A 54,829-nucleotide genomic window follows, 5' to 3' on the forward strand; every position below is an offset into this window, starting at 1 on the left:
CACAGCCGGCCTGCGTGAGGCCTGCCGTTCTGCCCGGCCGTTGGCCGACCACGCGCCGGCATGACGGCGCACATCGAGCGTGCCCCGGCTCGCGCAGCATCGCCGGATGGATGTCGCACTCTGGTCGGTCCTGATCGGCCTGTTGCTGATCGTGATGGCGCTGGGCGGCACGGTGCTCGCGCGCCTGCCGCTGTCCACCGCCATGCTGTACCTCGCGGTCGGCATCGCGGTCAGTCCCGTCCTGCTTGGGTGGACCGGCTTCGGTCCGCTCACGCACACGGTCCTGATGGAGCGGCTCACCGAAATCGTGGTGCTGGTCTCGCTGTTCACCGCGGGGCTGAAGCTCAGTCATGGACTGGGCGATCGCCGCTGGCTGCTTCCCCTGCGCCTCGCGACCACCTCGATGGTGGTCACGGTCGGCTGCATCACGCTGGCCGCCTGGACCTTGCTCGGCCTGCCGATCGGCGCCGCGGTGCTGCTGGGCGGACTGCTCGCGCCGACCGATCCGGTGCTGGCGTCCGACGTGCAGGTGCAGGAGCCGGGCGACCGCGACCAGCTGCGCTTCGCGCTGACGGGCGAGGGCGGCCTGAACGACGGCACCGCGTTCCCGTTCGTGATGCTCGGCCTCGGGCTGCTCGGGCTGCACGACCTGGGCACTTTGGGATGGCGCTGGATCGCAGTCGACCTCGTGTGGGCCGTCGCTGCGGGGCTGGCCGTCGGCGCGGGCCTGGGCATCGCCACCGGGCGCCTCGTGCTGTACCTGCGCCGCGAGCACAAGGAGGCCGTGGGGCTGGACGATTTCGTGGCCCTGGGTCTCATCGCCCTGGCCTACGGGATCGCGTTGCTGCTGCATGCGTACGGCTTCCTCGCGGTGTTCGCCGCCGGCGTCGCGCTGCGCAATCTCGTGCAGCGCGAGAGCGGCCCGGCGGACGAGAGCCGCGACGCGGTGGAGAAGGCCACCGCGCTGCCGGATCGCAGCATGGCCGAAACGCTCGCGGTCGATCGGCGGCACGCGCCGGCCTACATGGCGCATGCGGTGCTCGGCTTCAACGAGCAGCTCGAGCGCATCGGCGAGGTCGCGGTGGTGGTGACCATCGGCGCACTGCTGTGGGCGGTGCCCTGGCAGGCCGACGTCCTGTGGTTCGTGCCGCTGCTGCTGCTGGTGATCCGTCCGCTGTCGGTGGCCATCGGCCTGGCGGGATCGACCACCGCGCGGCCGCGACGCTGGCTGATCGGCTGGTTCGGCATCCGCGGCATCGGCTCGCTGTACTACCTCATGTACGCGGTCAACCATGGATTGCCGCCGGCGCTGGCGGACCGCCTGACCGGCCTCACGCTCGCCGCCGTCGTGGCGTCGATCGTGGTGCATGGCATCTCCGTCACGCCCCTGATGGCGGCGTACGAGCGGCGCGTGGCTGCCCGGCCGTGAGGGCGCTGCCCCCAACGTCCTACACGGCCGGCAGAGGCATGCTGACAGGGCGAGGGGTCCCGTCTTGCCTAGAGTGTGGCGATGCCCGACGCATCCCTTGCCGCCATGCCCAACGACAGACCCGACGCGCAGCCCGCCGCCAAGGACCAGGCGCAGCCCCGCCGCACACCGGGCACCGACATGCAGCCGGAAGACGCCGGCACCCCCGAGAGTGGACAGCCCGAGGGCCGCGGCACGCCCGTGGAGCCCGCGATGAAGGAGACCAGCAAGACCGACGACGAGTCCGGCAGCCGCGGCTGAACGGGCCACGCCAGCAGACGGAGGAAGAAGCATGACCGACACCCCGCAGGATGCGCTCGACCTGCTCGACGCCGACCACCAGGCCGTGCGCGAGATGTTCCGGGCCTATCGCGACCTGGCCGCCAACGATGCGCCCGAAGCGCGCCGCAAGGCGCTGGCCGAGCAGATCTGCATGGAGCTCACCATCCACGCCAAGCTGGAGGAAGAGCTGTTCTACCCACCGGTGCGCGAGGCCATCCGGGACGACGACCTGATGGACGAGGCCGAGGTGGAACACGCGTCCGCCCGCGACCTGATCGTGCAGATCCTGTCGATGGATCCGCACGAGGAGCTGTACGACGCCAAGGTCACCGTGCTGGGCGAGTACATCGACCACCACATGCGCGAGGAACGCGACGAGATGTTCCCCAAGGCGCGCCGCAGCGGCCTCGACCTGGTGCGGCTGGGCGAGCTGCTGCGCGAACGCAAGCGCGAGCTGCAGGCCGTCCCCGAGGCTCTGCGCGAAGACCTGCTCGTGTCGCTCGCCTGAGGCGGCGGCCCGCAAGCTCAGCGGCCGAAGCTCGGCCGCCACTCGGCCTGCCCTGCGGTTGTCCTACAGAGTTAGACAGTGGCAGACGACAGTCGACCCCCGGGCAATCCCTAGAGTCATTTCAGGCAGCAGGGCTGCCGTTTTCTCGTTTCCTCCATCACGCGTAAACCAAGGAGTCCCAGATGAACGCTTCCAAACTCACTCGCGGCGCCGCGCTGGCCTTTGTCGCGGCCGCCGCCCTGTCCCTGACCGCTTGCAACAAGGGTGCCGGCGAAGGTGGCACCGGCTCGGCCGCTTCCGGCAGCTCGGGCAGCAGCACCGGCTCGATGGGCGCCAGCGGCGGCAGCAGCGGCGGTTCCAGCAGCAGCTCGCCCAGCAGCTCGGGCAGCATGGGTTCGTCCACCGGCTCCACCGGCAGTTCCACGGGCAGCGGCTCGACCGGCAGCTCCAGCTCGTCGCCCAGCAGCTCGGGGACCGGCTCCAGCTCGGGTTCTTCGACCTCGAAGTAATGGCCAGCCGCACGCTCGTCCTCGCCTTGGTGGCTTCGGCCTGCCTGGCCGCGTGCCACCGGGACGCCGACAGCGGTGCCACGGCCAACGGCAATGCGCCGGGCAGCCCCGGCGCCAGCAACGCCGCGACGGTCCGCGTGCCGCAGCAGGGGGACACCTCCTCCGGCCGCGGCCCGTCGGGTGTCGCGGGGTCGTTGCCCCATCCGGGGTCCTCGGGCGGTGATGCCGTCGTCGGCACCACAGGCAAGGGCACCTCGGCCAACAACGCCGAAAGCCAGACGGCGCAGCCCGGCTCGGGCCTGCACGGCGGGCTTGGCGCAAGCGACCGCACCTCGAGCATGGGGGCTGCCGGTCCATCCGAAGCCGCCACGCCTTCGCAGGGCTCGGCCAACCGCACGACCGGAAGTTCGGTGGGCAACCGCTGAACCGCGTGCACCAATGCAAATGGCCGGCACTTGCCGGCCATTTGCATTTCAGGGGGCGCGATTCAGCCGCGCTCGACGGGCCGCGACGGATCGCTGCACCACTCGCTCCAGCTGCCTGCGTAGAGGCCGGCAGTTGGCAGCCCGGCGACTTCCATCGCGAGCAGGTTCGGGACCGCACTCACGCCGCTGCCGCACTGGTGCACGACGCTGGCCGGATCGCGGCCTTGCAGCAGCGCCTCGAATTCGGCCTTCAACTGCGCGGCAGGCTTGAAGCGGCCGTCGGCGCCCATGTTCTGCGAGAACGGCCTGTTCAGCGCACCGGGAATGTGCCCTGCGACAGGATCCAGCGGCTCGACCTCTCCGCGAAAGCGCGGGGCCGCACGTGCATCGACGATGGTCTGCGCACCGCTGCCCAGTGCGGCCTGCACCTGCCGCGTGTTCACCAGCCGCCGGAGCGGCGCGCCCAGCGTGAAGTTGGACTGGAAGTGCGCCGGCTCGTCGCCCGACGCGAGGTCGCCGCCCGCGGCCTGCCAGGCCTGCAGCCCGCCATCGAGCACCGCCACCGGTTCGTGGCCGGCCCACTTGAGCATCCACCACAGGCGGCCGCAGTAGTTGGCGTTCTGCCGGTCGTAGACGACAGCCTGCATGTCGTTGGCGAAGCCGACGTGGCACAGCCACATGGCGAACTTCTCGCGGCTGGGCAGTGGGTGGCGTCCGCCCGACGCGGCATCGGTGTGCGGGTGGTGCGTGCCGTCCGGCTCCACGACGCCCTGGTCCGAGAGCGCGGTGTCGAGATCCGCGTACACGGCGCCGGGGATGTGGGACTGGTGGTACTGCTCCTCGCCAGCGGCGGGGTTCATCAGGTCGAAGCTGCAGTCGAACACCATCAGGCGCGCGCCAGCGGCGCGCAGCGCGAGCAACTGCTCGGCGGAGATCAGGGTGGTGAAGTGCTGGGGCATGGGGGTCGTCATCAATGTTCCTCCGCGGGAGCGTCCGGCGCCGCGTGCGAGCGCAGGATGGTGGCCGCCACGCCGCTGCCGACGATCAGCGCCATGCCGAGCCAGCCCATGGGCGCGATCGTGTCGCCGAACAGCACCACGCTGTAGAAGGCGCCGAACACGATCCCCGAGTATTGCAAACTGGCCACGACCAGTGTGGCCCCATGGCTGTACGCACGCGTCATGCACCACTGGCCCAGCGAGGCCAGCACGCCCACGGGCAGCAGCCATGCGGCATGGGTCCAGGTCCACCCGGACACGCCCGTCAGCGCCATGCCGATGGCGCCCGCCACCGTGGAGCCGACGGCAAAATAGAACACCGTGCGCGACTCGGGTTCGCCGATGCGGCCGAGCGCCATCACCTGCATGTACGCGAATGCCGAGATGAGGCCCGAAAGCAGGCCCACCACGCCGGCGAAGACCTGGTTCTGGTCGATCGTGGGACGCAGCATCAGCACCACGCCTGCGAAGCCGGCCAGCACGGCAAGGACATGCGGCCCTTGCCGCAGGGGACCCGTGCGGGGATTCCATGCGAGCAGCGCCCCGCCCACGAGGAAGGCCGCGACCCACACGCTGCTCATGTAGTTGAGCGTCATCGCCGTCGCGAGCGGCAGGCCCGCGATGGCATAGAACCAGGCGCCCAGCGACAGCACGCCGACCAAGCTGCGCCAGGCATGCATGGACGGGTAGTTCGTGCGCAGCCCCACGCCCTGATGGCGGGCCAGCAGCCACATGAAGACCATGCCCAGCACGCCGCGCCAGAACACCAGCTCCGAGCTGTTGAACCACGCCGCGGCGATCTTCACGCAGACCGCCATGCTCGCGAACGAGAAGGCGGCCAGGATCATCCACAGCGCCTGCATCAGCCGGGCAGCGTCCGGTCCAGCCAGGGCTGGCGTGCGAGACGCTCCTGCTCGAAGGCGGCGATGCGGTCGCGGCGCGCGAGCGTGGCGCCGATCCAGTCGATGTCCTCCGACAGCAGCAGCGCCTCGCGCGGCGCCAGCGGGAACGTCCACGCGTCGCTGCCGCAGGCGAGCTGCCTCGCCTGCAGGTCGATCCTGACCTGCAGCACCGACAGTGCCGCGCGCGTGAAGAGGCGATCGACCGCGGCTTCGGGCAGCACGAGCGCCGCGATGCCGTTCAGTGCGCAGTTCTGCCGGAAGATGTCGCCGAAGCTGGGCGCGAGCACCGCGCGGATGCCGAAGTCACGCAGTGCCCACACGGCATGCTCGCGGCTGGAGCCGCAGCCGAAGTTCTGGCGCGCCAGCAGCACGGTCGCGCCCTGCAGCTCGGGACGGTTCAGGATGAAGTCGGGGTTCGGTCGCCGGCGCGAATGGTCCGAGTCGAGGTCGCCCGGATCGAGATAGCGCCAGTTGTCAAACAGCACCGGGCCATAGCCGCTCTTCGCGGTGGACCGTCCGTACTGCTTGGGGAAGATGGCGTCGGTGTCGACGTTCGGGCGGTCCAGCGGCACCACCGTGCCGCTGTGCTGGCCGCCCGGGAATGCCGGCATCAGGGGGCAGCGTGGCCCATCGCGCCGCGGTACCACTCGTGGAAGTGCTGCATGCCGTCTTCCATCGGGCTCTGGTACGGGCCGACCTCGTTGTGCCCGCGCTTCATCAGCGCGAGGCGGCCGGCATCCATGCGCAGCGCGATCTCGTCGTCCTCCACGCAGGTCTCCATGTAGGCGGCCTGCTGGGCCTCGACGAAGCCACGCTCGAACGCCGCGATCTCCTCGGGGTAGAAGAACTCGACCACGTTGAGCGTCTTCTGCGGCGAGATCGGATGCAGCGTGGACACCGTCAGCACGTGCGGGTACCACTCGACCATGATGTGCGGGTAGTAGGTGAGCCAGATGGCGCCGTACTTCGGCGGCTCGCCGCCACGGTACGCCAGCAGCTCCTTGTGCCAGCGCTCGTACACCGGGCTGCCGGCCTTGCCCAGGCGGTTGGCCACGCCGACCGTCTGCACCGAGTAGTTGTCCTTGAACTCCCAGCGCAGGTCGTCGCAGGCGACGAAGCTGCCGAGGCCGGGATGGAACGGGCCGACGTGGTAGTCCTCGAGGTAGACCTCGATGAAGGTCTTCCAGTTGTAGTTGCACTCGTGCAGCTCGACGCGGTCGAGCACCATGCCGCTGAAGTCGAGATCGGCGCGCGGGCCCATGCCGGCCAGCTCGGCCGCGATGTCACGGCCGTTGTCCTCGAACAGCAGGCCGTTCCACTCGCGCAACTTCCAGTTGTCGAGGTTCAGGCACGGGTCCTGCGCGAAGTGCGGCGCGCCGAGCAGCGTGCCGGCTTTCGCCGGACCCTGGCCCGCGCTGTAGGTCCAGCGGTGCAGCGGGCACACGATGTTGCCGCCGGTGCCGGCCTTCGAATCGACGTTGCCGCGGCCGCGCAGGATCACGGCCTGGCGATGGCGGCAGACATTGGAGATCAGCTCCACGCCCGTGGGCGTGCGCAGCAGCGCGCGGCCTTCGCCCTCCTGCGGCAGCGCGTGGTAGTCGCCGATGTCCGGCACCGCCAACTCGTGGCCCACGTAACGCGGGCCACGGTCGAACAGTGCCTTCATTTCGCGTCGGAAGAGCGCCTCGTCGAAGTAGCTGGAAACGGGAAGTTGGCTTGTGGCCTGCTGGAGCTGAAGACTTAAATCAGACATGAACCTGACCTAGAGACTCCCCCTATGAAGGGGCAGGTGAAGCGCTTGATCGAAGGGACGTGGGCGCTGGAGGGGACGCGGATTGTACCCCCCGCCTCTGCGGGCGCGGGGCCGCCTTAAAATCGCTGTTTTGCCCCTTCGCGCCCGATGTCCACAGATCCCCAGCCACCCACCAACTACGAGGCGGCGCTCGCAGAACTCGAACAGCTGGTGCAGGTGATCGAATCGGGCCAGCTGCCGCTCGAGCAGCTGCTGTCGGGCTACAAGCGCGGCGCCGAGCTGCTCGCGTTCTGCCGCGGCAAGCTCGATGCCGTCGAGCACCAGATCAAGCTGCTGGACGAGGGCACGCTCAAGCCGTGGACGCCGCAGTGACCGGTGGCTTCGACCTGCGCCGCTGGGGCGACGAGCGCCTGGCGCGCGTGGAGTCCGCGCTGTCGGACTGGGTGGTGGCCGAAGCGCCAGCGGGCCTGGGCGACGCGATGCGCTATGCCGTGCTCGATGGCGGCAAGCGGTTGCGGCCGCTGCTGGTGCTCGCTGCGAGCGAAGCGGTCGGGGGCAATGCACTCGCGGCGTTGCGCGCGGCCTGCGCCGTCGAGCTGATCCACGCCTACTCGCTGGTGCACGACGACATGCCCTGCATGGACAACGACGTGCTCCGGCGCGGCAAGCCCACCGTGCACGTGCAGTACGGCCAGGCGCGCGCGCTGCTGGCCGGCGATGCGCTGCAGGCCCTCGCGTTCGAATTGCTGGCGCCCGACGACGAGCGCATCCCGGCCGCGATCCAGGCGCGCCTGTGCCGCCTGCTCGCGCGCGCCGCGGGCCACGAAGGCATGGCGGGCGGCCAGGCGATCGACCTCGCCAGCGTGGGCCTCGCACTCACCGAGGACCAGCTGCGCCACATGCACCGCCTGAAGACCGGTGCGCTGCTCCAGGGCAGCGTGATGATGGGCGCGGCTTGCGGACAGCCGAACGCGACCGCGCTCGACGCGCTGTCGCACTACGGCGCGGCACTTGGCCTGGCCTTCCAGGTCGTCGACGACATCCTCGACGTGACAGCCGACTCGGCAACGCTCGGCAAGACCGCCGGCAAGGACGCCGACAACGACAAGCCGACCTACGTCTCGCTGATGGGTCTGGAGCGCTCGCGCGCCCATGCCCGCGACCTGCTCGCCGAGTCGCTCGCGGCGCTCGACGCCAGCGGGCTGCCCGACACCCGCGCACTGCGGGCCCTCGCGACCATGGTCGTCGAGCGCGACAATTGAGGCCGTCCACCATGGCATTGCTCGAAACCATCGAATCCCCCGCCGACCTGCGCCGCCTGCCGCGCGCGCAGCTGTCGCAGCTGGCCGAGGAACTGCGCGCCTACGTGCTCGACAGCGTGTCGCGCACCGGCGGCCACCTCAGCTCCAACCTGGGCACGGTGGAACTCACCATCGCGCTGCACTACGTCTACAACACGCCGCACGACCGGCTGGTGTGGGACGTGGGCCACCAGACCTATCCGCACAAGATCCTCACCGGCCGGCGCGACCGCATGGGCACGCTGCGCCAGCTGGGCGGCCTCTCCGGCTTCCCGCGCCGCGACGAAAGCGAGTTCGACACCTTCGGCACCGCACATTCGTCCACCAGCATCTCCGCCGCGCTGGGCATGGCGGTGGCTTCGCAGCGCAAGGGCGAGGACCGCAAGGCCGTGGCCATCATCGGCGACGGCGCGATGACGGCTGGCATGGCCTTCGAGGCCCTGAACAACGCCGGCGTCGCCGAGGCCGACCTGCTGGTGATCCTGAACGACAACGACATGTCGATCAGCCCGCCGGTGGGCGCGCTGAACCGCTACCTGGCGCAGCTGATGTCGGGCCAGTTCTATGCGGCGGCCAAGAACGTCGGCAAGAACGTGCTGAAGGTGGCGCCGCCGCTCTTCGAGCTGGCCAAGCGCTTCGAGGAACATGCCAAGGGCATGGTGGTGCCCGCCACGCTGTTCGAGAAGTTCGGCTTCAACTACATCGGGCCCATCGACGGCCACGACCTCGAATCGCTGGTGCCCACGCTGGAGAACATCCGGCACCTGAAGGGCCCCCAGTTCCTGCACGTGGTGACGAAGAAGGGGCAGGGCTACAAGCTCGCCGAGGCCGACCCGGTCGCGTACCACGGGCCCGGCAAGTTCGATCCCGCCGTGGGCCTTGTGAAGCCCGCCACGCCGCCGAAGACGACGTTCACGCAGGTGTTCGGCCACTGGCTGTGCGACATGGCTGCGCAGGACCAGCGGCTGGTGGGCATCACGCCCGCGATGCGCGAAGGGTCGGGCCTGGTGGAGTTCGAGCAGCGCTTCCCGGACCGCTACTTCGACGTCGGCATCGCCGAGCAGCACGCGGTGACCTTCGCGGCGGGCCTGGCCTGCGAGGGCATGAAGCCGGTCGTGGCGATCTACTCGACCTTCCTGCAGCGCGCCTACGACCAGTTGATCCACGACGTGGCGCTGCAGAACCTGCCTGTGGTGTTCGCGCTCGACCGCGCCGGCCTGGTGGGCGCCGACGGTGCCACGCATGCGGGCGCCTACGACATCGCGTACCTGCGCTGCATTCCCAACGTCAGCATCGCGTGCCCGGCCGACGAGAACGAGTGCCGCAAGCTGCTCACCACCGCCTTCGAGCAGGACCATCCGGTGGCGGTGCGCTATCCGCGCGGTGCAGGCGTGGGCGCGGTGGTCGAGCCCGGGCTCCAGGCGCTGCCCTTCGGCAAGGGCGAGGTGCGCCGCGAGCGCACCGGTGCCGAGGGCAGTGCGCCCAAGGGCATCGCCATCCTCGCCTTCGGCACGCTGCTGCACCCGGCGCTGCAGGCGGCCGAGCGGCTCGATGCCACGGTCGTCAACATGCGCTGGGCCAAGCCGCTGGATACCGCGCTGCTGCTGGAGGTCGCCCGCACGCACGAAGCGCTGGTGACGGTGGAAGAGGGCTGCGTGCCCGGTGGTGCCGGCAGCGCGGTCGGCGAGGCGCTCCAGGCGGCTGGCGTCCTGAAGCCCGTGCTGCACCTGGGCCTGCCCGACACCTTCATCGAGCATGGCGATCCGGCCAAGCTGCTCTCGCTGCAGGGGCTGGATGCCGCGGGCATCGAGCAGTCCGTGCGCGAGCGCTTCGGCGCGCTGGTGGCACGGGCGCCCAGCCTCAAGGTCGTGGGCTGACGTCCACCTGCAGGCGCGCGAGGCTTCGCGCCCCTGCTGGCACCGCGGGGTTGTTCGGAAGGGAAAACCCCAGCGGACCCCCACGGGCCAGTCCCGAGAATGCGGAGGCAAACTTTCTGCTGCCTTCGCGCGGCTTCACTCGTGACTGGAGATTCCATGGACCGTCGTTCCCTGATCAAGAAGGCCGGCATCGCGAGCGTGCTGGCCAGCGGCATCGCGCCGGCCGTGCATGCGCAGGCCGCCATCCGCTGGCGCCTGGCCTCGAGCTTCCCGAAGTCGCTCGACACCATCTACGGCGGCGCCGAGACCTTCGCCAACGCCGTCAAGGCGATGTCGGGCGGCAAGTTCGAGATCTCCACCCATGCCGCCGGCGAGCTGATGCCGGCCTTCGGCGTGGTCGACGGCGTGCAGCAGGGCACGATCGAGTGCGCGCACACGGCGCCCTATTACTTCTTCGGCAAGGACGAATGCTTCGCCCTCGGCTGCGCGATTCCCTTCGGCCTGAACAGCCGCCAGATGTCGGCGTGGATGTTCGAGGGCAACGGCCTGAAGCTGATGCGCGAGTTCTACGCCAAGTACAACATCATCAACTTCCCGGCCGGCAACACCGGCGCCCAGATGGGCGGCTGGTTCCGCAAGGAAGTGAAGTCGCTCGCCGACATGAAGGGCCTGAAGTTCCGCATCGGGGGCTTCGGGGGGCGGGTGATCGAGCGCATCGGCGGCGTGCCGCAGAACATCCCGGGCGGCGAGATCTACCAGGCGCTGGAGAAGGGCACCATCGATGCCGCCGAATGGGTGGGCCCGTACGACGACCTGAAGCTCGGGTTCTCCAAGATCGCGCCGAACTACTACTACCCCGGCTGGTGGGAGGGCGGTCCCGAGCTGGATGTGTTCATCAACCAGAAGGCCTACGACGGCCTGTCGGCGGAGAACAAGGCGATCGTGCAGGCGGCCGCGTCGCAGGCCCACGTCGTCATGCAGTCCCGCTACGACGCCGTGAACCCCGGGGCACTGAAGCAGCTGGTGGGCGCGGGCACCAAGCTGCGGCCCTTCCCGGCGGACATGATGAACGCGTCGTTCAAGGCGGCGATGGACCTCTACAGCGAGCTCAACGCGAAGAACCCGAGCTGGAAGAAGATCTACGCCGACTTCTCGAAATTCCGGGCCGAGCAGAACCTGTGGTTCCGCTTCACCGAGGCGACGTTCGACCGCTTCATGCAGGCCCAGAAGCTCTGACAGAGTTGCTCTCGCCAATGGAAAAGGGGCCGCGGATGCGGCCCCTTTTCGTCACGCGGTCACCGGGTCATTCCAGCGCCGACAGGTACTGCGCCAGCACGTCGATGTCCGGCTCGCCCAGCGGCTGCGCGGCAGCCGTCATGTTGCCGTCCATGTCGAAGCGCGTGCCCGCCTTGAATCCACGCAGCTGGGTGCGCAGGTAATCGGCCTGCTGGCCGGCGAGCCGCGGAATGTGCTGCTGGCCTTTCAGGGCCGCGCCGTGGCAGGCCACGCAGTTGAACTTCTCCGTCAGTGCCTTGCCGGACGCCATCACGTCGTCAGCCGGCTTCTTCGCCGGTGCCTCGCGCTGCTGCGTGGAGAAGAACTTGCCGAGCGCACTGATGTCGGCATTGGCCAACGTGGCCGCGATCGGCGACATCTGCTCGTTGACCCGGCGCTTCTCGCGGAACATCACCAGCTGCGTGCTGATGAACTGCGCCGGCTGCCCGGCGAGCGCGGGCACGGCTGGGTTCTGCGAGTTGCCGTTCGGTCCATGGCAGGCCACGCACAGTTGCGGGTCCGCGGCGGCATGGGCCGCGGCGGCGGTGAGGACGCCCACGGCCAGGCCGAGGGCGATGCGCAGCGCGGAGAACCGCGCCTTACTTCGCATAGCTGACGCGATAGACCACGCCGTTGTAGTCGTCCGAGACCAGCATCGAGCCGTCGCGCAGCACCAGCACGTCGACCGGGCGGCCCCACATCGGGGGATCGGCCTTCGGGTCCTCGAGGAAGCCTTCGAGGAACGGCACCATCTTCACGCCACCCTTGCCGTCCTGCACCACGCGCACGACGCTGTAGCCCTGCTTGTTCGAGCGGTTCCAGGACCCGTGCAGGGCGATGAACATGTTGTCGCGGTACTCGGCCGGGAACATGGTGCCCGTGTAGAACTTCATGCCGAGCGGTGCCACGTGCCCGCCCAGCTTCAGGGCCGGCTTGTCGAAGTCCGCGCACGAGCGCGACTTGCCGAATTCGGGGTCGGCCACGTCGCCCTGGTGGCAGTACGGATAGCCGAAGTTCATGCCCTTGCGGGTGAGATGGTGCAGCGTGTCGTTGGGCGTGTCGTCGTCCACCCAGTCGCGGCCATGGTTGGTGAACCACAGGTCCTTCGTCTTCGGATCGAACGCCATCCCCACCGAGTTGCGCACGCCGTGCGCCACGGTCTCGACCTTGCCGGTCGCCGGATCCACGCGGTTCACCGTGGCCTGGTAGTAGGCCGGCATCACGATGTTGCCGGGTGCGCCGACGTTGTAGTACAGCTTGCCGTCGGGACCGAGCGCGAGGTACTTCCAGAAGTGGCCGGCCTGCTTCTCGGGATCGAGGTTGTCGACCACCACCTTGGCGGCCGGCGGGTTGTCCAGATGGTCCTCGATGCCGTCGTAGCGCGTGATGCGGTTGCGCTCGCCCACGAACAGCGTCCCCTTGCTGAAGGCCACGCCGTTGGGCGAGTTCAGGCCGCTCAGCACCTTCTTCACCTCGCGCTTGCCGTTGCGGTCGACGACCGCGTAGACGTCCGAGAGATTGCGGTTGCTGACGAACACGGTGCCCTTGTCGCCAAGTGCCAGCGACCGAGCCTCCGGAATTCCGTCGGCCCAGACCTCCACCTTGAATCCGGCCGGCACCTTCAGCTTGTCGATCGGCAATTCGCTGGCAGGACGGCCCGTGAGGATGGGCGCGATCGGGTGCAGGGTGGACTTGTCCTGCGCGGCCGAGCGGCCCTGCTGCCACGAAGGCGCCGCGGCGGGCGGCGCCGCCTGCGCACCGGGCGGGGCGAGTGCCGGTTCGGACTTCTGCACCTGCGCCGCCGGCGGCTGCTGGGCATGGACGGTCGCTGCCATCAGCAGGCCGAGGATCAATGCAGTGGACCTGGCGCCGCAGGTCGGGCGCGTGCAGGCGGGAAGCACTCGGTGTGCCATTAGCTGGTCTCCCTCTCGCTCATGAAGTTGGTGTGCGCCGTTGCGAGCATCGGCGCTGCGCATCATGAGCCCCAGACCAGCCCGATCGTGTGGGGGAATGCCCTGTGTCCCGCGGGCGGGCGTGCTATGGATGGGTTTGCAGCACCGGCTCGCGCACGTCCTGCCGCACCGCCGCCGCACGGTTGCCCCGCAGGCGCGCGTCCACCGTGGCAACGATGCCCCGGCAGTCGTCGTGCACCACGTGCAGCTGGGTGGCGATCGCGTGCACCAGCTGGTCGACGCGCTCGATGTGCATCGCCCCCTCGGACAAGGCACGGGCGGCGGACGACGGCTTCTGCAGCGATGCGGCCGCTTGCGCGTACTTGTCGAACGGGACCAGGTCCTCGGGACTGGCACCCAGGCGGCAGCACAGGTCCATCGCCCACTCGTAGACGGCGCGGGAGCGGTCGAGGTCCCGGTGCACCGCCCGCCGGATCGACACCATGCCCTCCGGCTCGACGCAGCGGTAGTTGCCGGTGACCAGCATCGGCCACTTCGCGAGCGGCACGAACGGCGAGTCGTGGACCTTCAGCTTCACCGGCACATCCGGGTGCCGCTCGATGTCGGCTGCGAGGCGACGCAGCAGGGCCGTGGCTGCTGCGTCCTCGAATGTCGCCGCCTTGAAGTTGGTCGGCAGGCCGACCACCAGCACGTTCTTGCCCTCGCCGGCCGGCCGGAACGCCTGCGGGTCGGGGCTGGCCAGCGTCACGAGCGCCGGATCGAAATCGTCCCATGCGTCGGGCGCCGCGTAGCAGCCGGCGAGCAGGTCGAGGTCCAGGCCGGGGAGACGTCGCAGGAAGGGCGGCGGAGGCATGTTCATCAAGGCCAGGCACGGCACGCGCGCCGCCGCGATGCGCTGCATGAGGCCGCGCACCGCGGGGTCGGCGTACTGCGCCTCCTGCATCGCCAGCACGGCCATGTCATGGCCCCGCGGCTCGACGTCGTCGGGCACGGCGGCGTCGATGTAGCCGGGAAGCTCCCGCGAGTGCACCTGCAGCGTGCCGGGCGCTTCCTTCCGCGGGAACCGCACGATCGTGCCTTCGCGGTTGATCAGGTCGGCCGTGGCACTGCTGCAGACCAGGCGGACCCGGTGGCCCGCCATCGCCAGCTTGGTCGCGAGCAGCGACCCGTACGAGGCGCCGAGGATGAGGATGTTGGACATGCTGACTCCAGGAGTGAAGGAAACGGTGGGGCGCCGGAGGCTGGTCGCGGCTACGCCGTCGCCGTCGCGGTCGCGGGTGCCATCAAGGGCTCGAACTCGTTGATCGCGTCGATCTCGGCGCCCATCGAGATGTTGGTGACGCGCTCCAGGATCACCTCGATCACGACCGGCACCTGGTGCTCGGCCATCCACGAGCGGGCCTGCACGATCGCGGGCGCGAGGTCCTCGGGCCGTTGCACGCGCAGCGCCTTGCATCCCAGGCCCTCGACCACCTTCACGTGGTCCACGCCGTAGCCGCGCGCGGGCTCGTCCGCCGGCATGTTCACGTTGTCGAACGCGAGCTGCACGCAGTAGTCCATCGCGAAGCCGCGCTGCGACTGCCGGATCAGTCCCAGGTAGCTGTTGTTGACGACGATGTGCAGGTAGGGCAGCTGGAACTGCGCGCCCACCGCGAGTTCCTCGAGCAGGAACTGGAAGTCGTAGTCGCCGGAAATCGCGACGATGGTCCGCTGCGGATCGGCCGCGCGCACGCCCAGCGCGGCGGGCGCGGTCCAGCCGAGCGGGACCGCCTGGCCGCAGTTGATCCACTGCCGCGGCCCGTACACGTGCAGGAACTGCGCGGCGGCGATCTGCGACAGGCCGATGGAGGAGACGTAGGTCACGTCGCGGCCGAACGCCTCGTTCATCGCCTGGTACACGCGCTGCGGCTTGATCGGCACCTGGGCGAAGTCGCTGCGGCGCGCATGCGCAGGGTCGTGCTTGCGGGCGGCGCATTCGCCGGCCCAGCCCGACCAGTCGGGCAGGCGGCCCGCTGCCTTCCATTCGCGCGCAACGTCCACGAACAGCGACAGCGCGGCCTTCGCATCCGACACGATGCCCAGGTCGGGCGCGAACACGCGGCCGATCTGCGTGGGCTCGATGTCCACGTGCACGAAGCGGCGGCCGCGGCAATACACCTCCGGCGACCCGGTGTGGCGATTCGCCCAGCGGTTGCCGATGCCCAGCACGAGATCGGACGCGAGCAGCGTCGCGTTGCCATAGGGATGGCTGGTCTGCAGGCCGCACATGCCAGCCATCAGCGCGTGGTCGTCCGGGATGGCGCCCCAGCCCATGAGCGTCGGGATGACGGGGATGCCGGCCGCCTCGGCGAAGGCGACGAGCTCGTCGCAGCCGTCGGCGTTGATGATGCCGCCACCCGCCACGATCAGCGGCCGCTCGGCGGTGCACAGCATCTGCATGGCCTGCTCCACCTGCCGGCGCGTCGCGGCGGGCCTGTAGACCGGCAGCGGCTCGTAGGTGTCGATGTCGAACTCGATCTCGGCCTGCTGCACGTCGATCGGCAGGTCGATGAGGACGGGACCGGGACGGCCCGAGCGCATGAGGTGGAAGGCCTGCTGGAAGACGCGCGGCACCTGCGCCGGCTCCATCACGGTCACCGCCATCTTGGTCACCGGCTTGGCGATCGCCGCGATGTCGACGGCCTGGAAGTCCTCCTTGTGCAGCTTCGCGCGCGGCGCCTGGCCCGTGATGCAGAGGATCGGGATCGAGTCCGCGCTCGCGGCGTAGAGCCCCGTGATCATGTCGGTGCCCGCCGGCCCCGAGGTGCCGATGCACACGCCGATGTTGCCGGTGCGCGCCCGGGTGTAGCCCTCGGCCATGTGCGAGGCGCCCTCGACGTGCCTGGCCAGCACGTGCGCGATGGTGGCGCGTTCGCGCAGCTGCGCATACAGCGGGTTGATGGCCGCGCCCGGAACTCCGAACGCCTGCGTCACACCTTCACGTTCCATCACGAGGACCGCCGCCATCGCGGCTTTCATCTTGGGCATCGCATCACTCCTTGTCGATGCGGGCCATTGTTCTGGCGGGAGGTGCGGCAGCGGAAGCCGTGCGCGGACGATAAGAGCTATTCGCGCGTGGAATGGGGATGGCGGGGCCTCAGCGGCCTGGCAGTTGCTCCCACCATTGCGCCTCGAAGCGGCCGCACAGGAATCCGATGAAGGCCTGCACCTTGGCGGGCACCAGCTTGGGCGAGGGATACACCGCGTGGATCTCCTGCTCGGGCAGGCTGCAGCCCGGCAGCACGGGCGTGACGGCGCCCGAGGCGATGGAGTCGGCGGCCACGTACCAGGGCAGGGCCGCGATGCCCAGGTCCGCACGTGCAGCGGCCAGCACCGCGGACAGATTGTTCGAGCGCAACCTGCCGCTCACGCGCACGGTCGCGACGTCCCCGCCCGGTGAACGCACGCGCCACACGTCGTTGCCCTGCACGGTGCTGTAGATCAGGGCCGAGTGCGATGCCAGGTCCTCGGCACGGACTGGCGTGCCGTTGCTGCGCAGGTAGGCGTTCGATGCGACGAGCAGCCAGGGGTTGGCGCCGAGGAAGCGCGCCCCGAGGCTCGAGTCCGCCAGCTTGCCCAGCCGCACGGCGACGTCGATGCCCTGCGCGACGAGATCGGTGTAGCGGTCCTCGAACACGAGATCCACCTGCACGTTCGGATGTTCGCGGATGAACTCCAGGGCCAGCGGCACGAGCACGCGGCGCCCGAACGCCACCGAGCTGCCGATGCGCAGCAGGCCGTGCGCGCGATCCTGCTGCAGCCGCACGACGGCGTCGGCTTCCTCCGACTCGCGCAGGATCGTCTTGCACTTGTCGTAGAACAGCGCGCCCGCCTCGGTGAGGCTGGCGCCGCGCGTGTTGCGGTTGAGCAGCCGCCCGGCCAGGCGTGCCTCGAGCAGCGCGACAAGCTTGGTCGCCGTGGACTGGGTGATGGAGAAGTCGCGCGCGGCCGCAGAGAAGCTCCCTGTTTCCACCACGCGGACGAAGACTTCCATGGCATGCAGGCGATCCATCCGGGCGCTCCTCGAACTATTCGCGATCACAGTTTGACACGCGAAAGAGCATTGGCTTTCGCTTATGGCTTGGCCAGCAAGATTGAATGCTTCGCGCAGCGACGGCGGGCTACAGTCGCTGTCCGCCGCGGCTCGCGCGGTCCCTCAGCAACCACATCCATTCATGAAGATCCACGAGTACCAAGGCAAGGAGATCTTGCGCAGCTTCGGCGTGCCGGTGCCGCGCGGCATCCCGGCGTTCACCGTGCAGGAAGCGGTCGAGGCCGCGCAGAAGCTGGGCGGCCCTGTGTGGGTGGTCAAGGCGCAGATCCACGCCGGTGGCCGCGGCAAGGGCGGTGGCGTGAAGGTAGCCAAGTCCATCGATGACGTGAAGAAGCTCGCCGGCCAGATCCTGGGCATGCAGCTGAAGACCCACCAGACCGGCCCCGAAGGCCAGAAGGTGCGGCGCCTGTACATCGAGGACGGCGCGGACATCCAGAAGGAGTACTACCTGTCGGTGGTGACCGACCGCGCCACGCAGAAGGTGGCGTTCATTGCCTCCAGCGAGGGCGGCATGGACATCGAGGAAGTGGCGCACAGCCATCCGGACAAGATCGTCAAGGTGTTTGTCGACCCGCTCACCGGCCTGACCGATGCGCAGGGCCAGGAACTGGCCAAGGGCGTCGGGATGCCCGCGGACTCGCAGGCGCAGTTCGTGGACGTGTGCCGCAAGCTGTACAAGTGCTACATGGACACCGATGCGTCGCTGGTGGAGATCAATCCGCTCAATCGCGACAGCAAGGGCAACGTCATCGCGCTGGACGCCAAGTTCAACTTCGACTCCAACGCGCTGTTCCGCCATCCGGACATCGTGGCGCTGCGCGACCTCGATGAAGAGGACCCGGCCGAGATCGAGGCATCGAAGTTCGACCTGGCCTACATCTCGCTGGACGGCAACATCGGCTGCCTGGTGAACGGCGCGGGCCTGGCGATGGCCACCATGGACACCATCAAGCTGTTCGGCGCCGAGCCGGCCAACTTCCTGGACGTGGGTGGCGGCGCCACCCCGGAGAAGGTGACCGAGGCCTTCAAGATCATGCTGAAGAACCCCAAGGTCAAGGCGATCCTGGTGAACATCTTCGGCGGCATCATGCGCTGCGACACCATTGCCACGGGCGTGATCACGGCGTGCAAGGCGGTGAACCTGAAGGTGCCGCTGGTGGTGCGCATGAAGGGCACCAACGAGGAGTTGGGCAAGAAGATGCTGGCCGACTCGGGCCTGCCGATCATCAGCGCGGACACGATGGCCGAAGCGGCCCAGAAGGTCGTGGCCGCCGTCAAGAAGGCCTGAAGCCGGGGAATCACTGACATGTCGATCTACATCAACAAGGACACCCGGGTCATCACCCAGGGCATCACGGGCAAGACCGGCCAGTTCCACACCGAGAAGTGCCAGGAGTACGCCAACGGCAAGAACTGCTTCGTGGCCGGCGTGAACCCGAAGAAGGCGGGCGAGTCGATCTTCAACATCCCGATCTACGCTTCGGTGAAGGAAGCGGCCAAGCAGACCGGTGCGACTGTCTCCGTGATCTACGTGCCGCCAGCCGGTGCCGCGGCCGCGATCTGGGAAGCGGTGGAGGCCGACCTGGACCTGGCCATCTGCATCACCGAAGGCATCCCGGTGCGCGACATGCTGGAAGTGCGCAACAGGATGAAGCAGAAGGAAGCCAAGGGCGGCAAGAAGACGCTGCTGCTGGGGCCCAACTGCCCGGGGCTGATCACGCCCGACGAAATCAAGATCGGCATCATGCCGGGCCACATCCACCGCAAGGGCCGCATCGGCGTGGTCTCGCGCTCGGGCACGCTGACCTATGAAGCGGTAGCGCAGCTCACCGAGATCGGCCTGGGGCAATCCACGGCCGTGGGCATCGGCGGCGACCCGATCAACGGCCTGAAGCACATCGACGTGATGAAAGCCTTCAACGACGATCCGGACACCGACGCCGTGATCATGATCGGGGAGATCGGCGGCCCGGACGAAGCCGATGCGGCGCGCTGGTGCAAGGCCAACATGAAGAAGCCGGTGGTGGGCTTCATCGCCGGCGTGACGGCGCCTCCCGGCAAGCGCATGGGCCATGCCGGCGCGCTGATCTCCGGCGGCGCCGACACCGCCGATGCCAAGCTCGCCGTGATGGAGGAGTGCGGCTTCAAGGTCACGCGCAATCCGTCCGAGATGGGCAAGCTGCTCAAGCAGCTGGTCTCCTGAGGCTCGTGCGCAGGCCGGGGCAGCGCGCCGGATGGCACGCTGCCCCGGCCTCTGTCATCTGGGGAATGCCCTGTGTCCTTCCGTCAGTGACCTGCAAGCGTCGAAACAGGCCCGGTCCGCATGATGCGGCGGCCCCCATCGGGCCAAGACGAACCACCGACAAGCACAAGGAGTCCGACATGGATCGCCGTTCCCTCATCAAGCACGCCGGCATCGCGGGCGTGCTGGCAGCCGGCGCGGCGCCGGCCGTGCATGCACAGGCCGCCGTTCGCTGGCGCATCGCGTCGAGCTTTCCCAAGTCGCTCGACACCATCTACGGCGGCGCCGAGGTGTTCGCCCAGAAGGTGAAGGCGCTTTCGGGCGGCAAGTTCGAGGTTTCGGTGCATGCGGCCGGCGAACTGATGCCGGCGTTCGGCGTGGTGGACGGCGTGCAGAACGGCACGGTCGAAGCCGCGCACACGGCGCCGTACTACTTCTTCGGCAAGGACGAGACCTTCGCCATCGGCGGCGCGATCCCCTTCGGCCTGAACAGCCGCCAGATGAGCGCGTGGACCTTCGACGGCAACGGCCTGAAGCTGATGCGCGAGTTTTACGCCAAGTACAACATCATCAGCTTCCCCTGCGGCAACACCGGTGCGCAGATGGGCGGCTGGTTCCGCAAGGAGATCAAGAGCGTCGCCGACCTGAAGGGCCTGAAGTTCCGCATCGGCGGCTTCGCGGGCAAGGTGCTCGAGCGCCTGGGCGGCGTGCCGCAGAACATCCCCGGCGGCGAGATCTACCAGGCGCTGGAGAAGGGCACCATCGATGCGGCCGAATGGATCGGGCCGTACGACGACCAGAAGCTGGGCTTCAACAAGGTCGCCCCGTTCTACTACTACCCCGGCTGGTGGGAAGGCGGCCTGCAGCTGGACCTGTACATCAACCAGAAGGCCTACGACGCCCTCAACGCCGAACAGAAGGCGATCGTCGAGACGGCCAGCGCCTACGCGCACGTCGAGATGCAGGCCAAGTACGACGTGAAGAACCCGCAGGCGCTCAAGCAGCTGGTGGGCGCGGGCGCCAAGCTGCGCCCGTTCCCGGCCGACCTCATGGCGCAGTCGTTCAAGGAATCGATGAAGCTGTACGACGAGCTGAGCGCCAAGAACGAGAACTGGAAGAAGGTCTACGCGGACTACTCGAAGTTCCGCGCCGACCAGAACCTGTGGTTCCGCTTCACCGAGGCGACCTTCGACCGCTTCATGCAAAGCCAGAAGCTGTAAGTCCACGCTTCCCAGAGACAAACGCCGCACTTGTTGCGGCGTTTATCATCGCCGCCTCAAGAACAGGAGTACACATCCATGGACCGCCGTTCCCTCATCAAGCACGCAGGCCTCAGCGGGGTGCTCGCAGCCGGCATCGCGCCCGCCGTGCACGCCCAGGCCGCCGTGCGCTGGCGCCTCGCCTCCAGCTTTCCCAAGTCGCTGGACACCATCTTCGGCAGCGCCGAGAAGTTCGCCGCCACGGTGAAGGCGCTCTCGGGCGGGAAGTTCGACGTCTCGGTGCACGCCGCCGGCGAACTGATGCCGGCCTTCGGTGTCGTCGACGCGCTGCAGAACGGCACGCTGGAGATGGCGCAGACGGCGCCGTACTACTTCACCGGCAAGGACCCGATCTTCGCCTTCGGCTGTGCCGTGCCGTTCGGCCTCACCGCGCGCCAGATGGACTCGTGGATGGAGCACGGCAACGGCCGCAAGCTGATGGACGCGTTCTACGCCAAGTACAACATGCGCAGCTTCAGCGCGGGCAACACCGGCACCCAGATGGGCGGCTGGTACCGCAAGGAGATCAAGACGGTCGCCGACCTGAAGGGCCTGAAGATGCGCATGGGCGGTGGCCTGTTCGGCGAGGCGATGGCCAAGCTGGGCGTGGTGGCGCAGAACATGCCCGCGGGCGAGGTGTACCAGGCCCTGGAGAAGGGCACGCTGGACGCCACCGAGTTCGTCGGTCCCTACGACGACGAGAAGCTCGGCTTCAACAAGGTCGCCCCGTACTACTACTACCCGGGCTGGTGGGAAGGCGGCGCCGAGCTGGAGTTCTTCATCAACACCAAGGCGTTCGACGCGCTGTCGGCGGAGAACAAGGCGATCGTGGAAGCTGCGACCCAGGTGGCCGCGCGCGACATGACGGCCAAGTACGACGCGCTGAACCCGATCGCCCTGAAGCGCCTCGTGGGCGCGAAGACGCAGCTCAAGCCGTTCACCAAGGACGTGATGGACGCCGGCTTCAAGGCCTCGATGGAAGTCTTCGCCGAGCACGAGGCCAAGTCGGCCGACTTCAAGAAGATCCACCAGGACATGCGCGCCTTCCAGCGCGACCAGCTGCTGTGGACCCGCTTCTCGGAGTACCGCTTCGACAGCTACATGACGTCGGTGAAGGTCTGAGGTCGATGCGGCCCACCATCCTGGCCATCGGCATGGCCAGCCTGCTGCTAGTCGCGTGCGCGGCCGATCCCGCCGCCGGCGAGCGCGCGGCCATCCGCGACGAGGGCTACATCCCCACCGGCAGCCGCATCCCGCGCCACGACCCGAAGCCGTCGGACATCCCGGCGGTCAGCAACGGCCAGCTCGGCACGATCGTGCGTGGCACGGGCGCTGCGCAACCGCGGTGATCCGCGTGCGCCTGCGGCGCAACGCATGACGCAAGGGCGGCTTCGGCCGCCCTTTTGCATGGCGCCGAGCCCATGAAAAAGGCCTCCCGAGGGAGGCCCTTGCATCGCCCGCAGGCATCACTTCTTGTTGAACAGCTCGTCGATCTTCTTCTGGTCGTCCTCGGGCGCGGGCTGCGCTTCCGGGGTCGGCATCTGCACGTCGCCGGACGCTGCGCCCGACGGCGCGGGCGCGGGCGTGGTGGGCGCCGCGCCGCCGCCGGACATGTCGGGCGTGCCGAAGTTCTCCTCCGTCGGCATCTCGATCTTGACCTTGTCCAGGTCGATCTTCTCTTCCTTGTCGCGCGACACGATGCCGGGGAACGCGATGATCAGTCCCACCATCAGCACCTGGATGATCACGAACGGCACCGCGCCCCAGTAGATCTGCATCGTGGTGACGGGCGCGACGGTCTTGCGCGTGATCTTGTCCAGGTACTCGCGCACCGGCGCCACGCTGCGCAGGTAGAACAGCGCGAAGCCGAACGGCGGGTGCATGAAAGAGGTCTGCATGTTCACGCCCAGCAGCACGCCGAACCAGATCAGGTCGATGCCCAGCTTCTCGGCCACGGGGCCGATCAGCGGCACGACGATGAACGACAGCTCGAAGAAGTCGAGGAAGAAGGCCAGGAAGAAGATCAGCAGGTTGACCACGATCAGGAAGCCGAGCTGGCCGCCCGGCAGGCTGGTCAACAGGTGCTCCACCCAGCGCGGGCCGTCCACGCCCTGGAAGGTGAGGCTGAACATCGTCGAGCCCACCAGGATGAAGACCACGAAGCAGGAGAGCTTGGTGGTGGTGTTCAGGCCCTGCTTCAGCAGCGAGAAGCTCAGGCGCCCGCGCGCCATCGCCATGATGATGGCGCCCAGCGCGCCCATCGCGCCGCCCTCGGTCGGGGTGGCGATGCCCAGGAAGATGGTGCCCAGCACCAGGAAGATCAGCAGCAGCGGCGGGATCAGCACGAACGTCACCCGTTCCGCGATGCGCGAGAGCAGCCCGAGGCGCGTGGCCTTGTTCACCAGCGCCGCCACGAAGGCCAGGATCACGCCAGCTGCCATGGAGACCACGATGGTCTCGTCGGTCGCGACCGGAGTCACGGTGGCGCTGTTGTTCCACCAGGCCGCGACGCGGTCGTAGTTCTCGCCCAGCACCACGGCGGCAGCGACGCTGATGACGGTGAGCGCCAGCAGCGAAGGCAGGCCGGTGCTGCCGTCGTCCTCGCGGATCGAGCGTGCCTCGAGCGGCAGCGCCGGCGCCATCCGGGGCTTGAAGATCGCGCAGCCCACGACGTACAGGATGTAGATGCCGGTGAGCAGGAAGCCGGGGATGAACGCACCCTTGTACATGTCGCCGACGCTGCGGCCCAGCTGGTCGGCCAGCACGATCAGCACCAGCGACGGCGGGATGATCTGCGCCAGGGTGCCCGACGCCGCGATCACGCCGGATGCGAGCCGCCGGTCATAGCCGTAGCGCAGCATGATGGGCAGCGAGATCAGGCCCATGGAGATCACCGAGGCGGCGACCACGCCCGTCGTGGCGGCCAGCAGGGCGCCCACCAGGATCACCGCGATGGCCAGGCCGCCGCGCAGCGGGCCGAACAGCTGGCCGATGGTGTCCAGCAGGTCCTCGGCCATCCCGCTTCGCTCCAGGATCAGTCCCATGAGCGTGAAGAACGGGATCGCCAGCAGGGTGTCGTTCTGCATGATCCCGTAGATGCGCAGCGGCAGCGCCTGCAGCAGCGACTCGGGCAGGATGCCCAGCTCGATGCCGACGAAGCCGAAGAACAGGCCGCAGGCCCCGAGGCTGAACGCCACGGGGAAGCCGAGCAGCAGGAAGACGATCAGCCCCAGGAACATGATCGGGGCCAGGTTTTGTGCAATGAATCCCATCGTGACTCCTCGTGCCTGGCCGGATCAGGCCTTGCCCTCTTGTTCGGCCAGCCGCCGGATCTCCTCCGCCAGTTCCTCCTCGGCCGATTTCTCGCCCTTCTTGGCCGTCGGGTCCTCGATCAGGCCCATGCCGAAGGCGATGCGCTTGATCAACTCCGAGATGCCCTGCAGCGTCAGCAGCGCGAAACCCAGCGGCATCATCAGGTACACCGGCCAGCGGATCAGGCCGCCGGCGTTGGACGACATCTCGCCCGAGTAGAAGCCCTGCAGGAAGAACGGCACCCCGAACCAGAGCGCGACCAGGCACATCGGCAGCAGGAACACCGCGAAGCCGAACACGTCGATCCAGTTCTGGGTCTTGCGCGAGAGCCGCGAATAGACCACGTCGATCTTCACGTGCTCGCCATTGAGCAGCGTGTAGCCGGCGGCCAGCAGGAACGCCGCCGCGAACAGGTACCACTGCACCTCGAGGTAGGCGTTGGAGCTGGTGTTGAACACCTTGCGCACCACGGCGTTGACGCCGCTGATGACGGTGGACGCGAGGATCAGCCAGATCACCCAGCGCCCGACCAGGGCCGAAAGCCAGTCGATCGCCCGCGACAATTTCAGCAATGCCTGCATGCTGTCTCCGAATCAAAGTGGGAAGGACTCGCGGCGCGAAGACCCGATCCCCTCGGACGAGATTGCGCGCACTTTCGTTGTAGTGGGAAATTCTGCGCTGAACTCGAGGGCAACGCTGACGTCTTCTTGACCAACGATCTCCGTGTTATCCCTCTAGGAAAGCCGGGGCGACGTCGAAGCGGCAGGCGATGCCCCCGGCGCGGGGCGCGAATAATGCGCCATGGTCCCCAGCCACGCGATCGCCGCGCCTGCCCATCTCTCGCCCGCCGTGCGCAGCGCCTCCGCCGACGTCCTGTCGCTCGCGCTCATGGACTCGCGCAACCAGACGCTTGCCTTGCTGGTGCGCTGGCGCGACGCGCAGGAGGCGGCCGGCGTGCAGGTGCCCTGCGAGCCCGGCTTCGAGTTGCCGCAGTGGATCGCCGGCCACATCGCCTGGTTCGCCGACTGGTGGATCGGTCGCAATCCGCGCCGCGGGCTCGGTCGCAACTGCCCGCCCGACGCGCCGCGGCTGCCGCCCTCGCAGCCGATGGAGGACCGCTGGTACCACCCGCTGCAGGCACCGCATGCAAGCCGCTGGGACATGCCGCTGCCGTCGGTGGACGAGGTGCGGGGCTATTTGCTCGAGACCCTGGAGCGCACGCTGGACGTGCTGGAACATGCCGCGCCGGACGACGACGGCCTGTACTTCTTCCGCGCCGCGCTGTTCCACGAGGACCTGCGTGCCGAGCAGCTGCTGCGGCAGGCGCAGTCGCTCGGCCTGCGTGTCGGCCCGCCGCTGCCGGCGGCGGGCGTGCCGCGCGAGCCGCTGCAACTGCCCGCCACGCGCTGGGTGCTGGGCGAGGTCGAGGGCGGCTTCGCCTTCGACGTCGAACGCGGGCGCCACGAGGAATCGGTGCCGGAGTTCGAGATCGATGCGCAGCCCGTGAGCTGGGGCCAGTTCGTCGAGTTCGTCGACGACGACGGCTACGACCGCCCCGAGCTGTGGCATCCGCAGGGCTGGGCCTGGCTCACCGCGCTGGGCGAGGGCGAAGGACGCCGCGGGCCGCGCCACGTGGACCAGATCGGCGTGGGCAGCGGCGCGGTGATGCAGACGGTGTTCGGGCGGCCCACGCGCATGGCTTCGCACCAGCCCGTGATGCATGCCAGCTGGTGGGAGGCCGACGCCTGGTGCCGCTGGGCCGGCCGGCGGCTCGCCACCGAAGTCGAGTGGGAGATCGCGGCCACGCGTGCCGCCAGCCGCGGCTTCCGCTGGGGCGAGGTGAACGAGTGGACGGCCGGCACGCTGCGGCCCTGGCCCGGCTTCACGCCGGACCCGTGGACAAGGCACGGCGAGTTCGAGGCCGAGCCCTTCTTCGGCCGCGCGCGCGTGCTGCGCGGCGCGTCGTTCGCCACGCGCTCGCGGCTGGGCTGGGCGACGCGGCGCGGCTTCGCGCTGCCGGACCACGACGACGCCTTCACCGGCTTTCGCAGCTGCGCCAGCTGAGCGGCGAGAGACCCGGCCGTTTCCTACAGCGGCCGCATCCGGCTGCGCCTATGGTGGCCGTCATGAGACGCCGGGCCGCTCCCAAGTCGAATGCCGCAGTGCGAAGCACGGAGGCTGCCGAATGACTGCCCCTGCCAGCACCCGGGCGGTGTGGAAAGGTGCGATCAGCTTCGGGCTGGTGCACATCCCCGTCGTCCTCTACAGCGCGACCGCCGAGACGCGGCCGAAGTTCAACCTCATCGACCCGACGACCATGAGTCCGGTCGGCAACAAGCAGGTGAGCAAGACCACCGGCGAAGCCGTGCAGCGCGACGAGCTGGTCAAGGGCATCCAGGTCGAGGAAGGCCAGTACGTGGTGCTGTCCAAGGAGGACATCCGCAACGCGCTGCCCAAGTCGACGCAGACGATCGAGATCGAAGCCTTCGTCGATGCCGCCGAGATCCCGGCCACCTTCTTCAGCAAGCCCTACCACGTGGCGCCCGGCGCGCGCGGGCTCAAGCCGTTCGCGCTGCTGCGCGACGTGCTGCAGCGCACCGGCAAGATCGGCGTGGCGAAGATCGTGATCTCGACCAAGCAGCACCTCGCCGCGCTGATGCCTTCCGGCGGCGGGCTGGTGCTCGAGCTGATGCGCTGGTCCGACGAGGTGCGCGATGCGCCGTCCAGCACGATCGGCGACACGGGCGCCGCCGCGCCCAACGAGCGCGAACTCAAGATGGCCGAGCAGCTGGTCACCGACATGGCCGCGGCCTGGAGCCCGGACCTGTTCCACGACGAGTTCAAGGAGAAGCTGCAGCAGCTGGTGCAGGCCAAGGCCGCCGCCGGCGATGTGGCAACGCTGCAGCCGCTGCCCGGCGAGGAAGCGCCGGCGCCGAGTGCCGACGTGCTGGATCTCACCGAGCTGCTGCGGCGCAGCCTGCAGGGCAAGGCCGCACCGGCGCCCGCGGCTGCAGCCCCGGCGCCTGCCGCGCGCAGGTCCGCGGCCGCGAACGACGAGCCCGCCGCGGCGCCGCGCAAGAAGGCCGCCGAGCCCAAGGCACCCGCGAAGGCGCGCACCAGCGTGAAGGCCGCGGCCAGCACGGGCGCCGGCACCGGCAAGCCCGCCGCGGGCACACGCAAGCGCAAGGGTGAGCAGGCCTAGAGAGCGGGCTTACGTCGCGCGTTTGGGCGTGGCGGCGTAGCGCCACCACGGCAGCTGCTCGCGCAGGCTCAGGACCTCGCCGCTGTGCAGCGGCGCATAGCCCGGAAGGCGGCGCAGTTGCTCCTGCCAGTCGCTGCCCGCGAGCAACCCGCGCAGCGTGCGGGCGGGCGCCTCTTCCAGCACCGACTTCAGGCACACGAGGTAGTAGTCCTCCTCAAGCAGCGGCACGAAGTCGAGGCCACGGCCACGTGCGACCGCTTCGATCGCGAGTCCCGCATCCGCACTGCCCGAGGCCACGGCCTGCGCCACCGCGGCGTGCGAGGGTTCCTCGCGATCCCATCCGGCCACCTGCGCGGGCTGCAGCCCGGCCCGGTCCAGCAGGTCGTCGGCGAGCAGCCGTGTGCCGGTGCCACGTGCGCGATTGACGTAGCGCACGTTGCTGCGCGCGAGGTCGTCGAACGAGCGAAGCCGCAGCGGATTGCCGCGCGCCACGGCCAGTCCCTGGCTGCGCCGCGCGAAGCCGATGATCTTGTGCCGGCCCGGCTGCAGCAGCGGACGGTAGGTGCGTTCGGCCAGCGACCCGGGTGCGGGTTGCGGCGGCGTGTGGAAGCCCGCCACTGTGCAGCGGCCTGCGTTGAGCGACGCGATCGCATCGACGCTGCCCATGAAACGCACGTCCAGGTGCAGCCGCGCGTGGGTCGACGCGAAGGCGCGCAGGTTGGCCAGTGCGTCGTCATGGCTCGCATGCAGCGTGAGCACGTGCGCCCCGTCGTCGAACGCCACCCCGAACGCGCGCTCCAGGTCCGCATGCAAGGCCTCGATCTGCGGCGCGAGGCGTGCCTGGGCCTGGCGCTCGGCCCACAATAGCTTGTCGCCGAACTCGGTGAGCCTGGCGGGCTGCCCCTTGTCCCAGACGATCAGCGTGCGCCCGAGTTCGCCTTCCCAGCGTTTGAGCTCGCCCCACACGTGCCTGTAAGACCGCCCCAGTCCCTGGGCGGCAGCGGCGATCGAGCCGTGCTCGCGCACTGCCTGCAGCAGTTCGATCAGCGGGTTGTGGATCGTGCCCGGCGGTCCGGAGACGCCGCGCAGCGCGTACGACAGTTCGATGTTGCGCACGTGGCCGAGCATAGCGTTATGCACCTCGCCTCATAGGTTGAACAACGGATGGAGGTGCGGGCACGCGCTGCCTACGATCGGCGGATGACCACGTCCCTTTTCAGCCGCCGCGCATGGGCCGCCGCCTTGCTCGGCCTGGCTGCCGGCATGGCGCTGGCCCAGCCGACCACCACCATCACGATGGCGTCGACCACGTCCACCGAGCAGTCCGGCCTGTTCGGCCACCTGCTGCCTGCGTTCACCAAGGCCACCGGCATCGGTGTGAAGGTCGTCGCGGTCGGCACGGGGCAGGCGATCGACATGGCCCGGCGCGGCGATGCCGACGTGCTGTTCGTGCACGACCGTCCCGCGGAGGAGAAGTACGTCGCCGACGGCTTCGCGCCGCGCCGGTACGACGTCATGTACAACGACTTCGTGCTGGTCGGGCCCAGGTCGGATCCTGCCGCCGTGAAAGGCAAGGACATCGGCGTGGCGCTGCGCAAGATCGCGGCCACGAATGCGCCCTTCATCTCGCGCGGCGACAAGAGCGGCACCAGCGCCGCCGAACTGCGCGCCTGGAAGGACGCGGGCGTCCAGGCCAAGGGCAGCGGCTACCGCGAATGCGGCTGCGGCATGGGGCCGGACCTGAACATCGCCTCGTCCGGCAGCGCGTACACGCTCACCGACCGCGGCACCTGGCTCAGCTTCAGGAACCGCGGCGACCTCGCGATCCTGGTCGAGGGCGACAAGCGCCTGTTCAACCAGTACGGCGTGATGATCGTCAGCCCGCAGAAGCATCCGCACGTGAACGTCGCCGGCGCGCAGAAGTTCGTCGACTGGGTGATCTCACCCGAGGGACAGGCGACCATCGCGAGCTACCGCATCGACGGGCAGCAGCTGTTCTTCCCCAACGCCAACGCACACTGAGCGTCAGCGCACCAGCGCCGCCGACTTCACCTGCGCCCACACCGCGCAGCCCGGCACCAGTTCCAGCGCATCGGCGGCCCGCGCCGTGATGCGGGCCAGCAGGGCGCTGGCACCGCAGGCCAGCTGCACGTGCACTTGCGATGGATGCGAGGCCGCGTCGATGCGCTGCACCGCGCAGATCAGCATGTTCTGGATGCTCACGCCGCCCCCCGGGGCTTCCAGTGCCAGGCTGATGTCGCGCGCCAGCACCCGCACGCGCACCGGTGTGCCGAGCGCGAGTCCATCGTCGCGCAGCCAGAGCGAGCCGCCGTCGAACGCCACGCGCACGAGATGCCAGCGGGAATCGCGTTCCACGACCGTGGCGTGCAGCACCGCGCCGGCATCATCGTCCGCCGCCAGCGGCAGGTCGCCGCGCGCCAGCATCGACGCGAGCGGCCCTTGCGCCAGCACCCGGCCCTGGTCCATCAGCACCAGCGTGTCGGCCAGGCGAGCGGCCTCGTCGATCGCATGCGTCACGTAGAGCATGGGGATGCGCAGCCCGTCGCGCAGGTGTTCCAGCCACGGCAGCACCTCGCGCCGCCGGGCGGGGTCGAGCGAGGCCAGCGGCTCGTCGAGCAGCAGCAGCTCGGGCTGGGTGGCCAACGCGCGCGCGATGGCCACGCGCTGGCGTTCGCCGCCCGACAGATCCTGCGTGCTTCGGTCCAGGAGGTGGCCGATGCCGAGCAGCTCGATCACGGTGTCGAGCGCGATCGGCGTGCGGCCGGCGTGCGCGCGCTTCTGGGCGTAGCGCAGGTTGCCGCGCACGTCCAGGTGCGGAAACAGGCTCGCTTCCTGGAACACGTAGCCGACGGGACGTTGCCACGGCGCGAGGAACGCGCGGCCGGATGCGTCCTGCCACTGGTGCCCGCCGACGAGCACCTGTCCGCTCGCACGCTCGAGGCCCGCGACGCAGCGCAGCACCGTCGTCTTGCCCGAGCCGGAGGGCCCGAACAGCGCCGTGATGCCGTGGGCCGGGAACGCGATGTCGACGTCCAGACTGAACGTGCCGCGCTCGAGCGCCAGCTGCAGCCGGCCGGCCGTGTCGCTCACGGCGTGACCTGCGCGCCGCGGCGGCCGAACAGGGCCAGCGCGAGCAGCACCGCGAACGCGAACAGCACCATCCCGCCGGCCAGCGCATGTGCCTGTGCGTACTCCAGCGCTTCCACGTGGCCGTAGATCTGCGTCGAGACCACGCGTGTCGCGCCGGGGATGTTGCCGCCGATCATCAGCACCACGCCGAACTCGCCGACCGTGTGCGCGAAGCTGAGGATCGCGGCAGTGACGAAGCCCGGCCTTGCCAGTGGCACGGCGACCGTGAAGAAGGCATCGAGCGGCCTCGCGCGCAGCGTCGCCGCTGCTTCCATCGGACGACGGCCGACCGATGCGAACGCGTGCTGCAGCGGCTGCACGGCAAAGGGCAGTGAGTACAGCACCGAGGCCACCACGAGCCCGCCGAAGGTGAAGGGCAGCAGGCCGAGCCCGAGACCCTGCGTGAGCTGGCCGCCCCAGCCCTGCGGCCCGAACACCACCAGCAGGTAGAAGCCGAGCACGGTGGGTGGCAGCACCAGCGGCAGGGCGACCACCGCGCCGACGACCGCAGCGACGGCCGAGCGGGCACGCGCCAGCCACCACGCCAGCGGGGTTGCGAGCACGAGCAGCACGACGGTGGTGGTGGTCGCGAGGCGCAGCGTCAGCGCGATGGCCTGCAGGTCGTCGTTGGCGAGCGGCGGCATCACAGCCCGTAGCCCTGGCCGCGGATGATGGCCTGCGCCCGGCTTCCGCGCAGGTAGGCCAGCAGCGCCGTCGCGGCAGCGTTGTCCTTGCCCGTGACGAGCAACACCGCGTCCTGCCGGATCGGCGCATGCAGCGACTCGGGAACGAGCCACGCCGAGCCGCTGGCCATGCGGCCGTCCTCCATGACCTGCGACAGGGCGACGAAACCGAGCGGTGCATTGCCCGTGCTCACGAACTGCCAGGCCTGCGCGATGCTGTCGCCCTGCACGAGGCGCCGCTGCAGCGCCGTGAACACGCCCAGCTTCTGCATGGTCTCGACAGCCGCCGCGCCGTACGGGGCCAGCCTGGGATCGGCGATGGCGATGCGGCCGCTGCCAGGGCGCCGCAGCACCTCGCCCTTGTCGTCCACCAGGCCTGGCGTCGCGCTCCACAGCACCAGCTTGCCGGTTGCATAGGTGAAGCGTGAGCCCGCGACGGCGAGGCCTTCCTGTTCCAGCCGCGCCGGCGTGGCCTCGTCCGCCGCCAGCAGCACCTGGAAAGGCGCGCCGCTCTTCACCTGCGCGTAGAAGCGGCCGGTGGATCCGAACGACAGCACCGCCTTGTGGCCGGTGTCGTGCTCGAAGACCGCCGCGATCTTCTGCATCGGCGCCGTGAAGTTGGCGGCGACGGCCACGCTCACTTCGCCGGCGTGGGCGGCGCCGGCAAGCGCCAGCGTGATGAGGGAAGCAAGTAGTCGCCGCATGGGTCGCTATTCACCGATGGAATAGCGGCCAGTGTAGGCGTTCGGCACAATCCAGGCCATGCCGCGACGACCGCACCTTGCCGGAGCCCTGGGCAACGCCGCCGGCGACAAGCGCCTGGACCTGCTGCGGCGGGTGGATGCGTGCGGCTCGATCTCGCAGGCCGCGCGCGACGCGGCGGTGAGCTACAAGGCCGCGTGGCAGGCGATCGACATGCTGTCCAACCTGGCCGGCGTGCCGGTGGTGGAGAAGGCCGTCGGCGGCGCGGGCGGTGGCGGCGCGCGTCTCACCGCCGCCGGCAAGCAACTGCTGCAGGCCGGCGCGGCCATGGCGCGGTCGCGCGAGCAGGTGCTGGCGCGGCTCGCGGCCCGGCCGCAGTCGGGCGCATTGGCAGCGCTGGGCCTGCGCACCAGCATGCGCAACCAGGTGCCGTGCAGCGTCGCCGAAGTGCAGGTGCATGGGCCGCTGGTGCGCGTGGATCTGGTGCTGCCGGACGGCGGGCGGCTCGCCTCGCGCATCACGGCCGAGAGCGCCGAACTGCTGGGGCTTGTGCCGGGGCTGGAAGTGCTGGCGCTGTGCAAGGCGACCGCGGTCCGCGTCGAGCGCGTGCAAGGGGCGGCATCCCGGGCCGGCACCAACCAGCTCGACGGCCGTGCGAGCCGGATCTCCCGCGGCGACGCCGGCGACGAGGTCGCCGCGCAGGTCGGGACTCTCGGACTGGTGGGATTCGCCGCGCCACGCAGCCGACTGCGCGTCGGCAGCCGGGTGTCCTTGCAGTTGGACGAAGCCGCGGTGGTGATCGCGCTGCCGGGGTAGGCGGCTCAGGCGCTGGGCGGCCGCTTGCCCAGCTTTCGGTACACCGTGGCCCGGCTGATGCCCAGCATCTTCGCGGCCGCCATCACGTTGCCGCGGCACTCGCGCACGGCGTCGTGGATCAGCCCGGCTTCCACGTCCTTGAGCGGCATGCGTGCATCGGGCGCCGCGGGACGCGCCGCGAGGGCCCGGCCCGCAGCCTGCGCCAGCACCTGCAGCGTGAGGCCGGACCACAGCGGCACCTCCGACGCCTCGTCCTTGCGCGCGACGTCGAACAGGCTCTCCCACGCCGACGCGAACAGCTCGCTCGCATGCACCGGGCCGTGCGCGGACGCCAGGTGCCCGAGCATCTCGCGCGCTGCCGGGTTGGCGCTGACGACCCATCCATCGGCGTCGAGGCACAGCAGGCCTTCGTGCCCGGTGCCGAAGTCGCGGCCTGGCCAGTTCAGGCGCAGCAGCAGCTGGTGCGGCTGGGCCAGCGCGAGCGCGTCCTCGATGCTGCGTGCCGACTGCACGACCATGTGCTTCAGCTCGGGCCGCTCGGCGGCGTCGATGCCGGTGAGATCCAGCATGCCCACCGGCTTGCCGTCGGGCCCGACGAGGGGCGCGCCCGCGCAGCTGTAGCAGCTGGTGTCGTCGAAGAAGTGCTCGCCGCGGTGCAGCCACACCGGTTGCAGTTCGGCCAGCGCGGCGCCGATGGCGGTGGTGCCCACCGCGCGCTCCGAGAGATCGACGCCGACGCGCGTGATGAGCGTGGCGCGGCGGTCGCTGCGATCGATGACGCCGTCGACCCCGACGACGGTGCCCTGCGCATCCGTGAGAACGGCGAAGTAGCGGCTGCCGGCGATGGCGCGGACCAGGCGCGACATCACGGGGCGCGCAGCCAGCAGCAGGGCCTGGCTGGATTCCTCCGCGCGCCGCACCGCCTGCGGCGGCAGCACGTTGAACTGCACGTGCTGGTCGGGCCGATGGCCCAGCGCGAGGCAGCGGCGCCAGGAGCGTTCGATCCAGCTGCGGTCGATCCAGCTGCGGTCGGACCAGCCGTCCACCAGCACATCCGTTGCGGACCGGTTGTCCTGCATCACGGCGCGCCGTGCGCTGGCGATCTGCTGCAACCGCGCTTCGTTGTTCTCCGGCATGAACGTGTCTCCTCGTTCTGGCTGCCGGCGCATCGTGGCCGGGCGGCTGTTCCATTTTGAGAATTTCACAGTACCCCACTTCGCGACTCAGGGTTTCCCTTAGATGAGGGCTCCGCACCCGGGCCGAACATGGCCCGCACCCCGAAGCGAAGGAGACTCCCCATGCAGGTCCAACTCAAGGTGAACGGCCGGTCCGAGCGCATCGACGTGCCGGCCAACACGCTGCTCGTCACCGCGATCCGCGAGCACCTGCGCCTGACGGGCACCCACGTGGGCTGCGACACCGCACAGTGCGGCGCGTGCACCGTGCTCGTCAACGGCCGCGCCGTGAAGTCGTGCAACACGCTGGCCGCGCAGCACGAGGGCGCCGAGATCACCACCATCGAGGGCATCGCGCAGGCCGACGGCACCATGCACCCGATGCAGGCCGCCTTCAAGGACTGCCACGGCCTGCAGTGCGGCTTCTGCACGCCGGGCATGGTGCTCAGCGCCATCGACCTCTGCCGGCAGCACCCCAACGCCAGCGAGGCGGAGATCCGCGAACAGCTCGACGGCAACATCTGCCGCTGCACCGGCTACCAGAACATCGTCAAGGCCGTGAAGCAGGGCGCGGCCGCATCGGCCACCGCCTGAGGAGAACGCCATGGGTGCATCCGATTTCTCCAAGCTGCCGCACATCGGCGAGTCGCTGCGGCGTCGCGAGGACATGCGGTTCCTCACCGGCGCCGGCCAGTACACCGACGACATCCAGCTGGCCAACCAGCGCGCCGCGGTGTTCGTCCGCTCGCCGCATGCGCATGCGCGCATCGTCTCCATCGACACCAGCCGTGCGGAGGGCATGCCCGGCGTGCGGCGCGTGTTCACCGGCAAGGACATGGAGGGCAAGGTCAATGGCCTGCCCTGCGGCTGGCTCATCACCGGGACCGACGGCACGCCGATGAAGGAGCCGCCGCATCCCGTGCTGGCGCTGGGCAAGGTGCGCTACGTGGGCGACCAGGTGGCGATGGTGATCGCCGACACCGCGCAGCAGGCGCGCGACGCGGCCGAAGCCGTGGATGTCGAGTACGAGCCGCTCGCGGCCGTGGTCGACGTGCGCGATGCGAGCAAGGGCACGGCACTGCACGACGCGGCACCCGACAACCACTGCTACAAGTGGGCCATCGGCGACAAGGGCCAGGTCGATGCGGTGTTCGCCAAGGCGGCGCACGTCACCAGGATCGACCTGACCAACAACCGCCTGGTTCCCAACGCGATCGAGCCGCGCTCGGCCATCGGCGCCTACAACCGCGCCACCGACGACTACACGCTGTACGTGGCCAACCAGAACCCGCACGTCGAGCGCCTGCTGATGACGGCGTTCGTGCTCGGCCTGCCCGAGCACAAGGTGCGCGTGATCGCGCCCGACGTGGGCGGTGGCTTCGGCTCCAAGATCTTCCTGTACGCCGAGGACGTCGCGGTCACCTGGGCGGCGAAGCAGCTCAACTGCGCGGTGAAGTGGACCGCCGATCGCAGCGAGGCCTTCCTCACCGACGCGCACGGTCGCGACCACGTCACCCATGCCGAGATGGCCATGGACAAGGACGGCAAGTTCATGGCGCTGCGCGTGCATACCGACGCCAACCTGGGCGCGTACCTGTCGACCTTCTCGACGGCGATCCCCACCATCCTCTATGCCACGCTGCTCGCGGGCCAGTACACGACGCCGCAGATCTACATCGAGGTCGATGCCTGGTTCACCAACACCGCGCCGGTGGACGCCTACCGCGGCGCCGGCCGGCCTGAGGCCACCTACCTGCTCGAGCGCCTGGTCAGCCGCTGCGGCTGGGAGATGAACCTGGCGCAGGACGAGATCCGGCGGCGCAACTTCGTCACCAGCTTCCCGTACCAGACACCGGTCGCCTTGCAGTACGACATCGGCGACTACGTGGCGTGCATGGACCAGGCGCAGAAGCTGGCCGAGGTCGACGGCTTCGGGGCCCGCAAGCAGGCCAGCGAGGCCAAGGGGCTCAAGCGCGGCATCGGCTACAGCAGCTACATCGAGGCGTGCGGGCTGGCGCCATCGAACATCGCCGGTGCGCTCGGTGCGCGCGCCGGCCTGTTCGAATGCGGCGAAGTGCGCGTGCATCCCACCGGCAGCGTGACGGTGTTCACCGGCTCGCACAGCCATGGCCAGGGCCACGAGACCACGTTCGCGCAGGTCGTGGCGGCAAGGCTGGGCATCCCGGTGGAGAACGTCGACGTGGTGCACGGCGACACGGGCCGCGTGCCCTTCGGCATGGGGACCTACGGCTCGCGCTCCCTCAGCGTGGGCGGCACGGCGATCATGAAGGCGCTGGACAAGATCGAGGCCAAGGCCAAGAAGATTGCCGCCCACCTGATGGAGGCGAGCGATGCCGACATCGAGTTCTCCGGCGGCGAGTTCAAGGTCAAGGGCACCGACAAGAAGATCCCGTTCGGCCAGGTGGCGCTGACGGCGTACGTGCCGCACAACTATCCGCTGGACAAGCTGGAGCCGGGCTTGAACGAGACGGCGTTCTACGACCCGACCAACTTCACCTTCCCGGCCGGCACCTACATCTGCGAGGTCGAGGTCGACCCGCAGACCGGCGTCACGCGCATCGATCGCTTCACCGCCGTGGACGACTTCGGCACCATTGTCAACCCGATGATCGTCGAAGGCCAGGTGCACGGCGGCATCGCGCAGGGCATCGGCCAGGCCATGATGGAGAACTGCGTCTACGACCGCGAGACGGGGCAGCTGCTCACCGGCAGCCTGATGGACTATGCGCTGCCGCGCGCCGTGGACATCCCCAACTTCACGCTGGGCCACGTGTGCACGCCCTGCACGCACAACCCGCTGGGATCGAAGGGATGCGGCGAGGCGGGCGCCATCGGATCGCCGCCGGCCGTGATCAATGCCGTGCTCGACGCCCTGCGCGACATGGGCGTGAAGGACCTCGACATGCCGGCCACCCCGGCGCGCGTGTGGGAAGCCATCCACGCGGCGGCGCACTGAACGACGCAAGGAGACGAGCATGTACGCATTCACCTTCGAACGTCCCACCAGCCTGGCCGATGCGAGCAGGCTGGCCGCGGGCGGCGGCAAGCTGCTGGCCGGCGGACAGACGCTGCTGGCCTCGATGAAGCTGCGCCTGGCCAATCCCGAGCAGCTGGTCGACATCACGGCCGTGCGTGAACTGGCGGGCATCCGCCGCGAAGGCCAGAGCCTGGTGATCGGGGCGATGACGCGTCACGCCGATGTCGCGGTCAGTGGCGATGTGCGGGCCGCGATTCCCGCGTTGGCCGACCTGGCCGCCAACATCGGCGACCGGCAGGTGCGTGCGCTGGGCACCATCGGCGGCTCGGTGGCCAACAACGATCCGTCCGCCTGCTATCCGAGCGCGGTGCTGGCACTCAACGCGACGGTGAACACGCCCACGCGCAAGATCGCGGCCGATGATTTCTTCCCCGCGATGTTCACGACGGCGCTGGAGGAGGGCGAGCTCATCACGAGCATCGCGTTCCCGATTCCCAGGCGCGCCGCGTACATCAAGTTCAAGCAGCAGGCCTCGCGGTTCGCGCTGATCGGCATCTTCGTCGCGCAGTTCGACAGCGGCGTGCGGGTGGCGGTCACGGGCGGCGGCAACGGCGTGTTCCGCCACAAGGGACTGGAAGAAGCGCTCACGCGCAGCTTCACGCCCGAATCGGCAGCGGGCGTGCAGGTCTCCACGGACAACCTGTCGAGCGACCTGCATGCGTCGGCCGAGTACCGCGCCAACCTGATCGGCGTGCTCACGCAACGCGCCGTCGCGAAGGCCCTGGGCTGACGCGCGCAACCGCCGCGGCCGGCCACACCGGCTGCGGTTCTTCGGGTCCAATGGACATCCCGTGCTGTCCTCCATCGATGCGCTCATCCAGTCCCTGCAGCAGGCCGGCTACTTCGCCGACCGGCGCCTGGCCACGGCCGCCTTCCTCGCGCTGAAGCTGCAGCGCCCGCTGCTGCTCGAGGGCGAGCCCGGCGTCGGCAAGACCGAACTGGCCAAGGCCCTTGCGACGGCGCTCGGCCGCGAGTTGCTGCGGCTGCAGTGCTACGACGGCCTGGAGCAGCGCGAAGCACTCTACGAATGGAACTACGCGGCGCAGCTGCTGCACCTGCGCGCCGCCGAGGGCAGCGGCAAGGCGATGGAGGCCGAGCGCGAGGTGTACCAGGAGCGCTTCCTGATCCGCCGGCCGCTGCTGCAGGCGCTGCAGGCCCCTGCGCCCGGCGCGGTGCTGCTGGTCGACGAGCTCGATCGCGCCGACGAACCGTTCGAGGCCTTCCTGCTGGAGTACCTGGGCGAGTACCAGGTCAGCATCCCCGAGCTGGGCACCATCCGCGCGACGGCGCCGCCGGTGACCATCCTCACCAGCAACCGCACGCGCGACCTACACGACGCGCTCAAGCGCCGCTGCCTGTACCACTGGCTCGACTACCCGGATCGCGAGCGGGAACTCGCCATCGTGCAGTCGCGTGTCCCCAAGGCCGGCGAACAGCTCGCGCAGCAGGTCGCGTCCTTCGTGGGCCGGTTGCGGAGCCAGCCGTTCGCCAATGCGTTCCAGCGCGCGCCCGGCATCGCCGAGAGCGTCGAATGGGCCAAGGCGCTGGTGGCGCTGGACACGCTGGTGCTGGATCCCGAGGTCGTGACCGACACGGCGGGCATCCTGTTCAAGCAGCGCGAGGACGTGGCGGCATTGACCCGCGACCTCGCCGACCAGCTGCTGCAACCGCAGGACGGCGGCCCGGACATCCGGCCATGAGCCGCGCTTGCCCACGGTGCGAGGCCTGAGATGCAACTGGGCGACGCGCGCACCGGCAAGCTGGCCGCCAACATCGCCGGCTTCGGCCGCGCGTTGCGCCGCGCCGGCGTGCAGGTGGACAGCGCGCGCATCGCGCTGGGCATCGAGGCCGCGGGCCTGGTCGGCGTGGAACGGCGCGACGACCTGGGCGCCGCGCTGGAAGCGGTGATGGTCGGGCGCGAGCAGGACCGGCTGGTGTTCCGCGAACTGTTCGACGCCTTCTTCCGCGACCCCGGCATGGCGCAGAAGCTCCTGGCGCAGATGCTGCCGCGCGGCGAGGGCAAGGCCGAGCCGGTCAAGCGCCGCCCGCGCGTGCAGGAGGCGCTGGCGCCGCGCAAGCCCAATGCGCCCGAGACGCTGCGGCCCGACAAGGAGATGCGCTTCGATGCCGTGATGACCGCCAGCGACCTGCAGCGCCTGCGGCATGCGGACTTCAATGCGCTCAGCGCGCAGGAGTACCGCCTGGTCGAGCAGCTCGCGCGCGACGTCGCGCTGCCCGTACCCACCGTCGCGGCGCGCCGCACCAGCGCCGGCCTGCGGGGCACGCGGCCGCACTGGGCACGCGCGATGCGTGATGCGGCGCGCACCGGGGGCGAACTGCTGCGGGTGCCGCGGCGCATGCGTCGCCGCCAGCCGCTGCCGCTGCTCGTGCTGGTGGACGTATCCGGTTCCATGGAGCGCTATGCGCGCCTGCTGCTCGCGTTCCTGCATGCGGCCACACGCCACGGTCGCGGCCGCTGCGACGTGTTCGCCTTCGGCACCCATCTCACGGACCTGAGCGGCGCCTTCCGCATGGCCGACACCGACGAGATGCTGCAGGCGGCCAGCCACCTGATCGACGACTTCGCCGGCGGCACGCGCCTGGGCGACTCGCTGGCCATGCTGCGCGCCGCGCATGCACGCCGGCTGGTCGGGCGGCGCACGCTGGTGCTGCTGATCACCGACGGCCTGGACACCGGTGAGCCGAAGGACCTGGAACGCGAGCTCGGCTGGCTGCGCCGCCATTCGCGCCGCGTGCTGTGGCTCAACCCGCTGCTGCGATTTGCCGGGTACGAGCCCGTGGCGCGCGGCGCGCAGGTGCTGCACCGGCAGGTGCACGGCATGCTGGCCGTGCACAACATCGAGACCCTGGACCAGCTCGCCGCCAGCATCGCGGCGGTGATGGACCGCTGAACCGAGGAGAAGACCATGGACATGCAGGGAAGCCGCACGCTGGCCGCGAGCCGTGAGCAGGCCTGGGAGGCGCTGAACGATCCGGAGGTGCTCAAGGCCTGCATCCCGGGCTGCGACAAGGTCGAGGCCACCGGCGAGAACCAGTACACCATCGGCATGGGCGTGAAGGTCGGCCCGGTGTCGGCGCGCTTCGCTGGCAAGATCATCCTCGAGGACGTGCAGCCGCCTTCCAGCTACACGCTGCGCTTCGAGGGGCAGGGCGGTGCCGCCGGTTTCGGCAAGGGCACCGCGAAGGTGCGGCTGGAGCCGCGCGATCCGGGCTGCGAGCTGCAGTACACGGTGAACGCGCAGGTCGGCGGCCGCATCGCGCAGGTCGGGCAGCGCCTCATCGACGGCGTGGCGAAGTCGATGGCGGAGGAGTTCTTCAAGCGCTTCGATGCCGAGATGCAGAAGCGGCATCCCGCGGCGGCTGCTGGCGCAACGGGTGTGTCGAGTGCGTCGACTGCGTCGACGGCATCGGGGTCCACTGCATCAGCCTCTGCACGTGCTGCAGGCGAGCCGGACCCGACGATGGTCTCGGCTTCCGCGCAGCCCGATCCCGGCGTGGTCGCAGGTCCCGCCACCGCGACCCACTCCGGCGTGCCGCCGTGGATGTGGATCGTGGGCGCGGTGATCGTGGCCGCGGTTGCCTGGTGGCTCCTGCGTTGACGGCTGGCGGATTCCGCTGGATCACGCTCGGCGCCGCGGCATTCGTGGCCCTGGCTGCACGCGCGCAGAGCGCGACGCCCGACGACGATCGCGTGCATGCGCTGCCGCAGGTCGACGTGATCCACCGGACGCCGCTGCCGGGGCTCGACGTGCCGACGTCGCTCTATCCCGGCCACGCCCAGCAGGCCACCGACGGCGCCATCGAGCGGGCCGGTGCAGGCACGCTGCCCGAGTTCATGAACCGGCGGCTGCTCGGCGTCAACGTCAACGAAGTGCAGGGCAGCCCCTACCAGGTCGACGTGAACTACCGGGGCCAGCGCCTCTCGCCGCTGCTCGGCACGGCGCAGGGCCTGTCGCTCTGGCTGGATGGCGTGCGCATCAACCAGCCGTTCGGCGACGTCGCGCAATGGGACCTGCTGCCGGAGGGCGCGATCGCGGGCCTCGCCCTCGTGCCCGGCTCCAATCCGCTGTACGGCCTGAACACGCTCGGCGGCGCGCTGGTCCTCACGACCAAGTCGGGCCTCACGCATGCCGGGACCGAGGCGGACTTCTCGGTGGGCAGCGCGGGCCGGCGGCGCATCGAGGTCGGCCATGGACAGCAGTGGGACGGCGGCTGGCACGCTTACGTGGCCGCCAGCGCGTTCGAGGAACGCGGCTGGCGCGATCGCTCGCCGGGTCGGCTGGGCAACGTGTTCATCAAGGCGGGACGCCAGCAGGGGCAGGACGGCTGGACCGTGTCGCTGCTCGATGCGGGCAGCCGCCTCACCGGCAACGGCCTCCTGAATGAGAGCCTCTCGGCGATCGACCAGCGCGCCGTGTACACGACGCCGGACATCACGCGCAACCACGAGACGCTGCTCACGGTGCAGGACACCCGCGTGGTCGCGGGCGGCAGTCGCCTGACGCTGCAGGGCTGGCATCGCCGCGGCCGCCGCGATGCCAGCACCGGCGACATCGCCGAGGACTGGCGCGAATGGCTGGGCAGTTGCGTCGGCAATGCCATGACGCCGCCGTGCAGCGATCCCACCGACCCGGGCTACGTGAGCCAGTCGGCGGTGTTCAACCGCAGCCGGTCGCGCCAGCAGGAAACGGGTGCGGCGTTGCAGTGGAGCCGTCGCGTCGGCACGCACGACGTCGCGGTCGGTGCGGATGCGGCGGCCGCGCGGGTGTCGCACGACCAGTTCTCGCGGCCGGCAGCCTTCGATGCGATGCGAGAGGCCATCGCCGATCTCGGAGCCGGCGAGACCCATGACGTCTCGCTGCAAGGCCGCACCCGGCGTGTCGGCCTGTTCGCAGCCGACACCGTGGCGCTGCGCGAAGGGACGCACCTGAGCCTCTCCGCGCGCTGGGACGGCACGCAGGTGCGCAACGACCTGGGCCAGCCGGCGCCGCTCACGCGCGAGACGTTCCGCTACGGCAAGCTCAATCCCGCGCTCGGCCTCACGCAGGTGCTGGGCGAAAGCGTCACGCTGTTCGGCAGCGCGTCGCAGGGCACGCGCGTGCCGACCGCGCTGGAACTGGGCTGCGCCGATGCGGCCCATCCCTGCGTGCTGCCCACCGGTCTGCAATCCGATCCCGCCCTGAAGCAGGTGGTCGCTCGCACACTGGAGGCGGGCGCCCGTGTGCGCCTCGGCAGCCTGCAATGGTCCGGCGCGGTGTTCCGCACGTCCAGCCAGGACGACATCGTCTTCGTCCGCTCGGGCGTGTCGCAGGCGGGCTACTTCACCAACGTCGATCGCACGCAGCGCCAGGGCGTGGAGCTCGCGGCGCAGCAGCATCGCGGCGCCTGGGACTGGCAGGCCGGCTACACCTTCCTGGACGCCACGTACCGCAGCGGCCTCGTGCTGCCCGGTCCGCTCAGCACGGGTGCGCAGCCGAACCAGGTGACGCGGGGCAGCCCGATCGCGGGCTTGCCGCGCCACGTACTCAAGCTCGCGGCCGACTGGCGCTTTGCGCCGCGTTGGACCATCGGTGCCGATTGGCAGGCCGCCGCCTCGCAGGCCGTCGCCGGCAACGAGGGCGGCAGCCGGCCCGGGCTGGGACACCTGCCGGGCTTCGCCGTGCTGCACGCGCGCGTGCGCTGGCAGTTCAGCGAGCGCTGGCAGGCCTACCTGCGCGTGCACAACGTGTTCGACCGCCGCTATGCCACCTTCGCCGCCGGCAACGTCGACCTGTTCCCGGTCCGGTCGTGCGCTGCGGCCCGGCGAGGAGCCGCTGGCCGCGCGGTTCATTGCACCCGCGGCGCCACGCCTGTTGCTGGCGGGCCTGCGCTACGAATGGGATCGGTGACACTGATGACAGTTCACATCAGCAGGAGGGGACCATGAAGAGAAGCTTGATCGCAGTGGCCGCCGCGGCCGCCTGTGCGCCGGTGCTGGCGCAGCAACCGACGGCCGCCGAACAGACGCTGCCACCTGTCGTGGTGACGTCGCCGATGCCCGGTGTGGCGCAGAAGGCGTTCGACACGCCGGTGTCGGTCGACGTCATCGGCGGCGAGCAGCTGCGCGACGGCCAGCTCGGCGTGAACCTGTCGGAGTCGCTGGTGCGTGCCCCGGGCCTCACCGCGCTCAATCGGCAGAACTACGCGCAGGACATCCAGATCTCCTCGCGCGGCTACGGCGCGCGGTCCACCTTCGGCGTGCGCGGCCTGCGCCTGTACACCGACGGCATTCCGGCCACCGCGCCCGACGGGCAGGGCCAAGTGTCGCACTTCGACCTGAATTCGGCCGAGCGCATCGAAGTGCTGCGCGGGCCGTTCTCCGCGCTGTACGGCAATGCCTCGGGGGGCGTGATCAGCCTGTTCACCGCCGACGGCGGGCCGAAGACCGTCGCCGAGTTTTCCACTGCGTTCGGCAGCTACGGCACGCAGCGGCATGCGGTGCGGCTGTCGGGACAGGAAGGCAAGGTGCAGTACAACATCAGCGTCACGCACTTCGACACGGACGGCTATCGCGGGCACAGCGCCGCTACGCGCGATGGCCTCAACGCCAAGCTGAAATACAACGCGAGCGACGACACCAAGGTGACGGTCGTCCTCAACAGCGTGCGCCTGCCCGATGCGCAGGATCCGCTGGGCCTGACGCGTGCAGAGTTCAACGCCGATCCCCGGCAGGCCAGCCCCGCGGCGCTGCAGTTCAACACGCGCAAGTCGGTCGACCAGACCCAGGGCGGCGTCGTTCTCGACCACCGCCTCGATGCGGTGAACTCGTTCAAGGTCACGGGCTGGACCGGCAAGCGCGAGACGGTGCAGTTCCAGGCGATCCCGGTCACCCCGACGCAGACCCCGATCACGCATCCCGGCGGCGTCATCGGCCTGGAGCGCCGCTACGAGGGCCTCGATGCGCAGTGGACCGCCCGCACGAAGCTGCTCGGCCATCCGCTGAGCGTCACGGCGGGTGCGACCACCGAGCGCATGGACGAACACCGGCAAGGCTGGCAGAACTTCATCGGCACGGGCCCGTCGCAGGTCCTGGGCGTCGAGGGCGCCCTGCGCCGCGACGAGGACAACCGCCTGCGCACCCTCGACGAATACCTGCAGGCCGTGTGGTCGCTGGACCGGTTCAGCCTCACCGCCGGCCTGCGGCACTCCGACGTGCGCTTCGATTCGCAGGACCACTTCATCGTCGGTGCCAACGGCAACGACAGCGGGTCGACGCAGTACCGGGCGACGACGCCCGTGCTCGGCGTGGTGTTCCATGCGACGGACACGCTGAACCTGTATGCGTCGGCAGGCCGTGGGTTCGAGACGCCCACCTTCAACGAGCTGTCGTACCGCCTGAGCGGTCCGGGCCTGAACTTCGGGCTGCGCCCGGCCACCAGCCGGCAGTGGGAGCTGGGCGCCAAGGCCGAGCTGGCTCAGCACTGGCGCGGGACCCTGGCCTTCTTCGAAGCGCGCACCTCCGACGAACTCGTCGTGCTGAGCAACACGGGTGGACGCAGCACGTTCCAGAATGCCGGCACCACGCTGCGCCGCGGCGTCGAGGCGGCGCTCAACGGCAGCTGGGGCCAGGGCTGGTCGGCGCAGGTCGCGGCGACCGTGCTGGACGCCACCTACCGCAATGCGTTCCTCACGTGCGGTGCGCCACCCTGCGGCACGCCGACGGTGACCGTGGACGCAGGCAATCGCATCCCCGGCATCCCGAAGACGATGCTGTTCGCCGAACTCGCGTGGCAGCACCGTCCCAGCGGCCTGGGCCTCGCGGCCGAGATGCGGCACACCGGCAGGATCATGGTCGACGACCGCAATACCGACGCCGCCGCTGCGGCCACCGTGTTCGCCCTGCGCGCCAGCCTGCAGCAGGCGGTGGGCCGCTGGACGCTGCGGGAATTCGTGCGCGTCGACAATGTGGCGGACCGGCGCTATGCCGGTTCGGTCATCGTCAACGAAGGCAACGGCCGCTTCTTCGAGACCGCCCCGGGCCGCAACTGGCTGGGCGGCGTGACGGCGGCCTACACCTTCTGACACAACCACGGCAGGGGAAGGCGCGATGGAAAACCTCGACGTGATGGTGCTGCGGACCCTGCGCGACTGGCGCCAGGCGGGCAAGCGCGCGCTGCTGGCCACCGTCGTGCGCACCTGGGGATCATCGCCGCGGCCGGTCGGCTCGATCATGGCGCTGGCCGAGGACGGTGCCGTGGTGGGCTCCGTCTCCGGCGGCTGCATCGAGGACGACCTCATCTTCCGCTACACGCAGGCATACGCGGACAAGGGCGAGGCCAGGAGCATGCCTTCGGGGCCTCCGTCGCTGGCGAAGTACGGCGTCACGGCCGACGAGGCGCATCGCTTCGGCCTGCCTTGCGGCGGCACGCTGGAACTGCTGCTGGAACACGACCCCGATGCGGCCAGCCTGGCCGACCTGGTGTCGCGGCTGGAAGCCGGCGTGCTGGTGCGTCGCAGCGTGCGGCTGGCCGATGGCGCCGTCACGCTCGAGGCGGCCGACGCGCCGTCGGAACTGCTGATCGACGAGGGCCGCATGACCAACACGTTCGGCCCCGAGTACCGCATGCTGCTGATCGGCGCAGGGCAGCTCACCGAGTACCTCGCCACCATGGCCCTCTTCAGCGGGTTCGCGGTGACCGTGTGCGATCCGCGCGAGGAGTACCGCGGTGCCTTCAACGTGCCCGGTGCCACGCTGGTGAGCGACATGCCCGACGACGTGGTGCTGGCCTTCAACCCGGACCGGCGCAGCTGCGTGGTGGCACTGACGCACGACCCCAAGCTCGACGACCTGGCGCTGCTGGAGGCGCTGCAGACCGAGGCGTTCTATGTCGGTGCGATCGGCAGCCGCCGCAACAACGACGCGCGCCGCCAGCGGTTGATCGAGCACTTCGGCCAGACCGAGGCATCGCTGGCGCGGTTGCGCGGCCCGATCGGCATCTACGTGGGCAGCAAGACGCCGCCGGAGATCGCGGTGAGCGTCATGGCCGAGATCCTGGCGGTGAAGAACGGCGTCACGCTGCCGCGCGACATGGACGTGGCCGCGGCCAAGAACCAGCGCGGTGTGAAGGAGAACGATCCCGGCACGCTTGTGTGCGCCGTGCGCGAAAGCTGAGCAGGCGCTGCGGCGGGTCGGCGCCGATTGACTTGCGCGGCGGGCGGCGCAAGCTTCGCCGCTCCACTACCAAGGAGACTTCCATGCGCAAGCTCGTCCTGGTCCTCGGCCTCTGCCTCAGCGGCGCCGCGTGGGCCCACAACTGCCCGAACGAGATGAAGGCCATCGACGCCAAGCTGGCCACCCATCCCGCGCTCTCGAAGGAGACGGCGGACAAGGTGGCGAAGCTGCGCGCCGAAGGCGAGGCCCAGCACAAGGCCGGCAAGCACGACGAGTCGATGGCCTCGCTCGGCGAAGCCAAGAAGCTGCTGGGCATCTGAGCCCGAGCCTGCTCGCGCCATGAAAAAAGCGCCGCAAAGGCGGCGCTTTCATTCACCGGGACGCCAGGCGCGTCACATCTTCCGGTACGCGTCGACCAGCTGCTGCCCTTCGGGACGGCCTTGTCGAGCCAGTCCTTCAGCATCGTGTCGCCGACCTTCTTCATGTCGGCCTTCAGCTGCGGCGGCGGCGTGAGGATCTGCATGCCGTTGGCCTTGAGCTTCTCCAGCGTGCCGGTGTTGGCCTTCCTGCTCGCGGCCCAGCCGCGCGACTCGGCCTCGGCGCCGGCCTTGAGCAGCGCCTCCTGCGTCGGCTTGTCGAGCGCGGCGAAGGCCGCCTTGTTGACGATCACCGCGTTCTTCGGCAGCCAGGCCTGGGTGTCGTAGAAGTTCTTGATGTACTCGTAGGTCTTGGTGTCGAAGCCGGTGGAGCCCGACGACATGTACGAGTCGATGACGCCGGTGGCCATCGCCTGCGACAGTTCGGCCTGCTGCACGGTGACGGGCTGCGCGCCCACCAGTTCCGCGATGCGCGCGGTGGCCGGGCTGTAGGCGCGCCACTTCAGGCCCTTCATGTCGGCGGCCGAATTGAGCGTGCGCTTGGTGAAGATGCCCTGCGGCGGCCAGGCCACCGAGTACAGCAGCATCATTCCCTGCTCGCCGAGCTTCTTGTCGAGGAACGGCTTCTGGGCCCTGTACAGCTTCATCGCGGCGTCGTAGCTGTCGGCGAGGAACGGCACGCCGTCGGCCCCAAACAGCTGCCATTCGTTCTGGTAGTTCACCAGCAGGATCTCGCCGATCTGGGCCTGGCCGCCCTGCACCGCGCGCTTGATCTCCGGCGCCTTGAAGAGGGCCGCGTTCGCATGCACGGTGATCTTGAGCTTGCCACCCGTGGCCTTGTCGACGTCCTTGGCGAACTGCTCGAGGTTCTCGGTGTGGAAATTGGAGGCGGGATAGCCGGAAGGCAGGTCCCACTTGGTCTGGGACATGGCACTGGCGGAAAGCGCCACGAGGGCGGCGCCGAAGGCGTGTTTGAGGTTCATGGGGCTCCGGATGGAAGGCGTGCTGGCCGGGGGCAGGATACGTGCAAAAGCCGGGCCAGCCGATGCGGTGTAACCCGCAGCGGCCTGCGGTGGCCGGTCCCGGAGGTCACATGTGCGAAGGAAGCCAGGTGGCGATCTGCGGCACCCACCACAGGAGCAGCACCATCGCGCACATCAGGAAGAAGAACGGCATGGTCACGCGCGCGATCCAGGTGATCTCCTTGCCGGTCATGCCTTGCAGCACGAACAGGTTGAAGCCCACCGGCGGCGTGATCTGCGCCATCTCGACGACGATGACGATGAAGATGCCGAACCACACCAGGTCGATGCCGGCCGCCTGCACCGTGGGCAGGATCACGCCCATGGTGAGCACCACCATCGAGATGCCGTCCAGGAAGCAGCCGAGGATGATGTAGAAGACCGAGAGCGCGATCACCAGCATGAACGGCGACAGTCCGAGCGAGCTGACGAATTCGGCCAGGTGGCGCGGCAGGCCGATGTAGCCCATGGCCAGCGTGAGGAAGGCGGCGCCCGCGAGGATCAGCGCGATCATGCAGTACAGGCGCGTGGCCCCGAGCAGCGACTCACGGAACGTGGTCCAGGACAGCGAGCGCTGCGCGGCCGACAGCAGCAGCGAGCCGACCACGCCGACCGCGGCCGCTTCCGTGGCGGTCGCGACACCGCTGTAGATCGAGCCGAGCACCGCGCCGATCAGCAGCACGACCGGGATCAGGTGCCGCGATTCGTGCAGCTTGCGCAGGAAAGGCTGCGGCGCATCCGGTTCCGGCACGCGGTGCCGGTTCATCGCCGACCACACGCCGAGATACCCCGAGAACATCCCGGCGAGCAGGATGCCGGGGACGATGCCCGCCACGAACAGGTGCGCGATGGAGACGTCCGCCGAGACGCCGTAGACGATCATGATGATCGACGGCGGGATCAGCAGGCCCAGCGTGCCCGCGCCCGCGAGCGAGCCGATGGTGATGTCCTCGGGATAGCCGCGCCGTCCCAGTTCGGGCAGCGTCATCTTGCCGATGGTGGCGCACGTCGCGGCGGAGGATCCCGAGACGGCCGCGAAGATCGTGCAGCCGATGACGTTGGTATGCAGCAGCCGTCCCGGCAGGCGCCCCACCCACGGCGCGAGGCCGCGGAACATGCTTTCGCTGAGCTTGGTGCGGAACAGGATTTCGCCCATCCAGATGAAGAGGGGCAGGGCGGTGAGGGTCCAGCTGGACGCCGAGCCCCACACGGTGACCGCCATCGCGTCGCCCGCGGGTCGCGACGAGAACAGCTCCATGCCGATCCACGCCACGCCGGCGAGCGTGAGGCCGATCCAGACGCCGCTGCCCAGCAGCGCGAACAGGCAGACGATCAGCAGGGTGGTGGTGACGACGTCATTCATTGTGCAGGGCCTCCGCCGACTCGATCACCTGGCGCCGGCCACGCAGCTCCAGCACCCATTCGTCGAGGAACGCAACGAGCAGCACCAGCGTGCCGACCGCCATCGAGACCTGCGGGATCCACAGCGGCGTGGCGTCGTTGCTGGTGGAGATGTCGTGGATGGACCAGGACACCCAGGCGAGCCGCACCGAGTAGAACGCGAACAGGCCGGCGAGCAGCACCGCAGCCGTCAGCGCCCACATCTCCAGCCCGTGGCGCGCGCGGCCCACGAACCGTCCGAGAATGAGCGTGACCCGGATGTGCTCGTTGCGCTTGAGGGTGTGGGCCAGTGCGAGGAACCCGGAAGCGGCCATCGCGTAGCCGGCATAGGCGTCGGTGCCCGGCACGTTGAAGCTCAACTGGCGGCCGGCGATCGACAGCAGCACCATCACCAGCACGCCAATCATCGACAGCGCCGCCAGCCAGGCACTCGCGTCGTACAGGAAGTCCAGGAAGCGTCGCATCACCCTTGTCCACTCCTCCAGCCGCGCGGCGCGCGGTCGCGCGATTCTCGCTCAGCATGGTGTCGGCGAGGGCTAGGGACAATGCGCGGCATGCCGACCGACATGCACGAAGCGTTCCTGGCCAACTACCGCTGGCTCGCCCGGTACAACCGCTGGTTCAACGAGCGGCTGTACGACGCGTGCGAAGCGCTCCCGGACGAGGAGCGCCGGCGCGATCGCGGTGCGTTCTTCGGCTCGGTCCACGGCACGCTGAATCACCTGGTCTGGGGCGACAAGCTGTGGCTTGCACGCTTCGCGGCGCAGGGGACAACTTTCGCCTCGTTGCCTTCGGGACTGCTCGCCGTGCCGCCGGGCGCAGTGCATGCGACGGTGCTGCACGACGAGTGGTCGGCGTTGCGCTCGGATCGCTCGTCGCTCGATGTGGCCATCGAGGCCTGGACCCTGGAGATGCCGACGGACTGGCCGCTGCGCACCATGCGCTATGCGAACACGAAGGGCGTCGCGCGCGAGCACCCGATGTGGCAGGCGCTGACGCACTTCTTCAACCACCAGGCCCACCACCGTGGGCAGGTGACCACGCTGCTCGCGCAGGCGGGCATCGACCCGGGTCTCACGGACGCCATCGCGCTGGCTGGCCGCTGAAAGCAGGAGACCCGCCGAAGCGGGTCTCCTGGGATACCGGGGTTGGCGGCTTACTTCTTGGCGTTGGCCTTGTCGGCCTTGGCGTCGGCAGCGGCTTCGGCCTTGGCTTCCTTGGCGTCGATCTTGGCCTTCTCGGCCTTGGCACCGGCCTTTGCCGATTCCTTGTCGGCCTTCGCTTCGGCCTTCATGGCCTTGGCGTCCGCCTTGGCTTCGGTCTTGGCGGCCTTGGATTCAGCCTTCGTGTCGGCCTTGGCGTTCTTGTCGTCGGCCTTGGTCGCAGCGGTGGTGTGGGTGTACGGCTTGCCGCCCACGGTGAGGCCGGCATCGGACAGGTTGGTGGCGCGCTTCTCGCCCACGCCCTTCACGCGGGCGATGAAGTCATCCCAGCTCTTGAAGTCGCCCTTCTTGCGCTCGGTGACGATCTGCTTGCTGGTGCCGGGGCCGATGCCCTTCACGCTGTCGAGCTCGGCCTCCGAGGCCTTGTTGGCGTCGACCGCGGCCATGGCCACTGCGGCGGACATCAGGAAGGCCAGGATGGCCAGGATCTTCTTGAACATGCGCGTCTCCTTGACGGGGATGGAGACTCCCTAACGGCCCGTCGGAGCGCGCCGTTGACGGTGCAGTGGTTTCCCTAGCCCTGGCTGCTGAGCCAGGCCATGTACTTCGCGACCCCGGCCTGCACATCCGCGAACACGTGGTTGCAACCGGTGCGGCGCAGGGCCGTGAGGTCGGCCAGCGTGTGGCACTGGTACTTGCCGCGCAGCGCATCCGGGAACGGGATGTACTGCAGCAGGCCCGCCGCCGACGCGGACGCGGCGGTGTGCGTCTTGCCCGTCAATGCCGAGATGACGCTGGTGGCGACGTCGTTGAAGGGCTGTGCGCGCCCGCTGCCGAGGTTGAACAGGCCGCGCTTGTCGGGATGGTCGAAGAACCACAGGTTCACGGCCACCACATCGTCGACGAACACGAAGTCGCGCTCCTGCTGGCCGGGGCCGTAGCCGCCGTACTCGCCGAAGAGCTTGACCTTGCCTTCGGCACGGAACTGGTTGAACTGGTGGAACGCGACGCTGGCCATGCGGCCCTTGTGCTGCTCGCGCGGGCCGTAGACGTTGAAGTAGCGGAAGCCCACGACCTGGTGCGATGCACCGGCAAAGTCGTTGCCGATTTCGCGGCGCAGGCGCTGGTCGAAGAGCAGCTTGGACCAGCCGTAGACGTTCAGCGGCTTCTCGAACTCGGGCGACTCGATGAAGCTGGCCGAGCCGCCGTAGGTCGCGGCCGAGGAGGCGTACAGCAGGCGCGCGCCGCGCTCCTGGCAGGCGCGGAACAGGCCGCAGGACAACGTGTAGTTGTTGTCCATCATGTACTTGCCGTCGGTCTCCATCGTGTCGCTGCAGGCGCCCTCGTGGAACACCGCGTCGACCTGGCCGAAGTGGCCGTCGGCGAAGGCGTCGTAGAACAGGTCGGCGTCGACGTAGTCGGCGATGCGCAGGTCCGCGAGGTTCCTGAACTTGTCGCCCTGCGTGAGGTCGTCGACGCAGATGATGTCGTCGATGCCCCGGGCGTTGAGGCCCTTGACGATGTTGGATCCGATGAAGCCCGCGGCCCCGGTGACGACGACTCGCGTCATGCGAACAACTCCTCGTACGAAACGGTGGCGGTGCCAAACTTGCCCACCACGATGCCGCCGGCACGGTTGGCGATGGGCACGCCTTCGCGCAGCGGCAGGCCGGCGGCGGCCATCGCGGCCAGCGTGGCGATGACGGTGTCGCCGGCGCCGGTGACGTCGAAGACCTCGCGCGCCTGCGCGCTCACGTGCAGCTGGCCGTTCTGGTCGAACAGCGTCATGCCTTCCTCGCTGCGCGTGACCAGGATCGCCTGCAGGCCCAGCTGCTCGCGCAGGTTCTGCGCCTTCGTGCGAAGCTCGTCCTCGCCGCTCCAGCGGCCCACCACGTCCTGCAGCTCGGCGCGGTTGGGCGTGATCACGCTGGCACCGCGATAGCGGGTGTAGTCGGAGCCCTTGGGATCGACAAGCACGACCTTCCCGGCCGCGCGGGCGCTGGCGATCATGGCCGGGATGTGGGCGAGGCCGCCCTTGCCGTAGTCGGAGAACAGCACCGCGCCCTGCGAAGGCGCGAGCTGCGCGAAGGCTTCGCTCTGGGCCGCGAGCACCTCGTGGTCGGGCTCGTTCTCGAAGTCCATGCGCAGCAGTTGCTGCTGCCGGCCGATGACACGCAGCTTCACCGTGGTCTTCAGGCCAGGGTCGCGCTTCAGGTGCGTGGCGATGCCGGTCTGGCGCAGCAGCGACTCGAGCTTGTGGCCGGCCTCGTCGTCGCCGACGACGCCGAGGAAGGTCGCCTGTGCGCCGAGCGTGGCGACGTTGTAGGCCACGTTGGCGGCGGCGCCGATGCGCTCCTCCTCGCGGCTGACCTTCACGACGGGCACCGGCGCCTCGGGCGAGATGCGTTCGACGGCGCCGTGCCAGTAGCGGTCGAGCATCGCGTCGCCCACCACGAGCACGCGGGCGCGGGCGAGCTGGTCCTTGGTTGGATGGTTCATCAGAGTTCTTCGACCCGCCGGGGCGGGTAGCTGTCCCAGGTCTGGCAGCCGGGACATTGCCAGAAATGCAGTTTGGACTCGAAGCCGCAGGCCGCGCAGCGGTAGCGCAGCAGCGGACGCGTGGCCTGCTCCAGGGCGCGCTGCACGGGCGGATGCCGATCCTCATGCTCGAATTTCTCGCCGGCGAGCCAGCGCGTGGCCGCCACGAGCGAGGACTCGCGTTCGACGTGGCGCACGTACGAGGCGCGGGCCTCTTCGGGCGTCTGCAGGCTCGCGATGGCGTCCAGCACGTCGAGCGAGGGCGACTGGTCGTAGTTGGCCTGCAGCACGGCCAGCGCCTCGGCCTGGCGGCCGCAAGCGAGGGCGTCCTGGGCGAGGGGACGTGCGAGCAGGGGGATCGCGGACGGCGTGCTGCCGGCCAGCTTCACCAGCATGTCCATGGCCTGGCCCGCATCACCGGCCTTGCGCTTCAGTGCGGCCATTTCCATCGGCGGCCGCGGTGCATCCGGCGCGGTCTGCGCCGCTTCGCGCAGCAGGCGGTCGGCTTCGTCGCCGCTGGCCAGCGCGGCCATCTCGCAGAGGAAGTGCGATCGCCGCGTGCTGAAGTTGCCCTGGCCCGAGGCGTCGAGCTTGCGCGAGACCTCCGTGGCCTGCACCCAGTCGCGCGAGCGTTCGTAGATGGCCAGCAGCGCCAGCAGCGCTTGGCCTTCGTAGGCGGTGCCTTCCAGCTTGCGCAGCGCTTCCTCGGCGCGGTCCAGCAGGCCGGCCTTGAGGAAGTCGAGCGCGAGCGCGTGCTGGGCACGGTGCCGCTCGGCGCGGCTCAGATCGCCGCGGGAGAGCAGGTGCTCGTGCACGCGCACCGCGCGTTCGTACTCGCCGCGGCGGCGGAACAGGTTGCCCAGCGCGAAGTGCAGCTCGGACGTGTCGGGGTCGCCGCGCACGGCCTCGATGAAGGCGTCGATGGCCTGGTCCTGCTGCTCGTTGAGCAGGAAGTTCAGGCCGCGGAAATAGGCCTTGGGCGCCTGGCGGTTCTCGATGCGCAGCTGACGCAGGTCCAGGCGCGACGCGACCCAGCCGAGCACGAAAGCGATCGGCAGGCCCCAGAGGAGCCAGCTGAGGTCAAAGTCCATGCGTATCCGGCCCCGGCGTCTCGGTGAGCGGCGCATGGCGCGCCGCGGCCGCGCGATGCCGCCACCAGCGCGGCACCATGCCCAGCGCCCCGACGGCGAGGCCGACCGCGAACGTGGCCAGGACCACCAGGACCAGCGGACCGGTCCAGGACGTGCCGAAGAAGAAGTGCACCGTGACCGGCTGCTGGTTGTTCAGCGCGAAGGCGAACAGGGTAAAAAAAATGGCTGCCTTGAGCAGCCACATGACGTATTTCATTGCGCTCCTCGGTCCCGGCGCAATTCTAAAGTCGGCATGGCTCAGCCACGTTCCATCTCGGCCGTGCGCTGGTCCACCGCCTCGCGCAGGGCCTTGCCCGGCTTGAAGTGGGGGACGCGCTTTTCGGGGATCTGCACGCTCTCGCCGGACCGCGGGTTGCGGCCCAGGCGCGGCGGGCGCCGGTTGATGGAGAAGCTGCCGAAGCCGCGGATCTCGATGCGGTGGCCGCGCACCAGGGCCTCGCCCATCGCGTCGAGGATGGCCTTGACGGCGTACTCGGCATCGCGGTGGGTGAGCTGGCTGAAGCGGGCCGCCAGTTCTTCGACGAGGTCGCTGCGGGTCATAGCGGACGAAGACACGGCGGACCAAGGCCAGCCGTGTCCTTCGGCTTACTTCTCCAGCTTCGCCTTCAGCAGCGCGCCCAGGTTGGTCGTGCCGGCGTTCTCGCGGCTGGACTGCTGGGACAGGTTGGCCATCGCGCCCTGCTCGTCGGCCATGTCCTTGGCCTTGATCGAGAGCTGGATGTTGCGGGTCTTGCGATCGATGTTGACCACCATCACGTTGACCTCGTCGCCTTCCTTGAGCACGTTGCGCGCATCCTCCACGCGGTCGCGGCTGATCTCGGAGGCACGCAGGTAGCCCATGATCTCGTTGCCCAGGTCGATCTCGGCGCCCTTCGGGTCGACGGTCTTGACCTTGCCGCTGACCACGGAGCCCTTGTCGTGCACCGAGGTGAACGTGGCGAACGGGTCGCCATCCAGCTGCTTGATGCCCAGGCTGATGCGCTCGCGGTCGACGTCGACGGCCAGCACGATCGCCTCGACTTCCTGGCCCTTCTTGTAGTTGCGCACGGCGGTCTCGCCGGGCTCGTTCCAGGACAGGTCGGACAGGTGCACCAGGCCGTCG

Annotated in this window: 55 protein-coding genes and 1 pseudogene (2 of these 56 cut by a window edge); 29 read left to right on the forward strand and 27 right to left on the reverse strand. The window is 69.3% G+C overall.

The genetic code is table 11. From position 1 onward, the window contains the following. From ACPWT1_RS10870 to ACPWT1_RS10885, 4 genes are all read left to right on the forward strand, one after another. On the forward strand, positions 1–18 hold the 3' end of the coding sequence (locus ACPWT1_RS10870; RefSeq protein WP_427915374.1) for a hypothetical protein. The gene continues 462 nt to the left of window position 1, outside the view; only the last 18 of its 480 coding nucleotides appear in the window; the start codon falls outside the window, past its left edge; its stop codon occupies positions 16–18. Between the two features lie 88 nt (positions 19–106). Then, positions 107–1,429: a cation:proton antiporter gene (locus ACPWT1_RS10875; protein WP_427915375.1), complete on the forward strand. Its 1,323-nt coding sequence runs from the start codon at positions 107–109 to the stop codon at positions 1,427–1,429. A gap of 81 nt (positions 1,430–1,510) precedes the next feature. Then, positions 1,511–1,729, forward strand: a complete 219-nt coding sequence (locus tag ACPWT1_RS10880) for a hypothetical protein (protein ID WP_427915376.1) — start codon at positions 1,511–1,513, stop codon at positions 1,727–1,729. A 31-nt stretch (positions 1,730–1,760) separates the two neighbouring features. Next, positions 1,761–2,258: a hemerythrin domain-containing protein gene (locus ACPWT1_RS10885; protein ID WP_427915377.1), complete on the forward strand. Its 498-nt coding sequence runs from the start codon at positions 1,761–1,763 to the stop codon at positions 2,256–2,258. Between the two features lie 157 nt (positions 2,259–2,415). On the opposite strand, the gene ACPWT1_RS10890 is transcribed toward ACPWT1_RS10885, so the two are convergent. Next, a complete protein-coding gene (locus ACPWT1_RS10890) occupies positions 2,416–2,826 on the reverse strand; it encodes a hypothetical protein (protein WP_427915378.1) in 411 nt (136 codons plus the stop codon). Here ACPWT1_RS10890 and ACPWT1_RS10895 point away from each other — a divergent pair. Next, entirely contained in the window at positions 2,797–3,192 is a 396-nt protein-coding gene (locus ACPWT1_RS10895; RefSeq protein WP_427915379.1) for a hypothetical protein, read from the forward strand. The genes ACPWT1_RS10890 and ACPWT1_RS10895 overlap by 30 nt on opposite strands. A 62-nt stretch (positions 3,193–3,254) precedes the next feature. Here ACPWT1_RS10895 and ACPWT1_RS10900 read toward each other — a convergent pair whose 3' ends face one another. From ACPWT1_RS10900 to ACPWT1_RS10915, 4 genes are read right to left on the reverse strand one after another with little or no spacing between them, the layout of a single operon-like run. Then, positions 3,255–4,163, reverse strand: coding sequence for a sulfurtransferase (locus ACPWT1_RS10900; RefSeq protein ID WP_427915380.1), 909 nt, complete (start codon positions 4,161–4,163; stop codon positions 3,255–3,257). After that, a complete protein-coding gene (locus ACPWT1_RS10905; RefSeq protein WP_427915381.1) occupies positions 4,163–5,053 on the reverse strand; it encodes a DMT family transporter in 891 nt (296 codons plus the stop codon). The genes ACPWT1_RS10900 and ACPWT1_RS10905 overlap by 1 nt, the downstream gene beginning before the upstream one ends. After that, positions 5,053–5,703, reverse strand: a complete 651-nt coding sequence (gene leuD, locus ACPWT1_RS10910; protein WP_427915382.1) for a 3-isopropylmalate dehydratase small subunit — start codon at positions 5,701–5,703, stop codon at positions 5,053–5,055. The genes ACPWT1_RS10905 and leuD overlap by 1 nt, the downstream gene beginning before the upstream one ends. Then, positions 5,703–6,845, reverse strand: a complete 1,143-nt coding sequence (locus tag ACPWT1_RS10915) for an aromatic ring-hydroxylating oxygenase subunit alpha (RefSeq protein WP_427915383.1) — start codon at positions 6,843–6,845, stop codon at positions 5,703–5,705. Before ACPWT1_RS10915 ends, leuD begins: the two co-directional genes overlap by 1 nt. Before the next feature lie 147 nt (positions 6,846–6,992). Between ACPWT1_RS10915 and ACPWT1_RS10920 the strand changes: the two genes are divergently transcribed. The 4 genes from ACPWT1_RS10920 to ACPWT1_RS10935 all read left to right on the forward strand — a co-directional run bounded on the left by ACPWT1_RS10920 (position 6,993) and on the right by ACPWT1_RS10935 (position 11,259). Further along, positions 6,993–7,217 carry an exodeoxyribonuclease VII small subunit gene (locus ACPWT1_RS10920; protein ID WP_427915384.1) on the forward strand — a complete coding sequence of 75 codons (225 nt, stop codon included), beginning with the start codon at positions 6,993–6,995 and terminating at the stop codon, positions 7,215–7,217. Beyond that, the gene (locus tag ACPWT1_RS10925) at positions 7,202–8,107 is read left to right on the forward strand and encodes a polyprenyl synthetase family protein (protein WP_427915385.1); all 906 of its coding nucleotides are present in this window, start codon (positions 7,202–7,204) and stop codon (positions 8,105–8,107) included. The genes ACPWT1_RS10920 and ACPWT1_RS10925 overlap by 16 nt, the downstream gene beginning before the upstream one ends. 11 nt (positions 8,108–8,118) lie before the next feature. After that, positions 8,119–10,023: a 1-deoxy-D-xylulose-5-phosphate synthase gene (gene dxs / locus ACPWT1_RS10930; protein ID WP_427915386.1), complete on the forward strand. Its 1,905-nt coding sequence runs from the start codon at positions 8,119–8,121 to the stop codon at positions 10,021–10,023. A gap of 156 nt (positions 10,024–10,179) precedes the next feature. Next, positions 10,180–11,259, forward strand: coding sequence for a TRAP transporter substrate-binding protein (locus ACPWT1_RS10935; RefSeq protein WP_427915387.1), 1,080 nt, complete (start codon positions 10,180–10,182; stop codon positions 11,257–11,259). A 67-nt stretch (positions 11,260–11,326) separates the two neighbouring features. On the opposite strand, the gene ACPWT1_RS10940 is transcribed toward ACPWT1_RS10935, so the two are convergent. From ACPWT1_RS10940 to ACPWT1_RS10960, 5 genes are all read right to left on the reverse strand, one after another. After that, positions 11,327–11,908 (reverse strand): c-type cytochrome, encoded by a 582-nt coding sequence (locus ACPWT1_RS10940; protein ID WP_427915388.1) that lies wholly within the window; start codon positions 11,906–11,908, stop codon positions 11,327–11,329. Continuing rightward, positions 11,898–13,133 carry a PQQ-dependent sugar dehydrogenase gene (locus ACPWT1_RS10945; protein ID WP_427915389.1) on the reverse strand — a complete coding sequence of 412 codons (1,236 nt, stop codon included), beginning with the start codon at positions 13,131–13,133 and terminating at the stop codon, positions 11,898–11,900. The genes ACPWT1_RS10940 and ACPWT1_RS10945 overlap by 11 nt, the downstream gene beginning before the upstream one ends. A 202-nt stretch (positions 13,134–13,335) precedes the next feature. Beyond that, complete coding sequence (locus ACPWT1_RS10950) at positions 13,336–14,412, reverse strand: hypothetical protein (protein WP_427915390.1); 1,077 nt, start codon at positions 14,410–14,412, stop codon at positions 13,336–13,338. Between the two features lie 50 nt (positions 14,413–14,462). Further along, the gene (gene gcl, locus ACPWT1_RS10955; RefSeq protein WP_427915391.1) at positions 14,463–16,238 is read right to left on the reverse strand and encodes a glyoxylate carboligase; all 1,776 of its coding nucleotides are present in this window, start codon (positions 16,236–16,238) and stop codon (positions 14,463–14,465) included. 109 nt (positions 16,239–16,347) lie between these two features. Then, positions 16,348–17,262 carry a LysR family transcriptional regulator gene (locus ACPWT1_RS10960; protein WP_427915392.1) on the reverse strand — a complete coding sequence of 305 codons (915 nt, stop codon included), beginning with the start codon at positions 17,260–17,262 and terminating at the stop codon, positions 16,348–16,350. Positions 17,263–17,425: 163 nt separating this feature from the next. Here ACPWT1_RS10960 and sucC point away from each other — a divergent pair, with 163 nt between their 5' ends. The 5 genes from sucC (at position 17,426) to ACPWT1_RS10985 (ending at position 22,154) form a co-directional block, all read left to right on the forward strand. Continuing rightward, positions 17,426–18,592: an ADP-forming succinate--CoA ligase subunit beta gene (gene sucC, locus ACPWT1_RS10965; RefSeq protein WP_427915393.1), complete on the forward strand. Its 1,167-nt coding sequence runs from the start codon at positions 17,426–17,428 to the stop codon at positions 18,590–18,592. A gap of 18 nt (positions 18,593–18,610) precedes the next feature. Beyond that, positions 18,611–19,507: a succinate--CoA ligase subunit alpha gene (gene sucD / locus ACPWT1_RS10970; protein ID WP_427915394.1), complete on the forward strand. Its 897-nt coding sequence runs from the start codon at positions 18,611–18,613 to the stop codon at positions 19,505–19,507. A 179-nt stretch (positions 19,508–19,686) separates the two neighbouring features. Then, the gene (locus ACPWT1_RS10975) at positions 19,687–20,766 is read left to right on the forward strand and encodes a TRAP transporter substrate-binding protein (RefSeq protein ID WP_427915395.1); all 1,080 of its coding nucleotides are present in this window, start codon (positions 19,687–19,689) and stop codon (positions 20,764–20,766) included. Between the two features lie 78 nt (positions 20,767–20,844). Beyond that, a complete protein-coding gene (locus ACPWT1_RS10980; RefSeq protein ID WP_427915396.1) occupies positions 20,845–21,927 on the forward strand; it encodes a TRAP transporter substrate-binding protein in 1,083 nt (360 codons plus the stop codon). 5 nt (positions 21,928–21,932) lie between these two features. Continuing rightward, positions 21,933–22,154, forward strand: a complete 222-nt coding sequence (locus tag ACPWT1_RS10985; RefSeq protein ID WP_427915397.1) for a hypothetical protein — start codon at positions 21,933–21,935, stop codon at positions 22,152–22,154. A 117-nt stretch (positions 22,155–22,271) separates the two neighbouring features. Here the strand turns inward: ACPWT1_RS10985 and ACPWT1_RS10990 are convergent, their stop codons facing one another. Both ACPWT1_RS10990 and ACPWT1_RS10995 read right to left on the reverse strand, forming a co-directional pair. Further along, the gene (locus ACPWT1_RS10990; RefSeq protein WP_427915398.1) at positions 22,272–24,077 is read right to left on the reverse strand and encodes a TRAP transporter large permease; all 1,806 of its coding nucleotides are present in this window, start codon (positions 24,075–24,077) and stop codon (positions 22,272–22,274) included. Positions 24,078–24,101: 24 nt separating this feature from the next. Continuing rightward, positions 24,102–24,698: a TRAP transporter small permease subunit gene (locus ACPWT1_RS10995; protein WP_427915399.1), complete on the reverse strand. Its 597-nt coding sequence runs from the start codon at positions 24,696–24,698 to the stop codon at positions 24,102–24,104. A 220-nt stretch (positions 24,699–24,918) separates the two neighbouring features. Here ACPWT1_RS10995 and ACPWT1_RS11000 point away from each other — a divergent pair, with 220 nt between their 5' ends. Continuing rightward, positions 24,919–26,181: an SUMF1/EgtB/PvdO family nonheme iron enzyme gene (locus ACPWT1_RS11000; protein WP_427915400.1), complete on the forward strand. Its 1,263-nt coding sequence runs from the start codon at positions 24,919–24,921 to the stop codon at positions 26,179–26,181. A 121-nt stretch (positions 26,182–26,302) separates the two neighbouring features. Next, positions 26,303–27,319, forward strand: a complete 1,017-nt coding sequence (locus tag ACPWT1_RS11005; RefSeq protein WP_427915401.1) for a Ku protein — start codon at positions 26,303–26,305, stop codon at positions 27,317–27,319. A 9-nt stretch (positions 27,320–27,328) separates the two neighbouring features. Here ACPWT1_RS11005 and ACPWT1_RS11010 read toward each other — a convergent pair whose 3' ends face one another. Continuing rightward, positions 27,329–28,435, reverse strand: coding sequence for a substrate-binding domain-containing protein (locus tag ACPWT1_RS11010; RefSeq protein WP_427915402.1), 1,107 nt, complete (start codon positions 28,433–28,435; stop codon positions 27,329–27,331). A gap of 84 nt (positions 28,436–28,519) precedes the next feature. Between ACPWT1_RS11010 and ACPWT1_RS11015 the strand changes: the two genes are divergently transcribed. Then, positions 28,520–29,341, forward strand: a complete 822-nt coding sequence (locus tag ACPWT1_RS11015) for a substrate-binding domain-containing protein (RefSeq protein WP_427915403.1) — start codon at positions 28,520–28,522, stop codon at positions 29,339–29,341. A gap of 3 nt (positions 29,342–29,344) precedes the next feature. Here the strand turns inward: ACPWT1_RS11015 and modC are convergent, their stop codons facing one another. The 3 genes from modC to modA are packed head-to-tail and all read right to left on the reverse strand — an operon-like array spanning position 29,345 to position 31,856. After that, a complete protein-coding gene (gene modC, locus ACPWT1_RS11020) occupies positions 29,345–30,430 on the reverse strand; it encodes a molybdenum ABC transporter ATP-binding protein (RefSeq protein WP_427915404.1) in 1,086 nt (361 codons plus the stop codon). Then, entirely contained in the window at positions 30,427–31,113 is a 687-nt protein-coding gene (modB, locus tag ACPWT1_RS11025) for a molybdate ABC transporter permease subunit (protein ID WP_427915405.1), read from the reverse strand. Before modB ends, modC begins: the two co-directional genes overlap by 4 nt. Continuing rightward, positions 31,113–31,856 (reverse strand): molybdate ABC transporter substrate-binding protein, encoded by a 744-nt coding sequence (modA, locus tag ACPWT1_RS11030; protein ID WP_427915406.1) that lies wholly within the window; start codon positions 31,854–31,856, stop codon positions 31,113–31,115. Before modA ends, modB begins: the two co-directional genes overlap by 1 nt. Positions 31,857–31,914: 58 nt before the next feature. Here modA and ACPWT1_RS11035 point away from each other — a divergent pair, with 58 nt between their 5' ends. Next, positions 31,915–32,670, forward strand: coding sequence for a TOBE domain-containing protein (locus tag ACPWT1_RS11035; protein ID WP_427915407.1), 756 nt, complete (start codon positions 31,915–31,917; stop codon positions 32,668–32,670). Between the two features lie 5 nt (positions 32,671–32,675). On the opposite strand, the gene ACPWT1_RS11040 is transcribed toward ACPWT1_RS11035, so the two are convergent. Next, positions 32,676–33,806, reverse strand: a complete 1,131-nt coding sequence (locus tag ACPWT1_RS11040) for a helix-turn-helix domain-containing protein (RefSeq protein ID WP_427915408.1) — start codon at positions 33,804–33,806, stop codon at positions 32,676–32,678. Between the two features lie 162 nt (positions 33,807–33,968). Between ACPWT1_RS11040 and ACPWT1_RS11045 the strand changes: the two genes are divergently transcribed. The 10 genes from ACPWT1_RS11045 (at position 33,969) to ACPWT1_RS11090 (ending at position 46,395) form a co-directional block, all read left to right on the forward strand. Continuing rightward, a complete protein-coding gene (locus tag ACPWT1_RS11045) occupies positions 33,969–34,439 on the forward strand; it encodes a (2Fe-2S)-binding protein (protein ID WP_427915409.1) in 471 nt (156 codons plus the stop codon). A gap of 10 nt (positions 34,440–34,449) precedes the next feature. Then, a complete protein-coding gene (locus ACPWT1_RS11050) occupies positions 34,450–36,822 on the forward strand; it encodes a xanthine dehydrogenase family protein molybdopterin-binding subunit (protein WP_427915410.1) in 2,373 nt (790 codons plus the stop codon). A 19-nt stretch (positions 36,823–36,841) separates the two neighbouring features. Continuing rightward, a complete protein-coding gene (locus tag ACPWT1_RS11055) occupies positions 36,842–37,633 on the forward strand; it encodes an FAD binding domain-containing protein (protein WP_427915411.1) in 792 nt (263 codons plus the stop codon). A 61-nt stretch (positions 37,634–37,694) separates the two neighbouring features. Continuing rightward, positions 37,695–38,603 (forward strand): AAA family ATPase, encoded by a 909-nt coding sequence (locus ACPWT1_RS11060; protein ID WP_427915412.1) that lies wholly within the window; start codon positions 37,695–37,697, stop codon positions 38,601–38,603. A 30-nt stretch (positions 38,604–38,633) separates the two neighbouring features. After that, positions 38,634–39,815, forward strand: coding sequence for a vWA domain-containing protein (locus ACPWT1_RS11065; RefSeq protein ID WP_427915413.1), 1,182 nt, complete (start codon positions 38,634–38,636; stop codon positions 39,813–39,815). Between the two features lie 15 nt (positions 39,816–39,830). Continuing rightward, positions 39,831–40,523, forward strand: coding sequence for a CoxG family protein (locus ACPWT1_RS11070; RefSeq protein WP_427915414.1), 693 nt, complete (start codon positions 39,831–39,833; stop codon positions 40,521–40,523). After that, positions 40,520–42,850, forward strand: a complete 2,331-nt coding sequence (locus ACPWT1_RS11075; protein ID WP_427915415.1) for a TonB-dependent receptor — start codon at positions 40,520–40,522, stop codon at positions 42,848–42,850. The genes ACPWT1_RS11070 and ACPWT1_RS11075 overlap by 4 nt, the downstream gene beginning before the upstream one ends. After that, complete coding sequence (locus tag ACPWT1_RS11080; protein WP_427915416.1) at positions 42,847–44,985, forward strand: TonB-dependent receptor family protein; 2,139 nt, start codon at positions 42,847–42,849, stop codon at positions 44,983–44,985. Before ACPWT1_RS11075 ends, ACPWT1_RS11080 begins: the two co-directional genes overlap by 4 nt. Before the next feature lie 25 nt (positions 44,986–45,010). Continuing rightward, positions 45,011–46,075 (forward strand): XdhC family protein, encoded by a 1,065-nt coding sequence (locus tag ACPWT1_RS11085; protein WP_427915417.1) that lies wholly within the window; start codon positions 45,011–45,013, stop codon positions 46,073–46,075. A gap of 83 nt (positions 46,076–46,158) precedes the next feature. Beyond that, on the forward strand, positions 46,159–46,395 hold the full coding sequence (locus tag ACPWT1_RS11090; RefSeq protein ID WP_427915418.1) for a hypothetical protein: 237 nt from the start codon (positions 46,159–46,161) through the stop codon (positions 46,393–46,395). A gap of 72 nt (positions 46,396–46,467) precedes the next feature. Here ACPWT1_RS11090 and ACPWT1_RS11095 read toward each other — a convergent pair. From ACPWT1_RS11095 to ACPWT1_RS11105, 3 genes and pseudogenes are all read right to left on the reverse strand, one after another. Beyond that, positions 46,468–47,435 (reverse strand): annotated as a pseudogene (locus tag ACPWT1_RS11095) (TRAP transporter substrate-binding protein). 106 nt (positions 47,436–47,541) lie between these two features. Then, on the reverse strand, positions 47,542–48,837 hold the full coding sequence (locus ACPWT1_RS11100) for a TRAP transporter large permease (protein WP_427915419.1): 1,296 nt from the start codon (positions 48,835–48,837) through the stop codon (positions 47,542–47,544). Further along, the gene (locus ACPWT1_RS11105; protein ID WP_427915420.1) at positions 48,830–49,339 is read right to left on the reverse strand and encodes a TRAP transporter small permease; all 510 of its coding nucleotides are present in this window, start codon (positions 49,337–49,339) and stop codon (positions 48,830–48,832) included. Before ACPWT1_RS11105 ends, ACPWT1_RS11100 begins: the two co-directional genes overlap by 8 nt. Positions 49,340–49,429: 90 nt before the next feature. Between ACPWT1_RS11105 and ACPWT1_RS11110 the strand changes: the two genes are divergently transcribed. Then, on the forward strand, positions 49,430–49,981 hold the full coding sequence (locus ACPWT1_RS11110) for a DinB family protein (protein WP_427915421.1): 552 nt from the start codon (positions 49,430–49,432) through the stop codon (positions 49,979–49,981). A gap of 50 nt (positions 49,982–50,031) precedes the next feature. Here ACPWT1_RS11110 and ACPWT1_RS11115 read toward each other — a convergent pair whose 3' ends face one another. From ACPWT1_RS11115 to rpsA, 7 genes are all read right to left on the reverse strand, one after another. Beyond that, positions 50,032–50,538: a ComEA family DNA-binding protein gene (locus ACPWT1_RS11115; RefSeq protein WP_427915422.1), complete on the reverse strand. Its 507-nt coding sequence runs from the start codon at positions 50,536–50,538 to the stop codon at positions 50,032–50,034. Between the two features lie 74 nt (positions 50,539–50,612). After that, a complete protein-coding gene (gene rfaD, locus ACPWT1_RS11120) occupies positions 50,613–51,608 on the reverse strand; it encodes an ADP-glyceromanno-heptose 6-epimerase (RefSeq protein WP_427915423.1) in 996 nt (331 codons plus the stop codon). Next, a complete protein-coding gene (gene rfaE1 / locus ACPWT1_RS11125) occupies positions 51,605–52,537 on the reverse strand; it encodes a D-glycero-beta-D-manno-heptose-7-phosphate kinase (protein WP_427915424.1) in 933 nt (310 codons plus the stop codon). Before rfaE1 ends, rfaD begins: the two co-directional genes overlap by 4 nt. Then, positions 52,537–53,667: a lipopolysaccharide assembly protein LapB gene (gene lapB / locus ACPWT1_RS11130; RefSeq protein WP_427915425.1), complete on the reverse strand. Its 1,131-nt coding sequence runs from the start codon at positions 53,665–53,667 to the stop codon at positions 52,537–52,539. Before lapB ends, rfaE1 begins: the two co-directional genes overlap by 1 nt. Continuing rightward, positions 53,657–53,923, reverse strand: coding sequence for a LapA family protein (locus ACPWT1_RS11135; RefSeq protein WP_427915426.1), 267 nt, complete (start codon positions 53,921–53,923; stop codon positions 53,657–53,659). The genes lapB and ACPWT1_RS11135 overlap by 11 nt, the downstream gene beginning before the upstream one ends. 41 nt (positions 53,924–53,964) lie before the next feature. Beyond that, on the reverse strand, positions 53,965–54,282 hold the full coding sequence (locus tag ACPWT1_RS11140) for an integration host factor subunit beta (RefSeq protein WP_427915427.1): 318 nt from the start codon (positions 54,280–54,282) through the stop codon (positions 53,965–53,967). A gap of 30 nt (positions 54,283–54,312) precedes the next feature. Continuing rightward, positions 54,313–54,829 carry the 3' portion of a 30S ribosomal protein S1 gene (rpsA, locus tag ACPWT1_RS11145; RefSeq protein WP_427915428.1) on the reverse strand. 1,160 nt of this gene lie beyond the right edge of the window, so only the last 517 of its 1,677 coding nucleotides appear in the window; its start codon lies beyond the right edge, outside the window; it ends in the stop codon at positions 54,313–54,315.

Origin of the sequence: Ramlibacter sp. MMS24-I3-19, assembly GCF_050320135.1 — a bacterium.
GTDB lineage: Bacteria > Pseudomonadota > Gammaproteobacteria > Burkholderiales > Burkholderiaceae_C > Ramlibacter.

What these genes read in the sequence shown, in the direction of transcription:
- ACPWT1_RS11045 (WP_427915409.1), top strand. Translation starts at nt 33,969, where the DNA reads ATGCAGGTCCAACTCAAGGTGAACGGCCGGTCCGAGCGCATCGACGTG.
- dxs (WP_427915386.1), top strand. Translation starts at nt 8,119, where the DNA reads ATGGCATTGCTCGAAACCATCGAATCCCCCGCCGACCTGCGCCGCCTG.
- ACPWT1_RS11080 (WP_427915416.1), top strand. Translation starts at nt 42,847, where the DNA reads ATGAAGAGAAGCTTGATCGCAGTGGCCGCCGCGGCCGCCTGTGCGCCG.
- ACPWT1_RS10885 (WP_427915377.1), top strand. Translation starts at nt 1,761, where the DNA reads ATGACCGACACCCCGCAGGATGCGCTCGACCTGCTCGACGCCGACCAC.
- ACPWT1_RS10975 (WP_427915395.1), top strand. Translation starts at nt 19,687, where the DNA reads ATGGATCGCCGTTCCCTCATCAAGCACGCCGGCATCGCGGGCGTGCTG.
- rfaD (WP_427915423.1), bottom strand. Translation starts at nt 51,608, where the DNA reads ATGACGCGAGTCGTCGTCACCGGGGCCGCGGGCTTCATCGGATCCAAC.
- modA (WP_427915406.1), bottom strand. Translation starts at nt 31,856, where the DNA reads ATGCGGCGACTACTTGCTTCCCTCATCACGCTGGCGCTTGCCGGCGCC.
- ACPWT1_RS10920 (WP_427915384.1), top strand. Translation starts at nt 6,993, where the DNA reads ATGTCCACAGATCCCCAGCCACCCACCAACTACGAGGCGGCGCTCGCA.
- rfaE1 (WP_427915424.1), bottom strand. Translation starts at nt 52,537, where the DNA reads ATGAACCATCCAACCAAGGACCAGCTCGCCCGCGCCCGCGTGCTCGTG.
- ACPWT1_RS11040 (WP_427915408.1), bottom strand. Translation starts at nt 33,806, where the DNA reads ATGCCGGAGAACAACGAAGCGCGGTTGCAGCAGATCGCCAGCGCACGG.
- sucD (WP_427915394.1), top strand. Translation starts at nt 18,611, where the DNA reads ATGTCGATCTACATCAACAAGGACACCCGGGTCATCACCCAGGGCATC.
- ACPWT1_RS10880 (WP_427915376.1), top strand. Translation starts at nt 1,511, where the DNA reads ATGCCCGACGCATCCCTTGCCGCCATGCCCAACGACAGACCCGACGCG.
- ACPWT1_RS10915 (WP_427915383.1), bottom strand. Translation starts at nt 6,845, where the DNA reads ATGTCTGATTTAAGTCTTCAGCTCCAGCAGGCCACAAGCCAACTTCCC.
- ACPWT1_RS11110 (WP_427915421.1), top strand. Translation starts at nt 49,430, where the DNA reads ATGCCGACCGACATGCACGAAGCGTTCCTGGCCAACTACCGCTGGCTC.
- ACPWT1_RS10905 (WP_427915381.1), bottom strand. Translation starts at nt 5,053, where the DNA reads ATGCAGGCGCTGTGGATGATCCTGGCCGCCTTCTCGTTCGCGAGCATG.
- ACPWT1_RS10935 (WP_427915387.1), top strand. Translation starts at nt 10,180, where the DNA reads ATGGACCGTCGTTCCCTGATCAAGAAGGCCGGCATCGCGAGCGTGCTG.
- ACPWT1_RS11085 (WP_427915417.1), top strand. Translation starts at nt 45,011, where the DNA reads ATGGAAAACCTCGACGTGATGGTGCTGCGGACCCTGCGCGACTGGCGC.
- ACPWT1_RS10980 (WP_427915396.1), top strand. Translation starts at nt 20,845, where the DNA reads ATGGACCGCCGTTCCCTCATCAAGCACGCAGGCCTCAGCGGGGTGCTC.
- ACPWT1_RS10960 (WP_427915392.1), bottom strand. Translation starts at nt 17,262, where the DNA reads ATGGATCGCCTGCATGCCATGGAAGTCTTCGTCCGCGTGGTGGAAACA.
- ACPWT1_RS11050 (WP_427915410.1), top strand. Translation starts at nt 34,450, where the DNA reads ATGGGTGCATCCGATTTCTCCAAGCTGCCGCACATCGGCGAGTCGCTG.
- ACPWT1_RS10950 (WP_427915390.1), bottom strand. Translation starts at nt 14,412, where the DNA reads ATGTCCAACATCCTCATCCTCGGCGCCTCGTACGGGTCGCTGCTCGCG.
- ACPWT1_RS10985 (WP_427915397.1), top strand. Translation starts at nt 21,933, where the DNA reads ATGCGGCCCACCATCCTGGCCATCGGCATGGCCAGCCTGCTGCTAGTC.
- sucC (WP_427915393.1), top strand. Translation starts at nt 17,426, where the DNA reads ATGAAGATCCACGAGTACCAAGGCAAGGAGATCTTGCGCAGCTTCGGC.
- ACPWT1_RS11100 (WP_427915419.1), bottom strand. Translation starts at nt 48,837, where the DNA reads ATGAATGACGTCGTCACCACCACCCTGCTGATCGTCTGCCTGTTCGCG.
- ACPWT1_RS11005 (WP_427915401.1), top strand. Translation starts at nt 26,303, where the DNA reads ATGACTGCCCCTGCCAGCACCCGGGCGGTGTGGAAAGGTGCGATCAGC.
- ACPWT1_RS11000 (WP_427915400.1), top strand. Translation starts at nt 24,919, where the DNA reads ATGGTCCCCAGCCACGCGATCGCCGCGCCTGCCCATCTCTCGCCCGCC.
- modB (WP_427915405.1), bottom strand. Translation starts at nt 31,113, where the DNA reads ATGCCGCCGCTCGCCAACGACGACCTGCAGGCCATCGCGCTGACGCTG.
- ACPWT1_RS10995 (WP_427915399.1), bottom strand. Translation starts at nt 24,698, where the DNA reads ATGCAGGCATTGCTGAAATTGTCGCGGGCGATCGACTGGCTTTCGGCC.
- lapB (WP_427915425.1), bottom strand. Translation starts at nt 53,667, where the DNA reads ATGGACTTTGACCTCAGCTGGCTCCTCTGGGGCCTGCCGATCGCTTTC.
- ACPWT1_RS11135 (WP_427915426.1), bottom strand. Translation starts at nt 53,923, where the DNA reads ATGAAATACGTCATGTGGCTGCTCAAGGCAGCCATTTTTTTTACCCTG.
- ACPWT1_RS11035 (WP_427915407.1), top strand. Translation starts at nt 31,915, where the DNA reads ATGCCGCGACGACCGCACCTTGCCGGAGCCCTGGGCAACGCCGCCGGC.
- gcl (WP_427915391.1), bottom strand. Translation starts at nt 16,238, where the DNA reads ATGCCCAAGATGAAAGCCGCGATGGCGGCGGTCCTCGTGATGGAACGT.
- ACPWT1_RS11055 (WP_427915411.1), top strand. Translation starts at nt 36,842, where the DNA reads ATGTACGCATTCACCTTCGAACGTCCCACCAGCCTGGCCGATGCGAGC.
- leuD (WP_427915382.1), bottom strand. Translation starts at nt 5,703, where the DNA reads ATGCCGGCATTCCCGGGCGGCCAGCACAGCGGCACGGTGGTGCCGCTG.
- ACPWT1_RS10945 (WP_427915389.1), bottom strand. Translation starts at nt 13,133, where the DNA reads ATGGCAGCGACCGTCCATGCCCAGCAGCCGCCGGCGGCGCAGGTGCAG.
- ACPWT1_RS10900 (WP_427915380.1), bottom strand. Translation starts at nt 4,163, where the DNA reads ATGACGACCCCCATGCCCCAGCACTTCACCACCCTGATCTCCGCCGAG.
- ACPWT1_RS11070 (WP_427915414.1), top strand. Translation starts at nt 39,831, where the DNA reads ATGGACATGCAGGGAAGCCGCACGCTGGCCGCGAGCCGTGAGCAGGCC.
- ACPWT1_RS10875 (WP_427915375.1), top strand. Translation starts at nt 107, where the DNA reads ATGGATGTCGCACTCTGGTCGGTCCTGATCGGCCTGTTGCTGATCGTG.
- ACPWT1_RS11065 (WP_427915413.1), top strand. Translation starts at nt 38,634, where the DNA reads ATGCAACTGGGCGACGCGCGCACCGGCAAGCTGGCCGCCAACATCGCC.
- ACPWT1_RS11015 (WP_427915403.1), top strand. Translation starts at nt 28,520, where the DNA reads ATGACCACGTCCCTTTTCAGCCGCCGCGCATGGGCCGCCGCCTTGCTC.
- ACPWT1_RS10940 (WP_427915388.1), bottom strand. Translation starts at nt 11,908, where the DNA reads ATGCGAAGTAAGGCGCGGTTCTCCGCGCTGCGCATCGCCCTCGGCCTG.
- ACPWT1_RS11105 (WP_427915420.1), bottom strand. Translation starts at nt 49,339, where the DNA reads ATGCGACGCTTCCTGGACTTCCTGTACGACGCGAGTGCCTGGCTGGCG.
- ACPWT1_RS11115 (WP_427915422.1), bottom strand. Translation starts at nt 50,538, where the DNA reads ATGTTCAAGAAGATCCTGGCCATCCTGGCCTTCCTGATGTCCGCCGCA.
- ACPWT1_RS11090 (WP_427915418.1), top strand. Translation starts at nt 46,159, where the DNA reads ATGCGCAAGCTCGTCCTGGTCCTCGGCCTCTGCCTCAGCGGCGCCGCG.
- ACPWT1_RS10990 (WP_427915398.1), bottom strand. Translation starts at nt 24,077, where the DNA reads ATGGGATTCATTGCACAAAACCTGGCCCCGATCATGTTCCTGGGGCTG.